51 protein-coding genes, 2 tRNA genes and 1 other RNA gene (2 of these 54 cut by a window edge) are annotated in these 57536 nt (G+C 58.0%); 31 read left to right on the forward strand and 23 right to left on the reverse strand.

Annotation, left to right across the window (positions count from 1 at the left end):
- From DD236_RS01600 to ispF, 4 genes are all read left to right on the forward strand, one after another.
- A protein-coding gene (locus tag DD236_RS01600; RefSeq protein ID WP_109092626.1) for a response regulator transcription factor crosses the window boundary here: on the forward strand, window positions 1-193 show its 3' portion. The gene continues 503 nt to the left of window position 1, outside the view; the window shows 193 of its 696 coding nt (coding positions 504-696); the start codon falls outside the window, past its left edge; its stop codon occupies window positions 191-193.
- 128 nt (window positions 194-321) lie between these two features.
- Window positions 322-837, forward strand: coding sequence for a CarD family transcriptional regulator (locus DD236_RS01605; RefSeq protein WP_109092627.1), 516 nt, complete (start codon window positions 322-324; stop codon window positions 835-837).
- Window positions 838-846: 9 nt separating this feature from the next.
- Complete coding sequence (gene ispD / locus DD236_RS01610) at window positions 847-1554, forward strand: 2-C-methyl-D-erythritol 4-phosphate cytidylyltransferase (protein ID WP_109092628.1); 708 nt, start codon at window positions 847-849, stop codon at window positions 1552-1554.
- 2 nt (window positions 1555-1556) lie between these two features.
- Window positions 1557-2033 carry a 2-C-methyl-D-erythritol 2,4-cyclodiphosphate synthase gene (gene ispF, locus DD236_RS01615; protein ID WP_109092629.1) on the forward strand — a complete coding sequence of 159 codons (477 nt, stop codon included), beginning with the start codon at window positions 1557-1559 and terminating at the stop codon, window positions 2031-2033.
- 111 nt (window positions 2034-2144) lie between these two features.
- On the opposite strand, the gene DD236_RS01620 is transcribed toward ispF, so the two are convergent.
- Window positions 2145-3503: an MFS transporter gene (locus DD236_RS01620; protein WP_109092630.1), complete on the reverse strand. Its 1359-nt coding sequence runs from the start codon at window positions 3501-3503 to the stop codon at window positions 2145-2147.
- Window positions 3504-3555: 52 nt separating this feature from the next.
- Here DD236_RS01620 and cysS point away from each other — a divergent pair, with 52 nt between their 5' ends.
- From cysS to DD236_RS01640, 4 genes are all read left to right on the forward strand, one after another.
- Complete coding sequence (cysS, locus tag DD236_RS01625) at window positions 3556-4989, forward strand: cysteine--tRNA ligase (RefSeq protein WP_109092631.1); 1434 nt, start codon at window positions 3556-3558, stop codon at window positions 4987-4989.
- On the forward strand, window positions 4989-5960 hold the full coding sequence (gene rlmB, locus DD236_RS01630; RefSeq protein WP_109092632.1) for a 23S rRNA (guanosine(2251)-2'-O)-methyltransferase RlmB: 972 nt from the start codon (window positions 4989-4991) through the stop codon (window positions 5958-5960). Before cysS ends, rlmB begins: the two co-directional genes overlap by 1 nt.
- 8 nt (window positions 5961-5968) lie before the next feature.
- Entirely contained in the window at window positions 5969-7282 is a 1314-nt protein-coding gene (locus DD236_RS01635) for a hypothetical protein (RefSeq protein WP_109092633.1), read from the forward strand.
- A 258-nt stretch (window positions 7283-7540) separates the two neighbouring features.
- Complete coding sequence (locus DD236_RS01640) at window positions 7541-8986, forward strand: uracil-xanthine permease family protein (protein ID WP_109092634.1); 1446 nt, start codon at window positions 7541-7543, stop codon at window positions 8984-8986.
- Window positions 8987-9121: 135 nt separating this feature from the next.
- Here DD236_RS01640 and DD236_RS01645 read toward each other — a convergent pair whose 3' ends face one another.
- Window positions 9122-9724 (reverse strand): LytR C-terminal domain-containing protein, encoded by a 603-nt coding sequence (locus tag DD236_RS01645; protein WP_165819793.1) that lies wholly within the window; start codon window positions 9722-9724, stop codon window positions 9122-9124.
- 59 nt (window positions 9725-9783) lie between these two features.
- Window positions 9784-9880: signal recognition particle sRNA small type (gene ffs / locus DD236_RS01650), an RNA gene on the reverse strand.
- 115 nt (window positions 9881-9995) lie between these two features.
- Between ffs and DD236_RS01655 the strand changes: the two genes are divergently transcribed.
- The 6 genes from DD236_RS01655 (at window position 9996) to DD236_RS01680 (ending at window position 16003) form a co-directional block, all read left to right on the forward strand.
- The gene (locus tag DD236_RS01655; RefSeq protein ID WP_109092636.1) at window positions 9996-10556 is read left to right on the forward strand and encodes a YbaK/EbsC family protein; all 561 of its coding nucleotides are present in this window, start codon (window positions 9996-9998) and stop codon (window positions 10554-10556) included.
- Window positions 10557-10632: 76 nt separating this feature from the next.
- A tRNA-Ser gene (locus tag DD236_RS01660) sits at window positions 10633-10720 on the forward strand.
- 130 nt (window positions 10721-10850) lie between these two features.
- Window positions 10851-12167: an ISL3 family transposase gene (locus tag DD236_RS01665; RefSeq protein ID WP_165819794.1), complete on the forward strand. Its 1317-nt coding sequence runs from the start codon at window positions 10851-10853 to the stop codon at window positions 12165-12167.
- A gap of 337 nt (window positions 12168-12504) precedes the next feature.
- Window positions 12505-13248 (forward strand): hypothetical protein, encoded by a 744-nt coding sequence (locus DD236_RS01670; protein WP_109092638.1) that lies wholly within the window; start codon window positions 12505-12507, stop codon window positions 13246-13248.
- 371 nt (window positions 13249-13619) lie between these two features.
- The gene (locus tag DD236_RS01675; RefSeq protein ID WP_109092639.1) at window positions 13620-14771 is read left to right on the forward strand and encodes a DUF819 family protein; all 1152 of its coding nucleotides are present in this window, start codon (window positions 13620-13622) and stop codon (window positions 14769-14771) included.
- Window positions 14772-14857: 86 nt separating this feature from the next.
- A complete protein-coding gene (locus tag DD236_RS01680) occupies window positions 14858-16003 on the forward strand; it encodes a dipeptide epimerase (protein WP_109092640.1) in 1146 nt (381 codons plus the stop codon).
- Window positions 16004-16013: 10 nt separating this feature from the next.
- Here DD236_RS01680 and DD236_RS01685 read toward each other — a convergent pair whose 3' ends face one another.
- Together DD236_RS01685 and DD236_RS01690 are read right to left on the reverse strand one after the other, a co-directional pair.
- Window positions 16014-16553, reverse strand: a complete 540-nt coding sequence (locus tag DD236_RS01685) for an ASCH domain-containing protein (protein WP_207785651.1) — start codon at window positions 16551-16553, stop codon at window positions 16014-16016.
- 14 nt (window positions 16554-16567) lie between these two features.
- On the reverse strand, window positions 16568-17884 hold the full coding sequence (locus tag DD236_RS01690; RefSeq protein ID WP_109092641.1) for a ClC family H(+)/Cl(-) exchange transporter: 1317 nt from the start codon (window positions 17882-17884) through the stop codon (window positions 16568-16570).
- Window positions 17885-17980: 96 nt separating this feature from the next.
- Between DD236_RS01690 and DD236_RS01695 the strand changes: the two genes are divergently transcribed.
- Window positions 17981-18667 carry an SDR family NAD(P)-dependent oxidoreductase gene (locus DD236_RS01695; RefSeq protein WP_165819795.1) on the forward strand — a complete coding sequence of 229 codons (687 nt, stop codon included), beginning with the start codon at window positions 17981-17983 and terminating at the stop codon, window positions 18665-18667.
- 371 nt (window positions 18668-19038) lie between these two features.
- Complete coding sequence (locus DD236_RS01700; protein ID WP_165819826.1) at window positions 19039-20100, forward strand: IS110 family RNA-guided transposase; 1062 nt, start codon at window positions 19039-19041, stop codon at window positions 20098-20100.
- A gap of 47 nt (window positions 20101-20147) precedes the next feature.
- On the opposite strand, the gene DD236_RS01705 is transcribed toward DD236_RS01700, so the two are convergent.
- From DD236_RS01705 to DD236_RS01735, 7 genes are all read right to left on the reverse strand, one after another.
- Window positions 20148-21119 (reverse strand): ABC transporter substrate-binding protein, encoded by a 972-nt coding sequence (locus DD236_RS01705; protein ID WP_109092644.1) that lies wholly within the window; start codon window positions 21117-21119, stop codon window positions 20148-20150.
- Window positions 21120-21129: 10 nt separating this feature from the next.
- The gene (locus DD236_RS01710; protein WP_109092645.1) at window positions 21130-21945 is read right to left on the reverse strand and encodes an ABC transporter ATP-binding protein; all 816 of its coding nucleotides are present in this window, start codon (window positions 21943-21945) and stop codon (window positions 21130-21132) included.
- Window positions 21942-22709, reverse strand: a complete 768-nt coding sequence (locus DD236_RS01715; RefSeq protein WP_207785652.1) for an ABC transporter permease — start codon at window positions 22707-22709, stop codon at window positions 21942-21944. Before DD236_RS01715 ends, DD236_RS01710 begins: the two co-directional genes overlap by 4 nt.
- Window positions 22706-23494, reverse strand: a complete 789-nt coding sequence (locus DD236_RS01720) for an ABC transporter permease (protein ID WP_109092646.1) — start codon at window positions 23492-23494, stop codon at window positions 22706-22708. Before DD236_RS01720 ends, DD236_RS01715 begins: the two co-directional genes overlap by 4 nt.
- Window positions 23491-25437: an AMP-binding protein gene (locus DD236_RS01725; RefSeq protein ID WP_109092647.1), complete on the reverse strand. Its 1947-nt coding sequence runs from the start codon at window positions 25435-25437 to the stop codon at window positions 23491-23493. The genes DD236_RS01720 and DD236_RS01725 overlap by 4 nt, the downstream gene beginning before the upstream one ends.
- Complete coding sequence (locus DD236_RS01730) at window positions 25437-26456, reverse strand: zinc-binding dehydrogenase (RefSeq protein WP_109093252.1); 1020 nt, start codon at window positions 26454-26456, stop codon at window positions 25437-25439. The genes DD236_RS01725 and DD236_RS01730 overlap by 1 nt, the downstream gene beginning before the upstream one ends.
- Window positions 26457-26588: 132 nt before the next feature.
- Window positions 26589-27284, reverse strand: coding sequence for a VOC family protein (locus DD236_RS01735; protein WP_165819796.1), 696 nt, complete (start codon window positions 27282-27284; stop codon window positions 26589-26591).
- Window positions 27285-27543: 259 nt separating this feature from the next.
- Between DD236_RS01735 and DD236_RS01740 the strand changes: the two genes are divergently transcribed.
- The 6 genes from DD236_RS01740 (at window position 27544) to DD236_RS01765 (ending at window position 35171) form a co-directional block, all read left to right on the forward strand.
- Window positions 27544-29259 (forward strand): sodium-dependent transporter, encoded by a 1716-nt coding sequence (locus DD236_RS01740; protein ID WP_109092649.1) that lies wholly within the window; start codon window positions 27544-27546, stop codon window positions 29257-29259.
- Window positions 29256-29429, forward strand: a complete 174-nt coding sequence (locus tag DD236_RS01745; RefSeq protein WP_109092650.1) for a methionine/alanine import family NSS transporter small subunit — start codon at window positions 29256-29258, stop codon at window positions 29427-29429. Before DD236_RS01740 ends, DD236_RS01745 begins: the two co-directional genes overlap by 4 nt.
- Before the next feature lie 204 nt (window positions 29430-29633).
- On the forward strand, window positions 29634-32144 hold the full coding sequence (locus DD236_RS01750) for a DNA polymerase III subunit gamma and tau (RefSeq protein ID WP_243409937.1): 2511 nt from the start codon (window positions 29634-29636) through the stop codon (window positions 32142-32144).
- Between the two features lie 3 nt (window positions 32145-32147).
- On the forward strand, window positions 32148-32771 hold the full coding sequence (recR, locus tag DD236_RS01755) for a recombination mediator RecR (RefSeq protein WP_109092651.1): 624 nt from the start codon (window positions 32148-32150) through the stop codon (window positions 32769-32771).
- Window positions 32772-32862: 91 nt separating this feature from the next.
- On the forward strand, window positions 32863-34131 hold the full coding sequence (locus tag DD236_RS01760; RefSeq protein WP_109092652.1) for an aspartate kinase: 1269 nt from the start codon (window positions 32863-32865) through the stop codon (window positions 34129-34131).
- Window positions 34128-35171: an aspartate-semialdehyde dehydrogenase gene (locus DD236_RS01765; protein WP_109092653.1), complete on the forward strand. Its 1044-nt coding sequence runs from the start codon at window positions 34128-34130 to the stop codon at window positions 35169-35171. The genes DD236_RS01760 and DD236_RS01765 overlap by 4 nt, the downstream gene beginning before the upstream one ends.
- A 71-nt stretch (window positions 35172-35242) precedes the next feature.
- Here DD236_RS01765 and DD236_RS01770 read toward each other — a convergent pair whose 3' ends face one another.
- Both DD236_RS01770 and DD236_RS01775 read right to left on the reverse strand, forming a co-directional pair.
- Window positions 35243-36520: a DUF4032 domain-containing protein gene (locus DD236_RS01770; RefSeq protein WP_109092654.1), complete on the reverse strand. Its 1278-nt coding sequence runs from the start codon at window positions 36518-36520 to the stop codon at window positions 35243-35245.
- A 226-nt stretch (window positions 36521-36746) separates the two neighbouring features.
- Entirely contained in the window at window positions 36747-37874 is a 1128-nt protein-coding gene (locus tag DD236_RS01775) for an ABC transporter ATP-binding protein (protein ID WP_109092655.1), read from the reverse strand.
- A 313-nt stretch (window positions 37875-38187) separates the two neighbouring features.
- On the opposite strand from DD236_RS01775, the gene DD236_RS01780 reads away from it, so the two are divergent.
- From DD236_RS01780 to DD236_RS01790, 3 genes are all read left to right on the forward strand, one after another.
- Window positions 38188-39924 (forward strand): serine/threonine protein kinase, encoded by a 1737-nt coding sequence (locus tag DD236_RS01780; protein WP_109092656.1) that lies wholly within the window; start codon window positions 38188-38190, stop codon window positions 39922-39924.
- Between the two features lie 93 nt (window positions 39925-40017).
- The gene (locus tag DD236_RS01785) at window positions 40018-40902 is read left to right on the forward strand and encodes a DsbA family protein (protein ID WP_109092657.1); all 885 of its coding nucleotides are present in this window, start codon (window positions 40018-40020) and stop codon (window positions 40900-40902) included.
- Window positions 40903-40982: 80 nt separating this feature from the next.
- Window positions 40983-41058: transfer RNA gene (locus tag DD236_RS01790), tRNA-Thr, on the forward strand.
- A gap of 1 nt (window position 41059) precedes the next feature.
- On the opposite strand, the gene DD236_RS01795 is transcribed toward DD236_RS01790, so the two are convergent.
- Together DD236_RS01795 and DD236_RS01800 are read right to left on the reverse strand one after the other, a co-directional pair.
- Window positions 41060-41938, reverse strand: coding sequence for an arginase family protein (locus DD236_RS01795; protein ID WP_109092658.1), 879 nt, complete (start codon window positions 41936-41938; stop codon window positions 41060-41062).
- Between the two features lie 39 nt (window positions 41939-41977).
- Entirely contained in the window at window positions 41978-42580 is a 603-nt protein-coding gene (locus DD236_RS01800) for a CueP family metal-binding protein (protein ID WP_109092659.1), read from the reverse strand.
- 128 nt (window positions 42581-42708) lie between these two features.
- Here DD236_RS01800 and DD236_RS01805 point away from each other — a divergent pair, with 128 nt between their 5' ends.
- The 3 genes from DD236_RS01805 to DD236_RS12415 all read left to right on the forward strand — a co-directional run bounded on the left by DD236_RS01805 (window position 42709) and on the right by DD236_RS12415 (window position 44747).
- Window positions 42709-43725: an SAM-dependent methyltransferase gene (locus DD236_RS01805; RefSeq protein WP_109092660.1), complete on the forward strand. Its 1017-nt coding sequence runs from the start codon at window positions 42709-42711 to the stop codon at window positions 43723-43725.
- Between the two features lie 64 nt (window positions 43726-43789).
- Window positions 43790-44170 (forward strand): helix-turn-helix domain-containing protein, encoded by a 381-nt coding sequence (locus DD236_RS01810; RefSeq protein WP_109092661.1) that lies wholly within the window; start codon window positions 43790-43792, stop codon window positions 44168-44170.
- Complete coding sequence (locus DD236_RS12415) at window positions 44142-44747, forward strand: PIN domain-containing protein (RefSeq protein ID WP_109092662.1); 606 nt, start codon at window positions 44142-44144, stop codon at window positions 44745-44747. Before DD236_RS01810 ends, DD236_RS12415 begins: the two co-directional genes overlap by 29 nt.
- Before the next feature lie 29 nt (window positions 44748-44776).
- Here DD236_RS12415 and DD236_RS01820 read toward each other — a convergent pair whose 3' ends face one another.
- Entirely contained in the window at window positions 44777-44980 is a 204-nt protein-coding gene (locus DD236_RS01820; protein WP_109092663.1) for a helix-turn-helix transcriptional regulator, read from the reverse strand.
- Window positions 44977-45456 (reverse strand): hypothetical protein, encoded by a 480-nt coding sequence (locus DD236_RS01825; protein WP_109092664.1) that lies wholly within the window; start codon window positions 45454-45456, stop codon window positions 44977-44979. Before DD236_RS01825 ends, DD236_RS01820 begins: the two co-directional genes overlap by 4 nt.
- 263 nt (window positions 45457-45719) lie before the next feature.
- Here DD236_RS01825 and DD236_RS01830 point away from each other — a divergent pair, with 263 nt between their 5' ends.
- Window positions 45720-45965: a hypothetical protein gene (locus DD236_RS01830; RefSeq protein WP_133246035.1), complete on the forward strand. Its 246-nt coding sequence runs from the start codon at window positions 45720-45722 to the stop codon at window positions 45963-45965.
- A 250-nt stretch (window positions 45966-46215) separates the two neighbouring features.
- On the opposite strand, the gene DD236_RS01835 is transcribed toward DD236_RS01830, so the two are convergent.
- The 3 genes from DD236_RS01835 to DD236_RS01845 are packed head-to-tail and all read right to left on the reverse strand — an operon-like array spanning window position 46216 to window position 53511.
- A complete protein-coding gene (locus tag DD236_RS01835) occupies window positions 46216-48819 on the reverse strand; it encodes a DEAD/DEAH box helicase (protein ID WP_109092666.1) in 2604 nt (867 codons plus the stop codon).
- Window positions 48816-50666 (reverse strand): site-specific DNA-methyltransferase, encoded by a 1851-nt coding sequence (locus DD236_RS01840; RefSeq protein ID WP_243409871.1) that lies wholly within the window; start codon window positions 50664-50666, stop codon window positions 48816-48818. Before DD236_RS01840 ends, DD236_RS01835 begins: the two co-directional genes overlap by 4 nt.
- Window positions 50620-53511, reverse strand: a complete 2892-nt coding sequence (locus DD236_RS01845; RefSeq protein ID WP_109092668.1) for an ATP-dependent helicase — start codon at window positions 53509-53511, stop codon at window positions 50620-50622. The genes DD236_RS01840 and DD236_RS01845 overlap by 47 nt, the downstream gene beginning before the upstream one ends.
- Window positions 53512-53798: 287 nt before the next feature.
- Between DD236_RS01845 and DD236_RS01850 the strand changes: the two genes are divergently transcribed.
- Window positions 53799-54146 carry a hypothetical protein gene (locus tag DD236_RS01850; protein WP_109092669.1) on the forward strand — a complete coding sequence of 116 codons (348 nt, stop codon included), beginning with the start codon at window positions 53799-53801 and terminating at the stop codon, window positions 54144-54146.
- A 138-nt stretch (window positions 54147-54284) separates the two neighbouring features.
- On the opposite strand, the gene DD236_RS01855 is transcribed toward DD236_RS01850, so the two are convergent.
- On the reverse strand, window positions 54285-55169 hold the full coding sequence (locus tag DD236_RS01855) for an NAD(P)-dependent oxidoreductase (RefSeq protein ID WP_109092670.1): 885 nt from the start codon (window positions 55167-55169) through the stop codon (window positions 54285-54287).
- A gap of 131 nt (window positions 55170-55300) precedes the next feature.
- Entirely contained in the window at window positions 55301-56749 is a 1449-nt protein-coding gene (locus DD236_RS01860; protein WP_109092671.1) for a four-carbon acid sugar kinase family protein, read from the reverse strand.
- Between the two features lie 103 nt (window positions 56750-56852).
- Here DD236_RS01860 and DD236_RS01865 point away from each other — a divergent pair, with 103 nt between their 5' ends.
- Window positions 56853-57536, forward strand: the 5' portion of a protein-coding gene (locus DD236_RS01865; protein ID WP_109092672.1) for a FadR/GntR family transcriptional regulator. 33 nt of this gene lie beyond the right edge of the window; only the first 684 of its 717 coding nucleotides appear in the window; the start codon lies at window positions 56853-56855; its stop codon lies off the right edge, out of view.

The following is a 57536-nucleotide window of genomic DNA, read 5'->3' on the forward strand; positions in this document are numbered from 1 at the left end:
TAACCCTGATCGTGTGCTCACTCGTACTCAAATTCTTGATCGCATATGGGGACTGAATTACATCGGGGATACAAAAACGCTTGACGTCCATGTCAAGAGGATCCGCGCAAAGATTGAGTCAGATCCGAGCAATCCGTCTACTCTCGTGACTGTGCGAGGGCTTGGCTACAAGCTCGTTTCCTCGGACGAATAGCGGCGGTTCAGGGTGCGGGCCCCGGGGCCGAACGCCATCTCCGTTGCAGCGGGAAAGTTCTGAGCCTATACCTGCCGTGGTAGAATGTCTATCTGAACACTCATTCGCAACGAAGGAGCCTCAACCGAATGGCTTTCAAAATCGGCGAGACAGTCGTCTACCCGCATCACGGAGCTGCCTACATCGAGGATATTTCAACGAAGAAGATTCGTGGTGAAGAAAAGCTCTATCTCACCCTCCGGGTTATGCAAGGCGACCTCGTGATTCAGGTTCCGGCCGATAAGGTGGAGGACGTAGGCGTTCGGGACGTCTCCAATGATCAGCAGCTTGAGAATGTCTTTGAGGTGCTGCGCGCTGATCACATTGAGGAACCCTCGAATTGGTCACGGCGCTTTAAGGCTAATAGCGAAAAGCTCACCTCCGGCGATGTTATCAAGGTTGCCGAGGTAGTCCGTGATCTCACGCGGCGCGATACCGGCCGTCACCTCTCCGCTGGAGAAAAGCGGATGTTATCGCAGGCCCGTCAGATTCTTGGGTCCGAAGTTGCTCTGGCACGCGACGTTGATGAGGAAAGGGCGCTAGAGTTCCTCGATGAGATCCTCCAAGAGTCCGCTCCTGAAGTGGAAACAACCGAAACTGAGTAAGCTAACGCCATGAGCGTTGCAGCAGTGATAGCGGGTGCCGGAAACGGCACCCGCCTTGGTTTAGATGGGCCGAAGGCCCTCATCAAACTTGCCGGCGAGCCACTTATTGTCCACGCCGTGCGATCCATGGCCGAATCGGGCGTTGTGGACCGTTGCGTCGTGACTGCCCCCACTGAAAGCGTCCAGCTTTTCGAAGAGACTCTCGAGCGGGCTGGTTTTGAAGCGACAGTGGTTGCTGGGGGAACAACGCGTCAGGCATCTGTGGCTGCGGGGCTGGATGCTGCCGGTACGGCCAATTTTGTCCTGATCCATGACGCGGCCCGCGCGCTCACTCCGCCCGGTCTCATTCGCAGGGTGGTGGAAGCCTTAGAGGCCGGCCATGCGGCCGTTGTGCCCGCGCTACCTGTGGTGGATACGATCAAGCTGGTGGGCGAGCGTGCTACGGACGGGACGGAACCCGTCCTTGAAACTTTAGACCGAACCAGCTTGCGGGGTATGCAGACCCCGCAAGGCTTTGATATGGCGGCCGTGCGGGAAGCTCATGTACGGTTCGCGGCGGACGCGGCCGAGGAAGCTAGTTCGGCCCCCGATGATGCCTTCCTTGTTGAGGCGGTGGGCTATCCCGTTGCCCTCGTTGAAGGAAGCGAATTGGCTCTGAAGATCACTCGTCCCCTTGACCTGCGGATCGCTGAGCTTCTAGCGGCAAACGAAGGGTAACCATGGACATTCGAGTGGGCACGGGCGTTGACGTGCATGGCTACAGTGATGATCCTGATCGGACGCTCGCACTCGCGTGCCTGCAGTGGCCCGGGGAGCGGGGTCTTGACGGGCATTCAGACGCCGATGTGGCTACCCATGCGGCCTGTGACGCCGTGCTGATCGCCAGCGGTGTGGGTGATCTGGGTACGGTGTTCGGCACGGATCGGCCAGAGTGGGCCGGAGCGTCTGGGGAGCAGCTGCTTGGTGAGGCCGCGAGGCTGACACGCGAGGCCGGCTGGAGCATCTCGAATATCTCCATCCAGATTATTGGCCAGCGCCCCCGGTTCCTTCCCCGTAAGGCAGAAGCCGAGGCAGCCATGTCCGCCGTGGTTGGCGCGCCAGTGGGCGTGAGTGCTACAACCACCGATCACCTCGGTTTCACGGGTCGAGGTGAGGGCTTGGCGGCGATCGCGACGGCGCTCGTCACCCGCGGTTAACAACCCCTCCCAGAGACAAACCCTCCCCGGGAATTGATGCACTCCCGGTTTTATTTCCCGAGATTTGACGCAGACCCGGTGTGTTTTTTGGAGGGTTGACGCAATCTCGGGTTAAGGGGCGCGCTGGGGCTTCACCGGGATGAACGCCAACAGGCCAACCAACAGAACCAGCACGATGCCGAGGATGCCGAAGTATGCGGCGTCTGCCCGCGAGGTCCCCATGACGTTCGCTGCAATGGTGATGCAGGTGGAGTACATGAATGGTGCAAGGAAGGACACTGCACGGCCAGTGGTGGCGTAGAGCCCGAAGAGTTCGCCCTCCTCGCCGTGGGGCGCGATTCGCGCTAGATAGGTTCGCGAGGCGGATTGGGTTGGCCCCACAAAGACACACAGAATCAGACCAAAGATCCAGAACATAGCTGTTGGCGTGAGCTGAATTGGCCCGAGATCGATCCCCGCATGCGCGAAGAAGATGATGAAGGCAACAACCACCATGGTGGTCAGGGACAAAAGGATGACGGCCCGCGAACCGCTCCGATCATCTAGCCGCCCGAACACGATCGTGGCAATGCCTGCTACTACGTTGGCGGCGATGCCGAAGATGAGCACTTCGTCCGCCTCAAAGCCGAAGGCCGCGGCCGCCAGCACGCCACCAAAGGAGAAGACTCCGGCTAGCCCATCACGGTAGATAGCGGACGAAATGAGGAACCAGACAACGGATCGGTCCGTCCGCCAGAACTGGGCGATGGATCGGAATACCTGACGGTAGGCCTCGATAATCCCGTGCGTTTGGCTTCCAGAGGGTTCGCGATCTTTGCCCTTGATCATGAGGGGGAGGGCAGAGAGGAGGAACCACGCCGCGGAGATCACCATGGAAACTCGGATGTTCGTTCCATCTTCGCTGGTAACACCAAACCAGCCAACGTCTGGCGCAATGAATCCAACGTAGAGGATTGCCAGCAGCACAATGCCGCCAACGTATCCCATACCCCATCCAAAGCCGGAGACACGGCCAACGGTCTCCTTCGTTGAGATGTCTGAGACGGTGGAGTTGTAAACCACCGATCCGGTTTCAAAGATGATGTTGCCGAGCGCAACCAAGATGAGGCCAAGCCACATGTAAGTTCCGCCCCCGTCCGGCTTAACGAAGAACAGGAAGGCCATGATCACAACTACGCCCAGCGTTGCCCATGTCAGAGTGCTGTTTCGCCTACCTGTCCGGTCGGTCCACTGACCCAAGGCAGGAGCAATGATGGCAACAACGATACCCGCGGCCGCAAGTACCCACCCGAGGTAGGAGTTCGCGTCCGGCCCAAAGAGATCCTTGTTCGTCAAATAGGCGGCAAAGACGAAGGTGGTGACTACCGAGTTAAACGCAGCAGATCCCCAGTCCCACATGGCCCATCGCCACACGGCAGGAGAGAGAAAGCCCTGCTTTTTGGGCTGATCGGTGGATGTGTCTGCACTCATGACCCACAGCTTAGCGGGTAATAATGCTGCGCCGGTCCTCAGGCGATAGGCTATGACCGTGAGCCTCACGATTTATGATTCTGCCACTCGGACTCAACGAGAATTCGTTCCCTTAACACCGGGGAAGGTTGGCGTGTACCTGTGTGGCGCCACGGTGCAAGGCGCACCACACATCGGGCATATCCGATCGGCGGTTGCATTCGATGTCCTCGTACGGTGGCTGCGCCGCTCGGGCTATGAGGTCACGATGGTCCGCAACGTGACGGATATTGACGATAAGATCCTTGATAAGTCCGCCGATGCCGGCCAGCCGTGGTGGGCATGGGCCTACACGTATGAGCAGGAGTTCGCCAAGGCGTACCGTACGCTCGGCCTGATTCCGCCCACGTACGAACCTCGCGCCACGGGCCACATTCCGCAGATGATCGAACTGATCCAAGAGATCATCGATGCTGGCCACGCCTATGTGGGCAACCCTGGCAACGTGTACTTTGACGTGACCTCGCTGGACGATTACGGCTCGCTCACCCACCAGAAGGTATCCAACATGGTGGTGGATGAGACGGATATGGAGGCGGATAAGCGTAGCCCCCACGATTTTGCTTTGTGGAAGGCTCCCAAGCCGGGCGAACCGGAGACGGCCGGATGGGATTCCCCATGGGGCAAGGGCCGCCCGGGCTGGCACATTGAGTGCTCCGCAATGTCCGGCCGATACCTCGGCGAAACCTTCGATATTCACGGCGGTGGCATCGATCTCCGCTTCCCGCATCATGAGAATGAGCAGGCACAATCCCATGCCGCCGGCCGCGGCTTCGCCCGCTACTGGATGCACAACGCATGGGTCACGATCGAGGGCGAGAAGATGAGTAAATCGCTCGGAAACTCCCTCACAGTAGAGAACATCGTGAAGAACGTGGATCCCGTAGTTCTCCGCCTAGCGCTCGGAACGGTGCAGTACCGCTCCACGGTGGCCTATTCGCCCGAAACCCTAACTGAGGCCACGGCTGTATGGGAGCGCCTCTCAGGATTCGTGGATCGCGCAGTCGCCGCCACAGGGGAGGTGCCTGCGGAAGAAATAGCTGCCCTCACTTCGGCCGATCTGCCGGAGGCCTTCGTGGCGGCCATGGATGACGATCTCAACGTTTCCGCCGCGCTCGCGGTAATCCATGAGACCGTGACGGAGGGAAATAATGCCCTCGCCGCCCATGACGATATCGCCGCCGCAGATGCCCAGCGCAATGTCCGGGCGATGCTCGATGTTCTGGGCCTCGATCCACTGGCGGCTCCATGGCGCGGCACCGGCGGGTCAGACAAGACCCATGAGGCGCTCGACGCACTGGTCACCCACGTGTTGAATGACCGCGCCGCTGCAAGAGCAGACAAGGACTGGGCCCGTGCTGATGCGCTGCGCGATTCCCTCCAAGCGGCAGGAATTGCCGTGGAAGACTCCGCAGAAGGCGCACATTGGCATTTGGAGGCACGCTGATGGCTGACAATCACACGAGCCGCCCCAAGGGGAAAAAGGGGCCGTCAAAGGGTTCGGGCGGCAAGAATAGGCGCCGCCTCGAGGGTAAGGGCCCTACACCTAAGGCCGAGGACCGTACATACCACCCCGCTTACAAGAAGAAGCAGGAAGCGGATGCGGCAAGGCGCAAGGCAGAAGCCCGCGCCACCAGCCGCGCGCTTCGTCCGGGCCTCCAACTCCCCGAAGGCCACGAACTCATCGCTGGCCGAAACCCAGTAATTGAGGCAGTCCGCTCGGGAATCCCGCTGACCCGAGTGTTCATGATCGGGTCGGCAGTATCCGATGAACGCGTAGGCGAGGTAGTCCGCACGGCAACCGCGCTGGGCGCCCCACTCCTTGAGGTCTCTCGCTCGGAGCTAGACCGGATGACGGATGACGCCGTCCATCAAGGCGTCGCCATCGAAGTGCCGCCTCATGAGTACGCCACGATCGACGATCTCATCGTCCGAGGCAATCAGAAGGAAGCCCCTGGCCTGATCGTCGCGCTCGATTCGGTGACGGACCCTCATAATCTTGGCGCCGTCATGCGTTCGGCCAGCGCCTTTTCCGCGGACGGCATCCTCATCCCCGAACGCCGCTCGGCCGGTGTGAATGTGACGGCGTGGAAGGTGTCCGCTGGCGCGGCGGCCCGCGTCCCGGTTGCACGCGAGACAAATCTTGTCCGCTCCCTCCAGCATCTGAAGAAGGCCGGCTATTTCGTGGTGGGCCTAGATGGCGGAGGCGACACGGAAATCGGTAACCTAACTGTCGCGGATATGCCGCTGGTGCTGGTCACCGGATCGGAAGGTAAGGGCCTGGCCCGCCTCACACGCGAAACCTGTGACGTAGTTGCCTCCATACCCATCGCCCGTGATCTCGAATCGCTGAATGCGGCGGTTGCCACGGGGATCGCGCTCTACCAGATCGATATGCTGCGTAAGGCAGCGGAATAGGAAACATCATGGCTTCATGGCGTCCAGTCCGCGGCGAGATCATTCGCTTCGATCACACGCTTGCCAGCGTGGAGAGCATCGAGAAGTTCTTCGCCGATAACCGGATCATCGCCCGTGGCATTGACGCGGGGGATACCTATGAAGTCGAGTTGGCCGTGACGGGCCGGCGCCGTCGTGTGGCCACGCTGGACGAAGCTGGCGAGGTGGTGGTTCCCGGCCCATCGGTTCCCGATCTCGTGGAGTTGATGGATAAGACCCTGCGCAAGGTACAGATAGATATCGCCGGGGAAGTGGCCTGGGGCAACATTGATCTGGGTGAAGTGGACGTGTCTTGGGACCTCTCAACTCCCAGCCCCGAGCCCGAATCAGCGGATACTCCACCCACTGCTCTCCCTGCCGAAACCGAGCTGGCTCCTGGCGCGGACGAAGAAGGGGTTGAAGGTGCCTTCCCCGATCTGCCCGAGGGCCCGATGCTCCTTCTCTCGGACCTTTCCTTCGCCGAACTCCCCAGATACGCCGCAGCAGTGGGCACTCCAATCGCGGCGTTCGAATCTGGAGAGACCAAGGCGGTGCTTGCCGATTCGCGCATCCCGGGCCGCGGAGCGCTGGATTCGCCCAAGTTCGTCATCTTGCTGTCCACCGATCCCAGTGGCTTAGAATCCCCGGTGCTGGTAATTCGTCAGGACAATCAGAGGTTCGTCTGGGAGTGGGACTATTCCTTCACCGATATGCCGTGGGTTGGTGGCAATGAGATCGCAACGAATTTCGCCCACCAGCAACTGGGCGCGGGCGCGTTCGTTCTCCGCTTCGCGCAGGATCTCCACGATGTGGATGAAGCGGCCGTGCGCGCCGCGCTCACCGGTAACGCCGAGGAAGCGCCGCGTGCTCTGATCCGCGCAATCTCCCTGCCCGAAGAGGTGGCCGATTGCTTGGAGGGCCTGCTAGATGCCCGCCTTGTCCCCGGTTCCGTTGTATTCGAGCCGAAGCCGTTTTCCGAGCGCTTCCAGACCTCGGTTGCCTACGAAGTGTCCGGCAAGGGCCGCGCCACCCCAGAGTTCTGGAGTGTGTTCCGCAAGCTCTACCTGGATCATCCCCACATCATGGAGATCGTCGCTTCCGTCCAGGCTGGCGCCGGATCGGTGGCCGTTGCCGCAGCCGTGAAGAATTGGTCTAAGCCGCGCGGGAAGATCCTCGCTGGAATTGGCGGGGCCCTCATTCTGGACGCTGGTACGCGTATCTTCACTACCCTGTGGGTCCAAGCCGCCCTAGAGTACGAAGGCTTGCGGCCCCGAAACCCGCTTTCTGCCGATACGGCCGAGTAGTTTTTAACGACGACGGATTCGTCACTCTCCCCACACTCAGCCTTGATAGAGAGCTAGCCGCTGATCGGCAATAACTGGCTGCGGCAAGGGAAAAGTGGTTGCGGCGGTAGTTCGTCGTCGTCGGAAAATAACCGAATGCTGGACCAGTAGCGTCCACGTAGTGAACCTAGAGCGTAAACAATGTCGCCCAATTCCTAGGATAGGCCGGGCGCTCGGCGGACCGGGTGACCAAGGCATACACCGGGAGGCACTTCGGTCATGGCATGGAAACTACACGGAGACGGAAAGCATATCGCACCGGGGGAGGTTGTCCAACCGGACGAACGCCTCGCGTGGCCCGCAACAATTGGCATCGGAGCGCAGCATGTGGTTGCAATGTTTGGCGCCACGTTCCTGGTGCCGCTGCTGACGGGATTCAATCCCTCCACCACACTGTTTTTTACGGGTATCGGAACGCTGCTATTTATTGGGATCACCTCCGGCCGGCTACCCAGCTACCTCGGATCGTCCTTCGCACTGATCGCACCAATCGGTGCCGTGACCGGATACACGATGGATTCCGGTGTGCCGATCGATTCGCACAAGATGTCCTTGGCTCAGGGCGGCATCGTTTCCGCCGGACTTGCGCTGGCGATCGTGGGCGTGATCGTTCATTTCGCCGGATCGAAGTGGATCGATAAACTCATGCCACCGGTGGTGACTGGAACGATCGTGGCGCTCATCGGCTTCAACCTAGCGCCGGCCGCGTGGAATAACGTCAAGGCGGCACCGGTCACGGCCATTGCTACCATCGCGGGAGTACTGCTGGTGACCGTCCTATTCAAGGGAATTATCGGGCGGCTTTCCATTCTGTTCGGTGTGCTCTTTGGTTACGGCGTGGCAGTTGTGCGCGGCGAAGTTGATTTTAGTGCGATCTCGAACGCTGGCTGGGTTGGCGTTCCTGAATTCCACGGCCTCGCCTTCGATCCCACGCTGCTGGGCCTGTTCATCCCCGTGGTGCTGGTTCTGATTGCGGAGAACGTGGGGCACGTGAAGTCTGTTTCAGCCATGACGGGGCGTGAACTCGATGATCTCACCGGGCGGGCACTCTTCGCCGATGGCCTCTCCACGATGTTCGCTGGAAGCGGCGGCGGTTCGGGTACCACCACCTACGCTGAGAACATCGGCGTGATGGCGGCAACCAAGGTGTACTCCACCGCGGCCTATATCGTTGCGGCCATCTGTGCGCTCGGCCTATCCATGTTCCCGAAGTTCGGCCAGATCATCGCCACCATTCCCCCGGGAGTTTTGGGCGGTGCGGCAACTATCCTGTACGGCATGATCGGCATGCTAGGGGTGCGCATCTGGGTACAGAACCGCGTGGACTTCTCCGATCCGGTTAACCTCAACACGGCAGCCATTGCCATGGTAATCGCTATTGCGAACTACACCTGGCACTGGGGCGACATGGTGTTCGAGGGCATCGCGCTCGGCTCTTTTGGCGCCATCATCCTGTACCACTTCATGCGCACAGTATCGCGGTGGCGTGGTACCTCGCTCGAATCGGCATCGCCGGCCTCTGCGCCCGCGGGTACCGAAATCGAAGAGCATTCCCTTTCCCGTGAGCACACCTACGGCTGGTGGAAGCGCGTTGGGCGCAAACTCAACGGAACTGATAGCGAGCCGACGGCGGAAGCGCCTGCAGAAGGCACGCCAACCAAGTAGGGCTCAATCTTCGAAATCTTCATATAGACCAGCTGCCCCCTTGCCTGACGGTGAGGGGGCAGCACTGTGTGGATGTGGTTTGACCGACACATTCCATGAACAATGAAAGAAGCGTGGCCCTAGAGGAGGCAGCCGTTAATTATCCGCGGCCTCTTCAAGCGGCGTGCACTCAGGAACGTTCTCGAGCTTGCCCTCAGGGTATTCCTTCGCGACCTGCTTTGTGGTCAGGCGCCCGTCCCAGTCTGCTCCGATCACAACGTCGAGTGTTTCGGTTGTCTGATCCGGACTGAACTGGATCACGGCATCAGGAATGAACTGAGCGAGTGTGTAGGCCGCCTCAACGCCAGCGGAACCTGTACGGATTCGGGCAGGTTCTTGTAGAGACTCCCCGCCCCAGTTATCGGTGTTACTCACAACGATGTCGAGCTTCTCGAGGGAGCCAGCCACCTCGCCAGCGAGGCCTGTACGAGTAGTTGAGTTATAGATGTTCACGTTGATCTTGGCAAGGTCAACTGGGTCCGTGGCGCCTTCCGGGAGGCACGGAGTGATGATTTCGTTGGGATCCGGGGCTTCGGAAAAGTCGCGCTTGAATGGGAAGGGAATGACTCCGGACCAAACAAGCATCGCGAGCAGCAACAACACCGCCATTATCGCCGAAACGGTCCCAAACACAACCGTTTGCCGTTGCTGAATACGCCGGCGATATTCCTCGCGTGCTGTTACGTTGCCATTACTCACAGGATAAACCGTAGCCGAGAGCGAGCAATTCTGCATGGCCCGTGCCAAAATCGCTGCCAATAAGGGACTCCCCACGCACCCGCCAGAGCTCTCATACCCTTGCTGCCTTCCGGCCCTGGGGGAGTTTTGAAAGATGGCGCCACGTGGGGAGCCGAGTGCTAGTCTACGGCACGCTGGGACAGATTCGCCAACTCGTGGATTTCTGTGCCGGGTACTGTCCGCTATTCGCGCATCGTGTGGCAATGCGAGAGACGATCATTAGGGTGGATGTATGGCAGTACAAGGAATGGGAACGGCCCAGTGGGTCAAAGCACTAGATAATTTGGACTTGCTGGCTGAGCCAGTGGCGGCGGCACTCTCCACAATGAGTGAGGTGGCGCCAGAGCTGGCTAATCAGGCAGTTGTTGCCGCAATCGATCCGGAATTCGCGGATACACAGGCCATGACCAATCACTACCAGATGGATCTCTCGCTCTCCTGTAACTGCGTGCTGGTAGCTGGCAAGCGGGCAGGCGAGGAACGAATTGCGGCGGCGGTTGTTCGTGCCACCACGCATGCCGATGTCAACCACGCCATCAAGAAGCTGCTCGATGTTCGGAAAGCCTCGTTCTGGCCACAGGATCGGGCAGTGGAGGCCTCCGGTATGGAATACGGTGGCATTACCCCGGTTGGCGTGCCTGATGATTGGCACCTGTACCTTGATAGCCGTGTGTCCGAAGGCTTCTGTGTGATCGGTTCGGGGCTTCGCAGCTCGAAGCTTGCAGTGCCCGGCGCGCTCCTCGCGGCGCTCCCAGGCGCTGAGGTTGTGGAGGGCTTGGCTACCGAAATCTAACGTGCTGGGCGTCTCACCCGGAGAATTCGCGAACCCATTAGGGCATCGGTTAAGCTAGGTGGGCGCGTTAGCGCAAGGAGGATTCGCCTAGTGGCCTATGGCGCACGCTTGGAAAGCGTGTTGGGTGCAAGCCCTCGGGGGTTCGAATCCCCCATCCTCCGCCATCTCCCCGTAACCCTTGTGGTTGCGGGGTTTTTCATTTTCGCCGCGCTTCAAGCGTTTTCCGCCCGCGACGGAGTGTTAAGGGCTCATGGGATCTTGGTGGGGTGGTGAAGGTGTCTCATACTTTTAGGTGTGATCCAAGAAAAGAATAGAAACACCTTCACCGTTACTGATCCTACTTTGATTCTTCAGGCTCTGGTGAGCTTGAAAGATGTTCGTGTGCTTGATTATTACAGGGACCGCCAGAATGTGTGGCTCCGAGTTGAACAGGTCCTGAAAGGCCCGTCCTGTCCCACATGCAGGACCCGGGCATGGGTCAAAGACCGCCCAGAAGTCTCGTATATCGATTTACCGGTTTACGGTAAATCAATGCGCCTGATCTGGCGTAAGCACCGGTTGACATGCCCCAACCCGGCCTGTGCGGCCACCACGTGGATGAACACGGATCCCAGAATCGCGCCAGTGAAGGGATATCTGACAACCAGAGCCGCGAAATGGGCAACAAAACAAGTCGGGACCGGTCGCACTGTCAAGGAAGTAGCCCACGAGCTGGGCTGTGACTGGCACACCATCAACGATACCGTCACCAGATACGGGGCCGCTTTATTGAAAGCGGATCGTCAACGTGTCAATCGCACATGTGCGATCGGACTGGATGAGACCAGCTTCGTCAGATTGAAACGTCATCACACCAGCTTCGTCACCACCGTGTGTGATGTCGAGAATCATCAGATCATCGATATTGTGCCAAGCCGTAACTATATCGATGTCGCACACTTCCTGACCGATCAACCCAAGCAATGGAAAGAGCGTATCGAGTTTGGGACCCTAGACATGTCGCCTACCTACCGGGCAGTGTTCAACGTGATCCTGCCCAAGGTCACCCAAGTCGTTGATCATTTCCACGTCATCAAACTCGCCAACAACACGTTGGATCAGGTCAGGCGCAGAGTCCAACAAGACCAACTCCACCACCGAGGACGCAAAAACGATCCGTTGTTCAAGATCCGCCGGACCCTACTGGTCGGTCAAGACAAACTATCGGAGAAAACCAGTGAGCGACTCACCTGCCTGCTCACGCTAGGAGATCCCAACGGGGAAGTAGCAATCACCTACCGCATCAAAGAACGCCTACGCGAGTTCTACGATCAAACCAACATGGAAAGCGCGAGAGAACTCTTAGACGAACTCATCACCACCTGCCGGAAAGCCTCCATGCCTGCCGAAGTGCAAAAACTCGGGGCAACACTGAAAACCTGGCACCCCCAGATCCTGGCCTACCACCACGCTCATCACTCCAACGGAATCACCGAAGCAATGAACAACCTCATCAAACGAGTCAAACGCGTCGGCTACGGGTTCCGCAACTTCAACAACTACAGAACCCGAGTCCTGCTCTACGCCGGCAAACCACACTGGCGCACCCTCGACTCCATCACCATCCCATAACCCCACCAAGATCCCATGAGCCGTGTTAAGCCCGTACCCACCACCGCAAGTTGGTGCGGAGGGGGACTCGTCGTCGTCCCCAAAGATCGCATCGAATACCGGGAAAATGCTTGTTTTATTCAGGAAACCAATACAGAGATTTCGTTGCTATAACGCAAGAAAGCGCGGATGAGGGTGTTGGTAGAACCATAGTGTTTTGGCTGTATATTCTGAGGTTAAGTACCTCGGCCGGCCGTATAACAATCCAGTATCGATTGCTTATATAGCCAACAAATCGGTGGCGGATCTCGCTAGGGTCATGCAATGACCCTAGCGAGGTCATGGAAGAGGTAATGCCATGAAGAAGATAGTCAGTTTGGCGGGTGCGGCAGCACTCATTTTCGGTCTCAGCGGCTGTACAGATAGTCAGGCGGATTCATCGGAATCTGACAGTCAGCAAGCTGCGGAGACTACGGACTCATCAACAACCGGCGATACTACCTCGACTGAGCAAGTCGATATTGATACAGCCGAGAAAGCCTGGTTCGAGACAGAAGATGGGGCAGTGGGCGTCATCGAATTTGATGCCGAACCAGAGGGCGAAGCCGCAGAAGTGATCAAGAACGTGCAGGAAGTGCAAGAGCTATCCGGGTACACGGAGCAGCTTGATCCTTCTGCTCCGGTGATGCGGATCACCGTTGATAACCGCGACGGCGATGAGGATTTCGTTACCGAGGGCGTCACGGCATACGACAATGACGAGGAGGCATTCTACGATCTGTTATTGCATAGTGCCGGTTACTACTCGGAAGGGGCACGCGAGCATCTGGACCTCGATAACCCCGAACATGCGGATGCCGACGAGGCTTTGACGGAATCCCTAGAGCAACTGCCTGAGCCGAATACAGCCCAAGGGACAGTCCCTGCCGGAGAGCAGGGCACATACTGGCTCATTGCGGATCAGCCAGACTTATCTGAGGCTTACACCGGTGTTGAGGTACTTTCTGCAGTCTGGGACTCCGACGGAACTGGACAGATGGGAACAGTTCAGGCTCAGCCCATGACCAAGGCCCCCGATGAAGTACTCGACTTAGTCGAGTAACCCGGTCTCCCGAGGAAGCCCCGTAACTGCCATGGTTGCGGGGTTTTTCCTTCCCCAATTTTGTTCCAAGGGTGGTGGCTAGTTTTCCGACGACGACGTCTGCTTACCTACGTGCTTACCACCGCAAGCTGGTGCGCAGGTGAGGATTCGCCGCCATTCCCTAAAAATATGGAGAGATTTTACCGATCGAATTCTGAACCTGTACCATCAGACCCCGAGGCGCCACGCTTGTGACCGCCAAACAACAAACTCAAATATCCACCGGCTGCTTCATTGATGAGATTGCCCTTTTTTGAATGCTTTGCCGCCCAACTGAATCTCGTTCACTGTGGCCTCGTTGCCCCGAGTGACCTAGCCCTTGAGGAGAACTTGTGATAACTGACGGCTTGATGTTGCTTGGCGTGCTAATGGCGTTGGCTTGCCTGCTCATAGTCCTTGAAAAGAACAGCGGCTGGAAAGTCTTCAAGTATGTGCCCGGCATGGTCTTTATGTACCTCGGTTGCGCGCTGCTGAATACAATCGGGGTATTTGGAAACGATGAGGCGGTTCGCGCGCCGGCCTCGGACCTGTCCAAAGTTTTGTTGCCAGCTATGATCTTCCTTTTCCTTTTCGAATGCGATCTTCGCAAGATTTGGCGGCTTGGTCCCAAATTGTTGATGACATTCGCTGTGACCGTGGTTTCGATATTCACCGGCATGGTGCTTGTCTACTTCCTGTTCCAGTCCGTGCTGCAAGATGAGTCGTGGAAGGCCCTGAGCTCGCTACTGGCTTCTTGGACTGGCGGAAGCGCGAACATGGTTGCCGTCCAAGGTATTCTCGAAGCGCCAGATAACATCTTCGGTTATGCCCTTATCACGGATACCACGATGTACTCGCTGTGGCTCATGGTTCTCTTCTCTTCCGTCGGCTTGGCCTCGCGGTTCAATCGCTTCACAAAAGCTGATACCTCGCACCTTGACCTCACCGATGTCATCGAGGAGGATGACGAACGCCCCATCACTGCTAGTTCCCTTGCCGTGACCGTGTTTGGCTCGCTCTTCGTTGCGATTGTGGCCAAGTGGGTAGGCGACCACCTCCCGGAACTCGGCGATGTTGTCAATGCCACCACGTGGACCATCCTCATCGTCTCTGTGCTTGGCCTTGTCGTAGCGGTCACGCCGTTGAGCAGGACCGCGGGTGCCCGGCAAGTCGGATCGCTGATGCTCTACATGGTGATTGGTAACATCGCATCTGGTTCCGATTTCTCGGCCATTACACAAGCCCCGCTCTATCTGTTGGTTGGCGGCCTAGTGTTACTCTTCCACGCGTTGATCATGATTGGCTATGCCAAGCTCACCAAGACGGACCTGTTTACGATCGCGGTGGCGTCCGCATCGAACGTGGGTGGCTTGGCCTCTGCTCCGGCCGTTGCCGGGTCATTTAGCCAGCAGCTCATCCCAGTAGGTGTTCTTTTCGCTCTGCTCGGTTCGTTCCTAGGCACATTCGTTGGGTTGGCCGGTGCACAAGTGATGGGTGCCTTCTAGCCGTACCACCATTTCGTGCGGGATCATCGGCCCCTTGAGGCAGAATCACGTCGGGAGTATTAGAAGGTAGGAGAACGGAGAATACGATGGCGGAGACTCCAACACACACATTAAGAATCAAACAGGTTCGGTGCCACACGCATCAGGCGCCGCTGCTCCGGCCGTTCGTGACGGCAGCCCGCCGCACGGTGGCTGTCGAGTACGTGGTGGCCGAGGTGGAGCTAGCCGACGGCGTGGTGGGCCAAGGATCCGCTGCCGAGACAGTCGCCGTGACGGGTGAATCCGCCGCAACCATCCGTGAATCGATTTCTGGGCCCCTGCGCGAGGTGCTCGAAGGAGCTTCGGGAACGCTGGAGGAGCTTTCGGCAAGGATTTCGGGTGCACTTGAGGGTGCCACCAGCGCCAAGTCTGCGGTTGATGTGGCCCTGTTTGATGCACTGGGACGCAGCACGGGAGAGCCCCTCGTGAGCCTGCTGGGCGGTGGGAGTGGCGCGGCTGGGGAACTCGGCTCGATGGTCAATGACATGACTGTGTCACTAGAATCCCCGAAAACCATGGCGATCCATGCGCGCGAGGCAGCGGAAGCTGGCTATCACATCCTGAAGATCAAGCTGGGCCGGGATATCGATGAGGACCGGCGCAGGCTAGAGGCCGTGCTCGATGCCGTTCCGCATGCTCGCTTGCGCTTGGACGCGAATCAGGGCTGGGACGTGGCCGGAGCCGTTTCGATGATCCAGGGTCTGGAATCGGCTGGCCTCCCCGTGGACCTCGTGGAACAGCCGGTGGCAGCCGCTGATATAGCCGGGCTGGCCGAGGTGCGGCGGAATGTCTCAACGCCGATCATGGCGGACGAATCCATCTGGTCGGCCGCCGATGCGCAGCGGATTATCGACCTTGAAGGAGCAGATCTCCTCAACATCAAGCTCGCGAAGACGGGCGGCCTCCTCGAGGCACTACGCATCGCCAACATTGCTGAAGCAGCGGGTCTTGAATGTATGGTCGGCTCGATGATGGAGCCTCGTATCTCGATCTCCGCGGCGGCTCAACTTGCTATAGCCCATCCCGCGGTCACGATGATTGATCTGGATGCACCGGAGTGGTTCACCTCGGATCTTCCGGCGGGCGGATTTGAGCAGCGCGGCGGTGTCCTTCAGCTACTGGGAGGTCACGGCCTAGGACTCGACATTCTGTCCCCAGATCAAGATTCGAGCGCGGACCCCACCGGCAACTAGCACGAGGCGCCTAGTGTGAATAGAGCACCTCGAAGTACTCGGTGAGCACCTGACCGTCGGGATCAAATGCGATGCCCAGCTCCTCGCATTCCCGGCGGAAGAACGCATCGTGCTCCGCCTTCCACTGCGCGAAGGTGCCTTCGCCCTCCGCCATCGCGATCTCTGGGCCAGCTTCTTGGAAGGCCACCGTAGTGACTTTCCTGGTGCGGGCCAGCACGTGAGGTGTGCCAGAGCCGTCGCAGATGATGGAAAGCTCGCCAACTTCAGGAAGGGGTGCATCCTCTGCTTGGTAGGAAGCAACCCAAGAGGAGGTTGCGCGCTTCGTGCCGTCCATGACCAGTTTGCAGAGGCGATCGGCCTCTTCGGACGAGTCCCCGAGCGAGTAGGCGGAGGGCCGGAGCGCCGAGACGCTATCTAGGCCAACGATCACCTCGAGGGGATTGATTTTGGCTACGTTTTTCGCGCGCGTCCAGAAGGCCTCCAGTAGGGCGTCTTCAGGTTCGATTAATTGCGACGACGAATTCTTTTCCGGCATCCCGTTCTCAGACATAAATGCAACCCTACCTAGCGTTGGCGCCTGCGCTCCAACAAGGCGTCGTAAATAGGCGGAACGCGTAAAGCGTCCGCTACGAAGATGGCGATGATAACCGCGGTGGCAATGGGCAGCAGGTGACTGAGGCTACCGGTCATCTCGGCGGTGAGGAGGATCGAGGTCAGAGGAGTGCGGACGGTTGCTGCGAGTAGTCCAGCCATCCCGCACACGGCCAAAGCTGCTTGGTAGCCTTCGGGCAGGCCCAGATTTTGTAGGGCCAGAGCGTAGGCGGAGCCCGTGAGTGTGCCAATGGCTAGGATTGGCATGAAGATTCCACCAGGAACGCCCGATCCGAAGCTGACGGCCGTGAAGACTACTTTCACGAGCAGGATTATGAGGACGGCCCCAATGCTCGTAGCGCCGAATTCTGCCCAGTCGATTGCCTTTTCGCCGCCACCAAGCGCCAAAGGAAAGAACAGGCCGCACGGCAGCGCAAGCGCCAGAGCAACGAACAGGGGAGCGGGTCCCGGCAGATGCTGGAGCATCTGAGATCCGAGAAGGATCTGATTAAAGAGGGCACCCACCAGACCGGCAATGATGCCGAGCGGGACCACCGCCCACAACAAACTGATCGGGATCGTCTCAACGGTACCGAACTGGAGGACCGGCTCCGAGCCGAAGGCCAGTCCTGCGATCACGTCAGCGGCAAGTGCTCCGGTGGCGGCAGAGGCGATGACGAGCGGCGAGAAGCTTCGGTGAAGCCCCTCAATCCCGAACATCAATCCAGACACAGGTGCGTTGAACGCTGCGGAGAGCCCCGCGGCCGCACCGCTTGTCATCAGGTGGCGTTCCTCCTCCGACGTGGCGCGCAGTGGGCGCTTGAGAAGCTCGGCGGAAGCCGCTCCAATGTGAATGGAAGGGCCTTCCCTTCCGAGCGAGAGTCCAAAGAGCGCGGCGGCCCCAGCCCCGGTGAATCGTGCTGCTAGAACCCGTAGCGGGCGCATCGGGGGATCGCCCTGTAGTAGCCCCTTGACCTGAGGGATTCCCGAGCCCGAGGCATCGGGGGAGAAGCGGATTGCGGCCCAGATGAGGGCGGACGCCGCGAGCGCAGCCACGAAGAACAGTGCAATGGCAATCGCGTGATCGCCGATGAACGCGTATGCCCAGCGTGCGAACTCGGTAGCCTTTCCGATCATGAACCGGTAGCCGCATGTGATGGTGCCAGCGAGAAGTCCCGCAAGAATGCCATTTCGGGCCACGCGCCAGCGCCGCGATCCAAAGAGATGAGAGATGCGAGCCGTCATTGCGTTGAAGGGCTCGGAGTTCTCGGAGGTGTTCTGATCAGACATAGACCGGTTCCGGTGGGTTATTGGTTTTCGATGCTCAGCTTAGTCTTCCCGCTTGGCCTACGTGCGCTGGTCCGGATGAACGGCCATACTCGAGGTATGAAAACTCTCTTTCTGACTGGTGGCAGCCGTGGCGTAGGTGGTGCGCTCGCGGATCGCCTTGCGAACTCATGGAACCTCATCATGTTGGCGCGCAACGAAGAACGCGCTTCTGAGCTTGAAGGCCGCTATCCAGGATGCCGTACGGTGATCACGGATCTCTCTGATCCGAAGGCCGCTGCCGCGTCCGTGGCCCGATCGCTAGAGAATTCGGGCGCCACCATCGATGCATTTGTAAGCTGCGCGGGCGTAGAGGGGGCCACAGCGCTTGAGAGCCTTGAGGCGGGTGCGCTAGAGAGGATTTACGCGATCAACGTGCTCTCTCCGGTGATGCTGACCAACGCGCTGTTGCCATACCTCAGGGAGTCCCGCGGAACAGTTGTTTTCGTGGGCTCGACCGCCGCCCAGCTCACCTTCCCCGGATGGCTGCCCTACTCCACGAGCAAGGCGGCCCTAGAAAAGGCGGCCAGCGTGCTTCGGGCCGAAGAACGAACTTTGCGGGTCAGCACAGTTACTCCCGGGCGAATCGATACGGATATGCAACGCGATATGGCCGCCAAGCAGTCGCGGGAGTTCGATCCGGCCACGGCGATGTCCCCGGCATCTGTTGCATGGGCAATTCAGATGGCGCTTGAGGCGCCATCTGACGTCGTCGTCGAACAAATAACGGTCACTCCAAACCGGTAGGGGCCCACGAGGCGGTGAATCCCGTGGGCCCTTACCCGCATTTCTGACGCACACTGGGGTTTCAAACCCGAGAATTGACGCTGTAAGTATGGGGTTGGCTGGTCTGGGACTGGCTGGCAGGGTTGGTGGTGGCTGTTCTTGGGGCTGGGCGTGACTCTAGTTGACGCTGTACCCACTCTTGGTGGTGTCTGGGGATTGATATGTCCGTCTAGTACTCGGGGGTGGCCGCTACCTGCCCGGTCCACGATGGTGATTTGATTAGAAGCTTGTCCGCCCCGTGGGGTGTGACTTTTTACAGCATTATCCCGCCGTGAAACTTTCCCGGACTGGTAACGGCCTACGGTCATTCTTTATCAGTTGATAGTGAAAGGATCACCGCAATGTCTATCGTTGCAGATCATCACGGGTTTGTCATAGGCGTGGACTGCCACGCCAGAAACCATGTCTATAGTATCGCCGCCGCTAGGGGCGACATTCTAGCCACTCGCCAGTTCCCGACCACAAGGGCGGGGATGGGTCGGGCCATCTCGTGGGTCGGCAAACACACCGGTGGGGACATGTCGGCATTGTTCGCGATTGAGGGAACCCGCACCTATGGGGCCAACCTGTCTCGGCATGTTGGCCGGGCTGGCTACAAGCGAGTCGAGGCCCCGTGGACAGCCACGTCCGCCAAGGGTAAGAGCGATGAGATTGATGCCGGCAAGATCGCACGAGCGACCTTGGCCTGTCAGATCGACCAGTTGAGGGATCCGCGCGCGGACGGGATCCGCGGGGCCCTCGCCATTTTGCTGGCGTCTCGGAACCAGATGCAAAAGGCCAAGACCAGTGCGAAAAACCAGTTGACCGCGCTGATGCGTTTCCACGATTTGGGTATCGATGTACGCAAGGCCGTGAGCATGAAACAGGTCAAGACGATCGCTACCTGGCAGGCTCGCGATACTGGGGATATTGCCGTGTTCTACGCGATAAGGGAGGCGATCGACCTAGCGCAGACGGTTCTTCAGTTGGAGAAAAATGCAGCTACCAACCGGGCGGAGATTCTGGCGTTGGTTCGCCAGTGCGAAGCCGGGGTGTTGCTCAAAGAGAAGGGGTATGGTCCGATCTCGGTGGCCCAGATCTTCGTGTCTTTCTCCCATGTTGGCCGGATCGATTCTGAGGCTAAGTTTGCCGCCTTGGCCGGGGTTAACCCGGTCCCGGCTTCTTCCGGCAACACCGTCCGTCACCGCCTGAACAGGCGCGGAGATAGGCAGCTTAATCGTGCCCTGCACACGATCGCGCTGACGAGAATGAGGCAGGACGAGGAAACCGAAGCCTATGTCGCTCGCCGCCGCCTTGAGGGTAAAACCGACCGTGAAATCCGCCGCTGCCTCAAACGCTACCTCGCCCGCCACGCCTACCGGACACTCAACCAAACCCAACCCGCCCAGACTTGACACACATAGAAGCATCAAACCCGGGCGAGGAAGGCGGCGTGTGAGGTCTACTCCACTGGCTCGATCACCAAAGAATCGTAATCGGGCTCCTCGGAGATGACGCCCTGGTCAAGGGCAGCCTCGCCGTATAGCTTGATGGATTCGGTATCCAGGCCCGTGGGGTACACCCCGAACAAGATGCGATCAGCAACATCCTGATCCAACCCAACTTCGGAGACGGCCAGCTCACGGAGCTTATCCGTGTTCTCAGTGGCGTATTCGTTGGACTTGTCCATGGCCTTTTGGAAGGATTCCACGATCTCCGGGTTGTTTTCAGCGAAATCGCCCGAGGTGATGTAGTAGCCCAGCGTCGCGTCGGGGAAGGCCTCAACGAAGTTGGACAGAACGGGCCGGTAGCCGTTGTCCAGCGCGATGGTGCGGAAGGGCTCAACCATCCAGATGGCGTCAACATCTCCGCGCTCTAGAGCTCCGGACATATCCGAGTAGTTCATGGGAACGTACTCGATGCCTGAGGGATCGATCCCATTGTTTTCGAGCGCCACGGGAATGGTGACGTCGCCTAGATTCTTGGTGGAGTTCACCGCGATTTTCTTGCCCGGGAGGTCCTCCGGGCCCTGAATATCGGAATCCTCTTCCACGAACACCTGCGAGGTGGATTCGTCGGGATCGGAGCCAACGCCGCAGCAGGAGCTCACGAACTTGATGTCGAGTCCCTGATCGATGGCCGCGAGATCCGAAACCACGTTGGCGTATCCGATCGGGCTTTCGCCGTTCACCACAGAGGGAATGATGGCTGAGCCGGATTCGGCGATCTTTACCTCAACGTCCAAGCCCTCTTCCTCGAAGAATCCTTCTTGGATCCCCAGATAGAGCGGCGTGGAATCGGTGGTGGTGATCTGGTAAACCGTGAGTTTAGTGAGGCCGTCTTCGCCTTCTTCAAGGCCATCGTCGGAGCCGCACGCGGCCAGAGCGAGCATCGAGGACGCCGCCAAGGCAGCGAGTTTCATTGATCTCTTCATGGGGTTTCCTTTAGATGGTGTATTCGGGAGGTGTGTTGGTAGGCACCACAAGATTGCGGATAGTGCCAAAGATATGTGCCCGAAGTTCGGAGAATTCGGGAAGGGCGCGGGTCTCGAGTTGGTTGCGATCAGCAGGCAGCCCGATTGGAACGATCTCTTCGATATGGCTGGGGGTCTGGGACAGAATGGCCACGCGATCGGATAGATACACGGACTCATCCACATCGTGCGTCACGAACACGAAGGTTGCCCCGGTCTCTTGGCGGACCTGCAGCAGCAGATCCTCCAGATCGTTGCGAGTTTGGGCGTCCACGGAAGCGAAAGGCTCATCCAACACCATCACCTCGGGTTGGTAGGCGATGGCCCGAGCGATGGCCACGCGCTGTTGCATTCCGCCGGAGAGCTGCCACGGGTAGCGCCCCGCAGCCCCCTCCAACCCAACGCTGGCCAAACAGCTCTCCACGCGCTTGGCGATTTCGCCCTTATCGAGCCCCTGAGCGCGCAGCGGCAGAGCGATGTTCTTCCCCACGTTCATCCACGGGTAGAGGGAACGCGAGTAATCCTGAAATACGAGCGCGATCTCGCGGGGAGGCGCCGTGATCTCCTGATTATCCAGCAGCACCCGCCCGGAGGTGGGGGCGAGCAGCCCGGAGATGCAGCGGAGCAGAGTGGTCTTGCCAGCGCCGGAGGGGCCAACGATGGAGAGAAATTCGCCGTCGTGGACCTCTAGGTTGACGCCGCGGAGTACCTCGGTGCCCGGATCCTTGCGCCCGCGGGGCGGATAGGTTTTATGTAGGTCCTCGATCGTCAGACGAATATCCGTCATAGTTGATCCCTTCCGTTCAGGCCCCGATCCCACGCCAACAGGCGCCGCTCGATGAGGCCAAAGATGCTTGTGAGGACCGTCCCGAGCAAGCCCAAGATGATGATGACGCCCCACACGGCCGTCTGATTAAAAGAGTTCTGCGCGGTGACGAGAAAGTAGCCGATGCCTTCCGAAGAACCCGTCATCTCGCTGGTAACCACCAGAACTAGAGAGAGCGGGATGGCCACGGTAATCCCGGCCACGGCCCGCGGCGTGACCGCGGGCAGCACCACGTTGAGTTGTTTCGTCAGCCCCGTGATCCCGAAACTTCGCGCTGTATCGTGGGATTCGCGCGGAATTGAGCGCGCCCCGTCGATCACGTTGAGCAGCACCGGGAAGAACGTCCCCAGCGCAATGATGAAGATCTTCATCGAGTCGCCCAGCCCGAAAATCACCATCGCGAACGGGATAAGTGCGGTTGCTGGGATGGCCCGAATGAATTCGAAGGGCGGGGTAAGGCCGGTACGTACGAGCCGGATTTGTCCGATGATAAGGCCGACGACGATGCCAGCTACAATCCCGCATCCCAGCCCAATGGCTAAGTTGGTCAAGCTGGATGTGAGGTTCGATCGGCCTTCACCGGCCAGCCAGTACTCCCAGACGGATGTTGAGACGTCGGGTAGCGGCGGAAAGTAGATCTGGTTGGAGCTCGACGAGGCAAACCACCAGATGGCGATGGCACTGAGGGCGCCGAGCATGCCCAGCAAGGAGGTTAGGCGTTTCATTGGGCCTCATTCCTATAGGACTCGTGCCATCCCAAGAGGCGCTTCTGGAGCGAGAGAAGTAGGGTGTTGAGGCCGAAACCCACGATTCCAATCACGAAAATGTAGGCGTACATGACGGGCAGGTTGCCCACTGATCGAGCTTGGCCGAGCTGGTTTCCCAGCCCGCTCATACCAACCAACAGCTCGGAGGTGATGCACAAGACGAGGGCGGTGTTGGAGGCGATGCGAATGCCCGTGAGTAACTGCGGAAGCATGGACGGGACGATGAGGAATCGCACCCGTGCCCATAACGGCATCGAGTAGGCCGCTGCGGTCTCGCGCGCCACTGGATCCACGTCGCGTACCGCCGAGATTGCGGACATGAGCATCTGGAAGACGGCAGCATAGGTAGCGAGGAAGATCTCGGACGATTTGCCCGAACCCATCGTCAGGATCACGAGGGGAATCATCGCGATCGAGGGGATCGGCTTGAGGAACTCGATCACCGGCCGGAAGAACGCTGAAAGGTAGCGAGAGGACCCAAGGATGAGGCCAACCGTGGTACCAATCACTACCGCTATCGCGAGGGCCTGAATCCACGCGGAGAGCGTGGCACCAATCGCGGTCCAGAGCCCGGATCCGCCGAGCAGGCTTCCCAGTTCACCCAGAATCTGGGTGGGAGCCGGGGCAAATCGGCTGGGGAGCAGATCAACGATCGAGGCCAGTTGCCAGACGGCAAAGATCAGGAGGACTGTGATCGTGGGGATGAGCAGGCGGACGGTGCGGCTATGGTAATTCAGTCTCATCGCACCTTCGCTTCGGCGCGTTGGGAGAGCAGCTTCTTATCCACCTTGTTGGTTCCGGACAGTGGGAAGCTCTCCTCGAAGAAGATGCGACGTGGATGAGCGTACGGCTCCAGATGCTCCAGAGTCCACGTGCGCAGCTCCTGCTCGCTTGGATTGGAGCCGGGAACGGGCACAACGAAAGCCACAGGCTTGGCGCCTTTGAGGGGATCAGGAATAGGAACTACTGCCGCTTCCTGAACGTCCGGGTGGTTTTCCAGCACTTTCTCTACAGCGGCCGGATACACGTTCTCCCCACCGGACGTGAACATGTCATCTACTCTCCCGCGGAAGAAGTAAAAGCCCCGCTGATTGCGCTCGAACAGATCGCCAGTGAGGTAGAAGCCGCGATCATCGACCGGGCTGGGCACATCTGGGCGGTCCTTGTAGCCGAGCATTGTTGCAGGGGATTCGACGCAGAGTTCACCGCTGACCGAGCCGGTGTCCGATGCCAGTACCTTGCCGTCCGGGTCGCGAAGCTCCACGGCTACTTCGGGATGAGCGATACCTACCGAACCGCGCGGGGTTGGCAGGATCGGATGAGGAGCAAAGGCCACGGGCCCCGATTCGGTGGTGCCGAACCCCAAGGAGAAGGCAGCGCCGGGAAAAACCCGGCTACTCTCCTCGATCAGCTCATCGGACATGGGCGCCGAACCTAGCCAGAGCTCATTCACGCTGGACAGATCGATCTGGGGGTCGCGATCGCGCAGGGCCAGAGACATCATCGGGGGAACCCCGGTGATACGTGTGGCGCTGTGATCGGCAATCGCCTGCAGAAAGCCCTTCGGCTCGAACACCGGCTGAAGCACCACGTGATCGCCGTGCAGCAGAGCCCCCTGGCTAGTTGCCAAGGCATTCATGTGATAAAGCGGGGCGGACACCAGGAACACACGATCCCTGCCATCCGAATACTTCTCACCCGTTTCCATGATCCATTCATGAGAGGAGTGAGAGCGAACAACACCCTTGGGTTTGCCCGTGGAACCCGAGGTGTAGAGGATCATCGAAGGATCCTCTCCCGAGACCTCCACCGGCTCCGCGCCCTGGTCCGATGCAGCGGAAATGGAGGAGAGGAGATAAACGGGGAAGGGAACGTCGTCGCCCTCAAAAAGTGGACGATCGGCCAAGACGAAGGATGAACCGGAGTTGGCCACCGCGTATTCCAGTACGGCGGCAGGAAACTTGTAGCTGAGGGGAACGGCAACGCCGCCGGCGCGCATGATGGCGAAGAATGCCACGAGGTACTCGATCGAGTTGATCCCCACGATCGCAACCGCGGTGCCTCGGCCTACCCCGTGGGCGGCGAGCCACTCTTGGGCCGCCCGGACTCTGGCGAGGAATTCACCATACGTGACGGTCTCGGGGTTGTCACCGGTCAGGGTAATCGCCGGGCGATCGGGATGGGCGGCGTTGATGGCCGCCCCGATGTTGCCGATGGCGAGCGCTTCCCTCACACCGGGGGAAAACGTCTCCTCGATGGGCGCGGATGCTGACGCGGCGAATGTACCCTGCGCCGTGGCAGCCACCTTCTGCCCCTCGGTGTGAACCTCGGCCTGAGCGAAAGCGACGCCACGGCCAGGCTTGACTAGGCGGCCGGTGACGATGAGCCTGCCGGGGCGTGCCGGGCGGAGAAACTGAGTCTGGAGGTCGATAGTAGGGGCCGGGCCGCCGATCGTGCCGGTAAGCGCGAAGCAGGCTGCGGTGTCCAGAAGGGCGGAGAGGATGCCGCCGTGGATAACGCTCCCGTCTTGGGCGTTCGTCCATTCGGGGCGCGAGGCGGCTTCTAGAGTGATGGAGTCAGCCGTGATGGCAGTGACTTTCAGTCCGAGCCAGTTGTTGAAGGTGCCGCCCTCAAGGGTGCGCTGAACTGCGGCAAGTGAGGGAAGCGTCCGGGTAGCCGATGGCATTATGCCTCCTGACCCCACGGGGCGATGATTACCTTGCCAGTCACGCCGCGCTCTTCAAGGCGCTGGATCGCGGCCGGAGCCTCGTCAAGTGAGAGCACTGAGTCAATGACCGGGCGGAAATCACGGGTGTCTACCAGCTCCACGAGCGCCTCGATATCCTCACGTCCGAAACCGTTGGACCCCTGAATCTTTAGCTCGAAGCTCCAGATATAGCGGAGATCCTCGGCCGGATCGAAGCCCGCCGTAGCTCCGGCAACGAGGATTGTGCCGCCGAGTTTTGTGGACTTGAGCGTGGGGTGCCACGTGTCCCCGCCCGTATTGTTGATCACCACGTCAAACCCGGTCTCGGTGGAGTTGCGCGAAGGCTTACCAAGGTTCTCGCGGGTCCATTGATCGATCCGGACCTCGCGATAGTTGAAGTAATCGTCCGCACCGATGGCCAGCAGGCGTTCCCCCTTTTCCTTTGAGCCAACCGCGGCTACAACGTAGGCGCCCAGCTGCTTGGCCAAGAGAACCGCAGCGGTACCCACGCCGCCAGAAGCCCCGAGAACCAGCACCTTATCTCCGGCCTTGACCGCGCCCTTACCAACTACCATGCGGTGCGCCGTCCCATAGGCCACAGGCATGGCCGCTGCCTCTACGAAGCTGACGGAATCCGGAAGGGGAATTATCTGCGAGGCTTCCGCCACCGCATACTCTGCGAGCCCGCCGTCCTGTACCTCTCCCATAAGGTTGAAGTTGGAATCAAGCGGATTGACTAGAACGCGATCGCCAGCCTTGACGCCAGACGTATCCGGGCCAACCTCCACGATTTCTCCGGCAAGGTCTAGGCCCGGCACTACCGGCATTGGGATCTTGATGCCCGGCATGCCGCGTACGGTGAAGATATCGTGATAGTTCAATGATGACGCCCGAACCTTCAGCACCACTTTGCCGGAGGTGGCCTCGGGGCGTGGGTAGTCAGTTTCGATCGTCAAGTTTTCAACTGATCCATGGTTTCGCAGGACCACGGCCTTCATCGTCTGCACGGATGACTCCTGTTTCTTAAGGTTGCGATTTATGCGGCGCGAGTTCGGGTTTGCACGGGCTCACGCTCCATCGTGTTCAGGCTCGCTCGGGCCTAAGCACGCGGATGTGAACGTTGGGGCGCTTTACACTGTCCAGATGCCGGCCGGTCCCGAAACTTCGAGACAGAGGCGGGGCTGATCCGAGGTGCAGGCGCAGGTTTCAGTTTCGATAGCGGTTCCAAGAGCCGCCAGCTGCATTCGGAGCTCTGATGCGGAGGCCTCGGCGTTTTCGGACCTGCCTTCGGACTGCGGTACACAAAGGGTAAAACGGCGCAGTTCTGCCCGGGCCTGCGTAGAGGCGGCGGGCGAAACCGAATCCTGCCAGTCAATGATGAATGGTAGTGGCCCCGCCGTGGGCTGGGTGAGGCGCCAAGAGAGCAGCGCGCCATCAGGAGTGCGGCGGGACAGTGCTTCGAGCGGGGAAATGGGGATCCCGGCGGTGTTGGCGCGGGTCACCGTTGCGTCGGCATCGTCGGGATGAATAGCCCAAGTAGCTACCGTGGCGGTGGTGATGGTGTCCAAATCGAATGGATATGGGCCATCGGGGTGTGGGAGTGATTCATCAGCGCCCACGATCTCTAGATAGTGGCCGCCGCCGAAAGTGACTAGATAGTTTCGAGTCCCTAGGCTCTCGTGTGATCCGCCCTTATCGGGGCTGACGCCAGTGGCTCGCTCGAATTCGGCCACAGTGTCCTCGAGCGTTGGCGTGGCAACAACAATGTGGTCAAGAAGCGGTGGAACTGAAGTCCTGTCCTCTGTCATGGCTTCCCTCTCAGTCATTGAAGCGAGTATCTGTAATCCGAGATAAATCATCTCAGGATCCGGGGCGTGTGTAAACCTACTAAGTGGGTAGGTTATCGGAGTTTATATGTTTAGGATACTCGCTCGCGGGTAAAGTGGAGCCGCGACTGTGATGAAGCTAATGGTAGCGCGCTGCTGATCCGTGCGAGTGGCGGATCCAGAACCGTCTACATGGCGAGACTTCTTGCGTTTATCGGTGAATGGCCCAAAAATGGGTTGATTACTGGAAAGGGAGTCTATGAGCACAGTATCGCCAAAAGGCGCAGAGGGATCACGAAAAGCGAACCGAGGTGCGTTCTCCGGCCGCAACGCCTTCATCTTCGCGGCGATTGGTTCCGCCGTTGGATTAGGGAACATTTGGCGTTTCCCCTATGTGGCCTACTCGAACGGTGGCGGTTCGTTCATCCTGCCGTACATCATTGCGCTTGTCACAGCTGGTATACCACTGCTCTTCTTGGACTACGCGATTGGGCATCGCTATCGCGGTTCGGCTCCGCTGTCCTTCCGGCGTCTACATCGCATGACCGAGCCCCTCGGTTGGTGGCAAGTGATGATCTGCTTCATTATTGGTATCTACTACGCGCTCATTCTGGCGTGGGCCATCCGCTACTTCCTGTTCTCCTTTACCAAGGAGTGGGGTGATGATCCGGCCACATTCTTCACGGAGACGTTTACTCATTCGGTGCCGGCCGAAGAAGCTACTTTCGGTCTAGATTTCGTGCCGGGTGTGGCTATCCCATTGATACTCGTCTGGGTAGGCGTGATTGGCGTACTTATTATGGGCGTTCAGAAAGGGATCGCGAGATTCTCGGGTATCTTCATGCCCATCCTTGTGGTCATGTTCGTGATCCTCGTTATCGTGGCACTGACCTTGCCTGGTTCGGGCGCAGGTCTAGATGCACTCTTCACACCAGACTGGGGAGCGCTTACCGATTCGAGTGTGTGGGTGGCGGCCTATGGGCAGATCTTCTTCTCACTGTCCGTGGCGTTCGGCATCATGCTGACGTATTCCTCTTACCTCAAGAAGGATGAGGATCTTACCGGCTCGGGCCTCCTCGTTGGCTTCTCCAACTCCAGCTTCGAGATCCTTGCTGGAATCGGCGTATTCGCGGCGCTCGGATTCATGGCACAGTCCACCGGCCAGCCAATCGATGAAGTGGCCGGCGGTGGCATCGGACTAGCTTTCATCGCCTTCCCCACGATCATCAATCAGGCGCCTGTGGGAGCCCTGATCGGTGTGCTCTTCTTCGGTTCGCTTGTGTTTGCTGGGTTTACTTCGATGATTTCGATCATCGAAGTAATCATCGCCGCGATCCAAGACAAGTTGGGCCTTAATCGTGTCCCCGCGACCCTCGTAGTGGGTGTCCCGATGGCAGTGGTTTCCCTGTTGCTTTTCCCCACCACAACGGGCATGAATCTCCTTGACATAACCGATGCCTTCGTTAACAACTTTGGGATCGTCGCGGTTGCGCTGGTTGCGACCGTGACGCTCTCGGCCGGCTTTGGCGCCTTGCCCACCTTGCGGAACCACCTGAACCGCTCCAGCTCCTTCAAGGTAGGGCGCATCTGGCAGATGTTCGTGGGTGGAGTGGCCCCGATCGTTCTGGGCTACATCCTCATCAACGAGATCCAGCGAACTGTCGCCGAAGGATACGGCGGCATGCCCGGCTGGTTCGTGAACGTATTCGGATGGGGCATGGTGATCGCCCTGGTGGTCATGGCCTTCTTGCTGACATCGATTCCGTGGGGTGAGCGTTCAAATGTTCATGTCCTCGATTCGGATGGGGACCTCATACCGCCGCCTATCTTGGATCGCCTCGTGGATCAAGGACGTTTCGGGCAGGTCAAGGCAGATCCAACTATTGCCGGCTACATACTTCCCGATCTGGATGAGCGGGCGGTAGCCGCATCCTCGTCCACACCAGCCTCAACCGATAAGGAGGAACTGCGATGAGCGGAGCCGCCATTGCCATGATGTTGGTTGCCATGGTTGTTATTTGGGGTGGCATGATCGCCTCCGGCCTCTACCTGCGTGCCCACCCCGAGGGTTCGGTCCAGCTACTCGACGAATTTGGGCGGCCTGTTGATCATCCCATGCTGGACGTTGATCACCCGGAGTCTTAACACGATTTCTTGGGACGACGACGGATTTCTCCCGTCCGCACCCGCTTGCCGAGGTGGGGTTTACGTTAGGAGACGTCGTTCCACCGAAAGACCTAAGATCCGCAGTTTTGACGCAATCTCTGGGAAAGCGTGGACAAGAGGGTAAGGGGCTGTGCACAGCCGAACGCACTCGGTGGACTTGGCACGTAGACTGTGCCTGTGAGTATGGCACTGTATCGGCGTTACCGGCCCCAGAAGTTTCAAGATGTGATTGGCCAAGAGCAAGTCACTAAGCCCCTGATGGCTGCCCTGCGGGCTGGAAAAACTGCTCACGCCTATCTCTTTTCAGGTCCGCGTGGGTGTGGAAAGACAACATCTGCTCGCATTCTTGCGCGCTGTCTGAACTGTGTGGAGGCTCCTACGGATACCCCATGTGGGGTATGTGAATCGTGCCGCGAGCTTGCGGCTGAGGGCTCGGGTTCACTCGATGTGGTGGAGATGGACGCCGCCAGCCATGGTGGAGTGGATGATGCTCGCGATCTCATTGAGCGGGCATCGTTCGCGCCTGCGCGTGACCGCTACAAGATCTTCATCATTGACGAGGCCCACATGGTCTCGAATCAGGGTTTTAATGCGCTCCTCAAATTGGTGGAGGAACCTCCGGACCATATTAAGTTCATCTTTGCCACCACGGAGCCCGAAAAGGTTATCGGCACCATTCGGTCCCGTACCCATCACTACCCGTTCCGGCTCGTTCCTCCGGACGAACTGGAAGGTTACCTCGGGCAAATCTGTGCCGAGGAAGGCGTAGATGCGGGCGCTGGCGTTCTGCCGCTCGTGGTCCGCGCCGGTGGTGGGTCCGTACGTGACTCGCTCTCCGTGCTGGATCAGCTCATTGGCGGTTCGGAAGCCAATAGCCTCACGTACGAATCTGCGATTGCACTGCTTGGATTCACTGATGGCTCCTTGCTTGATGACTCAATCGGTGCCCTCGCCGCGCGCGATGGTGCCACGCTCTTCGCGGTGGTGGACCGCGTGATTCAGTCCGGTCACGATCCACGCCGGTTCGTGGAGGATCTCCTCCAGAGATTGCGGGACATCGTTGTGATTTCTCTTGCTGGGGAATCCGCGCATGATGTGCTGGTTTCCGTACCCGACGATCAGTACGAGCGGATGGTTCAGCAAGCCAACAATCTGGGAGCGGCCCGAGCTTCTCACAGCGCCGATCTGGTGAACGACGCGCTCACTCAGATGGCCGGGGCTACCTCCCCGAGGCTCCAGTTGGAACTCCTCTGTGCGCGCCTGCTTCTGCCGCCCACCGCGCAGGCCGATTCTAGTCAGCCCCGTACAGCCACTGCGGCAGGTGGGGCAAGTGGAGACGGGCCCCAGAGGCCCAAACCCTCTAGGGCTACAGAACGCCCGGCTAGGCCGTCCTCTGCCACGCGCCCGGACGCACCGGCACCCAAGCAGCCAAACAACCCGAGTGTGCCCGGCCGTCAGATCAACGCGCAGTGGGCCGCCCCTGTTTCGCCCGCTTCCGGTGGAGAGAAGACGCCCGACAGAGATTTGACGCAAACCCGGGGTGAGGCCGCGGCTGAAGCTGAGAAGCCGGCGACACCTAAGGTGCCCACGCCCACCGCGTCAGAGCCACCAGCTGCACCCGAGCCAAGCTCCGGGGACGTCAGCATGATCAGGCAGCGCTGGAAGGAAATAGTTGCTGACGTACAGGCAACGTCGAAGTCCACCGCCGCCCTCATCCAGACGAATGCACAGGTGGGAGGCCTTGAGAACGGCGTGCTCACCCTGCTCTTCCAGACCCAGGGTCTTGCAACAACCTTTAACAACCGCGGGCATGGGCCGCGGGTTCAGGCCGCCCTTCATGAGGTCTTGGGCGTGGACGCCACGGTGGAAGCCTCGGTAGGGGGCGATGGGAAAGGCCCAAAAGCGCAGGCCGTTCCGGCGGCCAGCCCCAGCAATCAGGCACCGGACCCAGTACCGTCGCACAAGCCGGTACCAACGCCTGATACATACGACGAGCCCGGAACATCCCGAGATTCCGGACCCTCACCTGATTCGGCGCCCGATCCTGTCCAAGCGCAGGAACCGGCGCTCCCGCGAAGGCTTTCATCCGTGCCGGATCCCGCTCCGGAACCAGAACAAGCCCCTGCAGCGGACTTGGATCCGGCAGGTGTACTTGCACCGCTGCTCGATGGGCCAGTCCTTCAAGCAGTTTCCCCGAATGTGCCATCGGGCGATGAGCCTCCGTTCCCGCAGGATGAGCCTCCGCTGGACGAACCGTATCTGGACGAACCGCCTCTGGATGAACCGCCAGTGGCTGAGCCGGCTCTGGACGGACCAGCATCCGTTACCTCGGCCGAATCTGACGAGGTACCGTTCTATGCTCAACAGATGCCTACGCCGCGAAGGCCCGAGGATATTGGCCCGGAGACGCCGGCAACTCCCAGCTTCTCGATTCCTCAGCGATCTCGGCCTCAGCCCAGCGCTGAGGAGAAGGCAACGCCTTCGATCGGTGATCGGATTAGAAGGATGCACGGCGGCAGCGCACAGAGCCCCGCTGAACCGCCCCCGCCTCCAGAATATGATGAAGATCCGTACGATGAGGGAGTCTCCCCGGACGATCCAACGATCGCACAATCCAACGTGGTGGGAATTGAGGTTGTTCTGAGCACGTTCAAGGGAACAGTGATCGATGAACAGACCAGAAATGGAGAGTAGTTAATGGCGGGCGTTTACGATGGAGCCGTTCAAGAACTCATTGACGAACTGGGTAGGCTCCCCGGCATCGGCCCCAAGGGCGCCCAGCGAATTGCCTTCCATCTGCTCGAGCAAGATTCGTCAGAGGTTGATGCCCTCGTGGGTGCGATCCAACATGTGAAGCAACGGGTTCACTTCTGTGAGATCTGCGGAAACGTGACGGAATCCAACGTGTGCTCGATCTGTAGCGATGCCCGCCGCCTCGATTCTGTGATCTGCGTGGTGGAGGAGGCTAAAGATATCGTGGCGATCGAGCGTACCCGCGAATACCGCGGCCGCTACCACGTATTGGGCGGTTCAATTAACCCGATTCAGGGAGTTGGCCCGGACGATCTGCGTATCCGCGAGCTCCTGACCCGTTTGCAGGATGGCAAGGTCACCGAAGTTATTCTGGCAACCGATCCGAACATTGAGGGGGAGGCAACTGCCGCCTATCTTATCCGTCTCCTCATTCCGATCGGTGTCTCTGTCTCCCGATTGGCTTCCGGCCTGCCCGTGGGTGGCGACCTGGAGTATGCGGACGAAATCACACTCTCGAGGGCGTTCGAGGGACGGCAACGCGTTCATACTGCGACAGCCGCAAATTAGGCCTGCTGTCTCATGTCCACGCTGCGATACGTCCCAAAGCGTGAGCAATTGCGGCGGTTACGATAGGCGAGTCGATTAAAAGGAGCAACCTATGGCACTCGTCGTCCAGAAATTTGGTGGATCATCTGTAGCAGACGCCGCGAGCATCAAGCGCGTGGCTAAGCGGATCGCCGAGACGAAGCGAATGGGTAACGACGTCGTCGTCGTCGTTTCAGCTATGGGTGACACTACGGATGAACTGATTGACCTTGCCGAAGAGGTAACAACGAAGCCGCCTTCGCGCGAGATGGACATCCTGCTCACCGCGGGTGAGCGCATCTCCATGGCTCTGCTCGCGATGGCGGTGACGGAAGAGGGAATCGAAGCCCACGCCTACACGGGCCAGCAGGCCGGTCTGCTCACGGACGATAAGTATGGGCAGGCATCCATCCTCGGAATTATCCCTGAGCGTATTCTTCGGACAATCAAGGACGGAGCGGTGGCCATCGTGGCCGGGTTCCAGGGAGTGAACTCGCAAAACGACGTGACAACGCTCGGGCGCGGCGGATCCGACACAACGGCCGTTGCATTCGCGGCGGCTCTCCACGCGGATTCCTGCGAAATCTATACCGACGTGGACGGCGTATTCTCGGCTGATCCGCGAGTAGTCCCGGCAGCGGGCCACGTGGCCCTCATGACGTATGAAGAGACTCTTGAACTTGCGGCACACGGCGCTAAAGTATTGCATCTACGGGCAGTTGAGTTTGCTCGAAAGTTCAATGTCCCACTTCATGTGCGCTCTTCATTCTCAAACAAGGAAGGTACTTGGATCGTGAGCGAAAATCTCAGCCAGCAAAAAGCCATGGAAGCCCCGGTTATCACGGGTGTTGCTCACGACCGGTCGCAGAGCAAGATTTCGATTGTTGGGGTGCCGGACGTACCGGGAGCGGCCTCAAAAATCTTCGCAGCTGTAGGCCGCGCTGATGGAAACATCGACATGATTGTCCAGAACACCGCGCTATCAACGCCAGGCCAGTCAAATATCTCCTTCACTGTTCCGCGGGTCCAGCTTGATACCGTTGTGGAGAAGCTGCGGGCAGACCGTTCGGATCTGGGTATCAAAGAAATTCAGGTGACTGAGGAGATTGGTATCCTTTCGATCGTGGGTGCGGGTATGCGTTCGCATTCGGGCGTTTCCGCCAAACTCTTCACGGCGTTGGCTGAACTAGGGGCCAACATTGACATGATTTCCACATCGGAGATTCGAATCTCCGTTGTTGTTGCGCCGGACGTGCTGGAATCCGCCGCCCGCGCAGTCCATACCGCTTTCGGACTCGATCAGGAATCCGATGCAATCGTCTACGGAGGTACAGGACGATGAGTATTACCCTCGCAGTTGTAGGCGCTACCGGTCAGGTTGGCCGCGTTATGCGCACCCTTTTGGAAGAGCGAGACGTCCCTGCAGATAGGGTGCGCTTCTTTTCCTCAGCCCGCTCGGCGGGCACGGTACTCCCGTTCCGCGGGCAGGACATCACGGTGGAAGACGTTGCTACGGCAGACTTCTCCGGTGTTGATGTTGCCGTCTTCTCTGCTGGTGCAACGGCCTCGCGCGAGTATGCACCGAAGTTCGCAGCCGCCGGCGCTGTGGTAGTAGATAACTCTTCGGCGTGGCGCAAGGACCCCGACGTTCCCCTCGTGGTTTCTGAGGTTAATCCGGGCGATATCCCGAACCGCCCGAAGGGTATTATTGCCAACCCGAATTGCACCACGATGGCCGCGATGCCGGTGCTGGGCCCGCTCCACAAGAAGTACGGCCTGACTCGCCTCATTGTTTCCTCGTACCAAGCCGTGTCCGGCTCAGGACTGGCTGGTGTCAAAGAGCTGGACGGCCAGATTCGAGCCGGAGTCACTCAAGACCTCACGGCGCTCGCTACGGATGGAGAGGCCGTTGAGCTTCCCGATCCAAGCGTGTACGTGGCCCCAATTGCCTTCGATGTTGTGGCCCTAGCCGGCAAGATTGTGGACGATGGCTCGGACGAAACCGATGAGGAGCAGAAGCTCCGCAACGAATCCCGCCGTATCCTGAACGTCCCCGATCTCAAAGTGTCTGGGACCTGCGTGCGCGTTCCCGTCTTCACGGCACACGGCTTAGCGGTTAACGCTGAGTTTTCCACCCCGGTCACTCCCGAGGAAGCCACAGCTCTCCTTGGGTCGGCCCCTGGCGTTGAAGTGACGGATGTCCCCACTCCGCTGGCAGCAGCCGGCAAGGACCCCTCTTTCGTGGGCCGCATCCGCCAAGACCAGTCCGTTGACGATGGTCGCGGCCTCGCCATGTTTGTGGTGGGCGATAACCTCCGCAAGGGCGCCGCTCTGAACGCCATTCAGCTGGCCGAACTTGTGATTGAGGAAATTACTGCCTGATCTATTGCTAGATGAGTAAGGGCCCCAGTTCATTCTGAATGAACTGGGGCCCTTCGTCGTCGTCCTAAAAACTATACAAAGTAGCCCGCCATTCCGGACATATCGGAAGTGTCTGGGCCCAGAACTTCCTCCGCGGCTTTTCCGATGAAAGACTGCTCATCGGGCTTATTGCGCAGGACGTTTTCGATGAAGGACGCAATCACCTGATCACTCGGAATGTCGTAGCCCGCGTTTTCGGCCATGTACCAGCGGTGCTCCAGAAGCTGATGGAAGATCTCAGCTGGCTCTAGCTTCCCTCGAAGCTCGCGGGGAATCGCGTTGATCGCGGGCTGGTACACGTGGGTCATCCACTCGTGCGCGGCGATGGACTGAGGCGTGCTGGATTTGAAGTGCGTGGCGCGATACTGTTCGATATCGTTCATCATGCGCCGCGCCTGATTCTCCTCAACGTCCATGCCTGTAAGCCGCATGATCTTGCGGGAGAAGTGGCCCGCATCCACCACCTTGGGCTGGATCGAAACCTGAGTGCCGCCCTTATCCCGAGACATCGAGAGTTCACCTACCTCAAAGCCTAGATCGTTGAGGCGGCGTATGCGCTCGGCGATCTTCCACGTCTCGTTGGCAGAATATGTGGTGGTTTGCGTCAGGTCTGCCCAGAGTTCGTTGTACCGCTGAACGAAGGTATCGCCAACTTCAATGGCATCCACATCCATCTGGAGAATTTCCCCGGCCTGAAGGTCCATGAGCTCGCCAATGATGTTCGTGCGCGCCACATCGATATCGTATTCTCGCTTGCCAGTTGTCAGGCTCGGATAGAGTTCGCCGGTCTCCGCGTCCACAAGATAGGCCGCGAATTCGCCGGCATCCCGGCGGAAAAGAGTGTTGGATAGCGAAACATCGCCCCAGTAGAAGCCGAGCAGGTGTAGGCGCACCATCAGCACCGAGAGTGCATCGATGAGCCGCCGCACGGAGTCCTGACGCTGATGCTGGCCGAAGATCGCGCGGTAGGGGAGTGAGAAGACCAGATGTTCGGTCACCAACGCATCACTCAGCGGTTCGCCATCCGCCGTGCTGCGTCCCGTCACTACCGCAACTGGCTCAACGGCCGGGGCGTCGTGACGCCCGAGGTCGCGCAGCATCTCGTATTCCCTGTACGCCACACGCTCGCCGATTTCCTTAACCGCGATGATGCGTTCACCCAGATACACGAAACGCACCGTATGGCGGGATATGCCGCGGGGAAGCGCGGCAATGATGTCCTCTGGCCACTCCGCAATCGGCGTATCCCACGGCAGATCGAATAGGCCAGGATCCACCTGTGCTGCCATGATTTGGAGAGACGGATTCATGTGGCGCCTTTCTTTTCAGTACGCGGACTTCTTTAGGGCCAGCTTAGGGAGTGAGCACGGTTTGGGATTGAGGGGCCACGGCGAATGGCTCCAACGCACCCTTCCAACCATCCCTTGGGCGCACGCCCTGTGGCCTCGTACATTCTAGCGGTGTCTATGAGGGCCGTGGAAACACGAAAAAGGTGGCGAGAGGATTCCTCCTCCCGCCACCCATCGTTAGGTCTGACTAGCTGTTCAGGCGCTCGCCGGTGGCGGCGGAGAAGTAGTGAACAGTTCCGTTGTCAGGGGTCAGGTTGATGACATCGCCCGGCTGCGGCACAACGTGGGGCTCGATGCGGACGGTGCAATCGGATGCGCCATCGCCGGAACCGAAGGTCTCGGTTTCCTCATCGGAGCCGTCAACGCGGCCGTACACGTAGGCGTCAGATCCGAGGTGCTCCACGAAGTCCACCTTGAGTGGAATGTTGGAGGCGCCTGCGGCCGATGCCCACTCGAGGGCCTCGGGGCGGAAGCCCACCATGATCTGGCCGTTGTCCTCAGCAGTGATCTGCTTGGCAACGTCATCGGGGAGAACCAGCTTTGCTTCACCGAAGGTAGCGGTGTTGCCCGATACCTTCCACTTGCCGAGGTTCATGGCCGGGGAGCCGATGAAGCCGGCAACGAAGGAGTTGGCCGGGGACTTGTACATTTCGTCAGGGGTGCCAACCTGCTGCAGGAGGCCGTCCTTGAGAACTGCGATGCGATCGCCCATGGTCAGAGCCTCGGTCTGATCGTGCGTCACGTACACGGTGGTGATGCCGAGGCGGCGCTGCAGAGAGGCGATCTGGGTGCGGGTCTGAACACGGAGCTTGGCATCGAGGTTGGAGAGCGGCTCGTCCATAAGGAACACCTGCGGCTCACGAACAATAGCGCGGCCCATGGCAACGCGCTGACGCTGACCACCGGAGAGAGCCTTGGGCTTGCGGTCTAGGTAGGGCTCCAGATCTAGGATCTTGGCGGCCTCTTCAACGCGGCGGCGGATCTCATCCTTGGGTTCGCCAGCGATCTTGAGGGCGAAGCCCATGTTGTCCGCCACGGTCATGTGGGGGTACAGAGCGTAGTTCTGGAACACCATCGCGATGTCGCGATCCTTCGGCGAAACGTCGGTGACATCCCGATCGCCGATGAAGATGCGTCCGGAATTCACTTCCTCAAGACCGGCGAGCATACGCAGCGATGTGGACTTTCCGCAGCCGGACGGGCCAACGAGTACGAGGAATTCACCATCTTTGATTTCCAATGAGAAATCATCAACAGCTGGGGTATCTGAACCCGGGTAAACACGGGTTGCTTGTTCAAACGTTACGGTAGCCATGATTCATGGTCCCTTCACCGGCAGGTACGTGCCGGACGATCCGAGTGAAAGGTGCCGAGTACGGTGTGTCCGCTCTGACACGGTCCATCATTTTTAATGAACCGAGATTATTTTGTCACGTCCTGAAGTAAAGTGCCAACTTAGTGTCGGATATCACGCTGCCTGAGCCCGGGATTGTGTCAACTCTCTGGCCGTTCCCGTCATCCCAATACCAGTTATCCCGCCAGCTTTGGCTGTGCGCACCTTGGGCTCTAATGCGATATTCGCGCCACACCCACGAGCCAAGGTGGGAGGCTCACGGTACGGTTGAAGGGTGAGTGAGCGACGCGCAGAGATTGGCGGCTATGAAATTGTCCGCAGGATCGGGTACGGCGGCATGTCTACGGTATACGAGGCAAGCGACGCCGAGGGGCATCGTGTTGCCCTCAAACTCCTCCATCCGCACGTTGCCGATTCAAACAATGGGCGCGAGCGCATGCGCCGCGAGTTCCGCATGCTCCGCAAGGTTAAGGGCCCGTACGTGGCCGAGGTGCTGGATATTGAGACGGACGATGAGGATGCCTTCATCGTTACCCAACTCATCGATGGCCCTACCCTCGAGGACGATGTTGCTACCGGCGGCATCTACACCGAAGGCGATCTGACTACCCTGGCTCAGAACCTCCGCAACGCTGTGACGTCGATTCACGGCGCCGGCGTTTTGCACCGGGATATCAAGCCGTCCAACGTGATGATGAAGCGCGGCAAGCCGGTTCTGATCGATTTCGGGATCGCCCAGCTTGGCGATGATCCGCGGATCACCCAACAGGGTTCGATCGCGCAGTCCCCGGGCTACACCGATCCTCAGGTTTTGCGAGGGGCCGAACCGTCCGAGAGTGCAGATTGGTGGTCGCTCGCCGCTGTTCTGGCATACGCCGCCACCGGTTACCCGCCATTTGGCTCCGACGGCACCATCGCCATCACGAACCGCGTACTGAAGGGGGAGATGAACCTGCCGGGGCTCTCTCCCGGGTTACGCCGCACGTTCGAGAGAGCCCTTTCGCCCGATCTCGCTTCCCGTATTACGTTTGATCAGCTAGTTGAGGGTACTGAGATTGCCGAGGGCGACGTTTCCGACGACGAGTCCTCTCCCGCAGTCGTTCCTGGCGCAGTGATGCCCGGCCAACCGGCAGGCGCCACAGAGGTGATTGATGGGCAGCAGACCGCCGCGGAACAGACCGGTGCTAGCCAACCTGCTGGGGCTACAGAGGTTGTGGCCGGTGGCGCTGACGCTCGGCCTGCGGGCGCCACTGAGGTGCTGTCCGATCGGGCGATTCCCGAGGCCAGCGATGGCGCCCGAACTCAGGTCTTCCAGCAACCTGTATCGCAGCCGTATCAAGAGCCTTACCAGCAAGTACAACCTCAGCCGTATCAGCAGCAACCGCAGCCCTATTATGGACAGCCCGGGTCTCAGCAATATCCTCCCGAGGTCCCGGCTTGGATGCGGCCACCCGAGCGCGCGCGGCTCATTGTTTGCCTTATCGGCGTTGCACTCACGCTGTTTTCTACCGCGTTGCCCGTGGTGTTTCTCCTCATTTTCTGTGGGCTTAGCATCGTGGCGGCCGTGGTAGGCGTGAGTTTCGAGAGCTTGAATCGCCGGCGCTTAGAGAAGGGTGGGCGGTTCTCTGGCGAGGGCGGCTGGGTGGCTCTCCGCATGCCGTGGTTCTGTTTTAAGGCACTGTTCTCGCAGCTCTTCGGCTTCTTCCTAGGAGCTTTGTTCGGCATACTCGCGATCTGGCTGTTATCGATGGTGGATATACTCGATCCCCGGCTCAACGTTGGTATCGGTGCTGCGATCGCTATCTGCACCTCGTGGTTTATGGCAACCAATCGTCTTGGCCGGGAAGGTGCTCGAAGGATTGTGAAGGCCGTTGCGCCGTCTGGCGGTTATCGGGCGCTCTGGGTGGTCGTGTGGCTTGCCCTGGTGTTCATAGCAGTTGTTGTGGCGAACGGGAGTGGTGCGCCCGATTGGTACCCGATGTCCAGCCCATTCTTCTATGACGTGGCGTAGTCCATCGTCAGTGCAGCGTCTTACACGGTAAGGTGATTGAGCCGAAGTTTTCGGTCTTCAGTACTTCTCAAGGAACTAGTTTAGAATTCAGCTATGGCATCTCGAAACACTCCCGGCACGTCTGGGCAGAACCTCACCAAGCAAGAGCGCCGCGAGCAGGCGCGCGAGGCAGCGCGGAAGCTGCAGGAACAAGAAGAAAAGCGCGCGAAGCGGAACAAGATTCTTGCGATCGTTGGCGCCATAGCTCTTGTGGCCGTGATTGCGCTGGCAGTTGTGCTCATCGTGCGTTCGGGTTCCTCGGATAACTCGACCGGTGAAGGCACGGAATCTTCAGAAGACTGGGCTGATTTCACGCGTGCGGATTCAGTTTTCACGGCGGAGAGCACACCGGAGAACGTGACTGATCAGGGTGGTATCACCGTGGGTTCCAGCCTTGAGGCTGGAACTGTTAACGAGGGTGCTCCGGAGGTAGACATTTACTTCGATTTCTTGTGCTCATGGTGTAACCGCCTCGAGAATGAGTACTCGGAGGATCTCGCCCAGATGGCCAAAGATGGGGAGATCACCTTGGTGTACATGCCCGTTGCCATCATGGGAGAGGACTTCTCCACACAGGGAGCAGCGGCCGATTTCTTCATGGCTGAGAATGCCCCAGAGTACTTCCTAGATTTCCACAACACTTTGTTCGAGGAGAAGACTAATCCTCTCTTCTTGGATGAGAATTCTGACCAGACCCTCCCGACCATCGATGACATCCTTGAGGTGGCAGAGGAAGTGGGCGTGCCGGATGCAACCGTGGCTGATCTTGAAACCGCTATCAACGATGGTACTTACGACGCCACGATCGAAAGCGCCTACGAGCAGTGGACCGCCAACGGCCAAACCGGCACCCCTGGCGTGATCATCAATGATCGCCAGTTGGCTGATTGGACCGAAGGCAAGCTGACCAAGTACGCGGCGGAGGCGGCTGCCGAGTAAGCTTTCTCGCAACTTGCCAAGTTGGCCCTACAGGGGCGATTCTGGCAAGATATAGGGCGCTGCGAGTTCGCAGTGTCTGCGCCACCTTAGCTCAGTTGGTAGAGCAGCTGTCTTGTAAACAGCAGGTCATCGGTTCGAGTCCGATAGGTGGCTCCACTTAGTTCGTCAGAGGGGCGCTGCCCAGCAGGTTCTGAAGGAACATGACATTGCGGGGGATGAATTCGGCAACTGTCAGCCCAACCACATCGTAAGCCGCAGCAATATCGTCAATCACCCGGCGGGCCTGCTCCGCCAAGAGCCCTCCCTCATCAAAACCAAGCCCGAGTTGGACCTGATTGGCATCCACCGTGTCCACGTCAAAGTGAATGGCTACCTTCGATGCGCCGGTGCCGGCCAACCAATTCAACAGAATATCGGAGGTATCGCGAAGGTCCTCTGGAGAGAAAGAGGAAAGTCCCCATGAGGCGATGTTCGGGAAGTCGTCTGCGGTCCAAGAATGAAGGCCCGCAAGCGCAATCTTGCTTGGGTCCAGCAGCGCCGGTAGTGCGTCTGTGAAGGCGGCATCTACCTTGCCCAAGAGAGCCGAAACTGCCATTGCGTGGTAGCCAGGGTAATCACTTTCAGGCGTTCCCACGTCCGGGTGTGAATCGATCCAGACCATCGCGAGATCGCTGCCGTACCGGCCTGCCAACCACGAGAAGGGCGCGACGCTGACGGAGCAATCTCCGCCCACGGTAAAGATCCGCTCGGGGTCGTGGCGCTTGAGCAGCGCGTTGGCGGCTTGAAGCTGCTCAAGCAAGATCTCGCGATTCTCGATTCCGCCGGACCCTTCATCGTCCGGAATGTTCATCGGCACTGGAACCGTTTCGGTTGGCCCGGAGTGAGGTGGGAGCGTCGCCTCAATGACTTTAGTTCCAACGGCGTAGCCGAGCCGTGCCTGATCAGAGGGCAGCTCGTTGAAGGGTAAGGGATAGTTCTCGGAGCCAGCGCCCTGCCATTGTGGCCAGATGAGCCGGAGCGTCTGCGCTGAAGTCATGCTCCTAGCCTAATCGCGTAGCCGCTTCGGAGCTGGGAACTATGAGAGCTGGAGGGTTGTGAGGCAGGTGGCGTCGTCGTCCTCAATCGTCGAAATATCCACGGAACCGGACTTGCCCTCGTGCTCAACGTTCAACTCAGCTTCGATTCCCTTCGGGAGCCAAACGCCAACAAAGCCGTTATCGAAGCTGGAAAGGGTCTCGTCCACGATCGTCTCGCCGGTGTCCGCATCCACGATCTGAACGTCAAACTCCTCGTTGCTCAGCTCGCCCATGCAGGTGGTGAGGCTGTGGAAGTAACAATCGTGGGTCTGATCAACATAGGGGGCGAAGGAGAGGTAGAACTGATCCTCTGGCAGCGCCATCGGGGTCTCTTCGCCCGACGCGGTGGTGAACACGACTTCGCTCGGGCGTACCGAGGCAAGGAGATCCTCCGGCCGCTCAGCCACCGGGGCCTGATCCAACGCGTCCACGATTTCCGCAGCGTCCAGATCCTCTAGGCCGTGGGAGGCAAGTACTTCGGTGAGTTCGTTCGTGGTGGGTGCCGGTGTGGACGTTTCTTCTTCCGACGACGAACAGCCCGCCAACCCCAACGCTGCGACGAGGAGCGCGGTGCCAAGGGACGTTGCTTTGCGGATCTTCATGGGGTTGCCTCCGGTTGGGGTTGGGTCAAACAATTGATTAGTCAAGTCCACCGCAAGTATAAGAAAGTTACATACGGGGTAAATGGGAATTTGGACCTAGTTTCGGTGGGTCGGGCTATAGTTGGGCCATGGCGTCAATCCTGAAAACAGTTCTCCGTCGCGGATGGGTGAAGCCGCTGGGCATTATGGCTAGGTGGTTGCCGGGATATCTTCGAGTTGACTTCATCAGTGCAGGGCTGCAGTCCGGGATCCTTCAATATCTCAATCAGGGTTCGGCCACGTCGAAGCAAGTGGCACAACACTTCGGGTATGACATGCCGATGATCGAGGGACTCGAATCCTGGCTTGGGGTTGGTGTCCAGATCGGCGAGCTTCGCCTAGCGCGTGGCCGGTACTCGCTTCGGGGGCGCCGAGTAAAGACGCTGCTCAAGCCTGAGAACGATCCGATCGCGGCGTTCTTCGAGGAATTCACCAACTTGAACCATCGGCTGGTTATGGAGACTCCCGAGCGGCTGAAGCGTGGGGAATGGTTCACGCTGGCCGATGCGGACCCGGATACCGTGGCGCGGACCTCGCGGGCTGGTGAGCCGTGGCTGGCCAGCGCCATCGGGGAGGTGGTGCCGGCAGAGGGTGCTTTCCGGTTGGTGGAAGTGGGCTGCGGATCCGGCGCCCATATCAAGACAGCCGCGGAGATAAACCCGCGCTTAACGGCTCAGGGGATCGAGCTACAGGAGTCGGCCGCCGCGCAGGCACGCACGAATATGGCCGAATGGGGGCTTAGTGATCGGGTGGAGATCGAGGTGCGTGACGTCCTAGACCGCGAGGGCGATGGCACGGCCGATCTTGTGACGTTGCATCAAAACATCTACTACTTCCCAGTCGAGGAACAGTCCGCGGTTCTGCGTCATCTGGGAACGTATCTTGCCCCGGGCGGCAAGCTGCTTGTTACCACCGTGGTGCGAGACAGCGGCTCGGGATCGGTGGCACTGGACCTGTGGGGTGCCATGACTGAGGGTGCCTCGCGGCTGCCCACTCCGAAGGAACTGGAAGATCGCTTGGCTGCTGCTGGTTACGCGGACGTCGGCACGCAGAAGCTAGGGCCGGACGGCATGTATTACGCGGCTACGGGTACCTGGCGCGGGTAGGATCCTACGGTTCGGTGTTACTTACCTCTAGTTGTCGTTATTGCAGATAAGTTAGAGTTGATGCATGACAACACAGTTGCATGCATCAACTATCGACCCTCGTGATCCCGATGTTCGTTCCGATGCTGAGCGCCTCGCTAGCAGGCTGGATGGAGGTTCGCCGGTTGAGGCTGCTCTGCGGTCGATGCTGAATGACGTGGCCGGCGGCTCGCGGGTGGTTATACTGCGCGTCGAAGATGAAGTGACACCTTCTCAGGCAGCCGAGTTACTTGGCGTCACGCGCCAATATGTAGATCGTCTTTGTGAGGATGAGGTCCTCCCGTTTCGGAGGCTACCTGAAAGCCGACACCGGCGTATCCGGGTTCAAGACGTAGTAGACGTGGCCACCGAGCGAGAGCGGCGCCGAACCGGTGGCGATGCCATCCGGGCGGCGCTTGGCGCTTGATGCTGTGGCTCGGTTACAACGGATTTTCATTGACACCAGTGAGCTTTTCCCATTCACGATTATGGATGCGTTACTCACTCTGTCGGAAGACTTCATCTTCAGTTGGGTCTGGACCGACGAGGTGCTTGAAGAGTGGGAGAAGGTAATCGTTCGAGAGGGTCTCAGGTCTGTCGAATCAGCCCGCTCCGTATCCGACGCTGTTCGTGCGCATTTCAATGAGTATCGAATCGATCCGATACTCTATCGCGGTCGAGCGACCCCAAATCTCTCACCGGACCCGGATGATCGCCTTCATGCAGCTGCGTGCGTCTATGGAGATGTAGATGTACTCCTAACTCGGAATCATAGAGATTTTGCGGCACCGGCCATTGGAGAGGCTGGAGTGCAAGTGATGTCTTCGGATGAGTTTCTTCGCGGTCGACTTAGTCATAGGCGTCGGTCTGTCATAGAGTCGATTACGCGCACTGCAAATCGTAAGTTGAGTCCGCCGATGTCGCCCATTGAGCTGGCCAATGCAATGGCGAACGCAGGTACACCCAAGTTTGCGGCTCGGCTCAAAGCGCTTCTTCCTGAATGAAAGAGAGGTCGCAAGGGGGAGGGCGCGGCCTATTCCGTGCCTAGCTCGGGGAGGAACACATCTTCGATCGCGCAACTGAACGTTGCGGCGATTCGGAAGGCAAGTGGGAGTGAGGGATCGAATCGGCCCTTTTCGATCGATATGACCGTCTGGCGGCTGACTCCGAGCTCATCGGCGAGCCTCTGCTGGGACCAGCCGTTGACCGCACGCAGCTCCGATAGCCGGTTCCTCATGAGCGCCGCTTCTCCCACAGGTAGGCCGCCACGAACGTGAGCACCATCAGCCCACACACCGCGATAAGGGTGAGAGAGACTTCGGGGACGTTAGAGGTGAGCGCGGCTCCGATCCCTACGGCAGGGAAAGTGATCAGGCAAGTTGTCTGGGAGGCCTTGTCCAGCCACGTGGTTTCAACGCTGTATTCCGGCGTTCGGATCGCGCCCGGGATACTATTTCTATCGACGACGACGATCCACACCAGCGCCACACATCCCGGTGCAAGGCAGACGGTGTAGATCGCGAACACCCAGACGGAAGCCATCTCGAAGCTGCCGGTAAGGGCCACGAGTACGCCGGCGAGCACCGCGACGGCAATGCCTGGTAGCGCGGCGAACGTGAGTGCGGAATGCCTCTTGCTCCCAAAGCGGGCGTGCCCGAATCGGTAGGGCTGAGCCGGTTGATCACCGTGGTTTGTGCTAGTTTCCGGGTTCATGCGTCGGTCCTACTACATCTGTTCATGTCGGGCGTGTCAAGCTCACTTTACAAGTCAAGTAAGCTTGACACAAGGCTCGATTTGAACGTGGTATCAGATCGCGTGGGCGGTCCTCTCGCCTTGGGCGTGCCCCTCCTACCGTGAGCGTGACTCTTCTATGGAGTTCCCCAAGGGTGAAATGGGACCCTCCTCGTGCCAACCTCGGCTCAAGCTAATGTTGCTGTAATCTATTGGAAGCACCGATGCTGCCCCAGAGTAGTGACATGGCGGACTCGGGACTTTTGAATGCGGCGCAACACCTAGGTGACGCTGAGAAGATGGAGATGATCTCCGTGCTATGGGACTCCATAGATCATTCAAAGCGCGAACCCCCAGAAGACGTGCTTTCCACGGTGCGAGAGCGAGCAAAGGATGCTGATATTCACCCGCAAGATCAGATGACTTCTGAAGAGTTCTGGGCACGTATCGAGCGGCGCGATTCGATCGCCTATTTGCGGCGGGTCGAGTAAGGCTAACGTAGATCTAGGATGAAGGACTGATGGGGCGGATTATTCACACTTTTCGCACACGTACTCTCAGTGCGGTGCAGTGAGTTGCACTGACACTGAGAGATGTACTGAATTGCACTGAGCCTCGTCGCTGTTCAGTAACAGTAAGCTACTAGCTTCAATACGACAGCGAACTTCGAACCCTGATCTTGACTCAGCTGACCGGATCACCTCTGCAGGTTTCCGGGGCGAGACATCTAGCAGATCATTGTCAGGTGTCGAGTTGCATCTGGGAACTATGAGTTTCGTGCAGCACGTTTGACTTCATGATTTCTGAGGATGGGTACATGATGTATTCGACACCGCTGGCGCTCGCGAGTTCCTCAGCCGCGGCGGCTTTTGCTTTCACCAGAGCATCGTCAATCTTGTTGTCTCCCTTCACCTCAATGAGGCGCAAAACTCCGTCGCTCATGCGGGCTACGAAGTCAGGGTAATAATGACGTATTCGCTGTGAATCTGCGTCATAGTACTGGATTGAAAGGTCGCCTTGATTCGAAGTGAACATGCCCGTGAAGTAAATCTCTTGGACTTTGCTATCCTCGATGTACTGCCAGAAAAGTTCACGTTCAGGCTTCGAGTCGAAACAGTAGGTATCGGCGTGGAAGCTCTTCGCAACTTGATCGGGCTTGAGACCCTTATCTTTGTTGTCAAGAATTAGATCTGGTTTTGTATGGAAGATGTAATACCCACGATCCTTCGGTTCCCGCAGGAGAGTCATTGAGGTGTCCTCCGTGCGGAGCTCAGACCTCACTTCGTAGAGCTCATGAAAGATACGGGGAATGATTACATCGTCAAGAATTTCATTGTACCGATTGATGTACTCCATTACGGCCACAGGCCCGTCCACGGACTCGCGGACGATTCGATCAACAAGTACCGGCGAGATGTTCAGATAGCGTGCAACTTCGCCGCATAGCGAGAACAAGCTGTAGGTAACTTGTTCCCGGTATTCGTCAGCGTTTCTTGTCTTGACTGCAGTATTGCTCGTCAGCCTGCTCTTTTCGTAAAGAACAGCGGCGTACTTGTCCATATCGAGATCCCCAAGCCCGAAGTTGATCGGAGCTTGGTAACCGTTCTCGATTAGCTCGTAAGAGCGCGAGATCTTTTTGAGCTTGATCGTTCGGGGAGGTGGAACCACGCGAACTTCGCGCGAAACGGTCTGGGACTTTTTGTCGTTTGTCAGCCCATCCACATCCATGTTGAAGTTCTTCTCTAACTCATCATCGAGAATGTCAAAGTTCGGCTTGGATAGATACACGCTAGCTGTTTGCTGTTCTTCGGTGATCTGGCGCAGGCACCGCATCGTGGCTTGAAGGATGAATATCTTGGACTTTGGACTGCGATACATGGCCACGCCGAAGAGGGAACGGCAGTTCCACCCTTCTCGCCCCTTGCCCACAAGGATAAGGAATTGCTTTTCGTTACCTACACTCCCCGCAACGTCGAGATTGTTGAAGTTGCGGATGTCTTCATCCTTTGTCAGCTTTTGATCGCCAACGTTTACTAGCACCTTTGACGCATCAACATCCAAATCGGCAAGGATTCGTTCCACTGCAGGACGAACTTCGTCCTGTGCTTCTGCAATTGTCGAAGCGAAGATCGCGAGTTTCGGGGTGAGTCCCTCGTAGGTCTCTCCGCCATATTTGCCCCAGAAGTCCTGGACAATCGCTCTCAGAAACTCTTCGCTCTTTACATTTTCAAATGCTTGGAGGAAAGCCTCTTTCAGATAGCCCTTCTGTATGGACTCGCTCAGTCCATAGGCGTAAACCACCTCCGGGAGTGGCTGCTTGTTCACGTACGGAGTGCCGGTGTAGTTATAACAGGCGACGATGGAGGTATTCTCGGCCAGAAGGTTGATAGTGTCCCTGAGGCTGGTTCTTGCCGCACTCTTAGACCTCAGCTGTTTTTCGAGGTTAGCCCCGAAGAGATGGTGGGCTTCATCAACATAAACTCCGAGTTGCGAGAGCCGACCCAGCTTCTGGAAGCGCTGGTTCTCTATGAGCGCGGCTTCATCGGCAACGTCGTCACTCATATCGCCATAGATATCCGCAAGAATAGAGCTTCCGCTAAAGAGCTTCTCCCCGGGAGTGTCTTCTTTGCGCTTCTTCTTGACGACGATCTTCTGAGTGTTTGAAATGACGATGTTGAAGTCTGAATCGTCGAGCACGTGCAGAGTTGTCCCGGAATCATCGAGGAAGTGTATCTTGATGTTTTGATCCAGCACCGCGGCGTACTCAGGCGGGACCACCTTAGTCTTATCGAAGGTGACGATCTCGCGTAGCGATTCCAGCACCGTCTTATCAGGGGCGAACACCAACGCATTGTGGCAGAACCGCTTGTCTTTCGGGTACTTTCTTGCAAGGAGGAACTCATAGAAGATGCACGTGGCCATGAGGATGGTTTTTCCCAAGCCCATGGTGAGTGCGTAGATATAGTTCGGATAAGACTCCCGGTACCTCTCCATTTGCTTGAACAGTTTGTCCGTTCGGAACTCGGTCGGGTCATCAAACAATGTGGCCTGATCATTGACTGCGTAGTAGGAGGCCTCCGAGAATTCGTCCTCACGATTACGCCAAGAATCAAACATATCCGCAACCTGAGCGTTGTTCATGAATTCCTTGATGAACACGTAGATCTCGAGTGCTTCGAACTGAGGACCACGAAGAAACGCGTCAGGATTTTCTGAGGCGTCGTTATATGCGAGGAAGTTCCGGGTCAGATCGTTGTAGTGTGAGCGGATCTTGCGTTGGTTGCGGGCGTAGAAGTGCTTTAACTGCTCGTAGAATGCGAAGTCCTCGTTGAGATTGACCCTCATGCCTGAACCTCGACCTCCAGCGATTCCGAGAGCAGATCAGTGATCTTCACTTTGATGGTTCCTGCAGTATCGGGTACCTCGTAGTAGCCCTTCACGAAGGTCTTCTTGTCCGGTATATCGGTAACAGAAGGTTCCATCACAACGCCGTCATAGTTCCAATCGATCACTATTGACTCAACCAACTGACGCCAGTCCTCAATGTATTCGCGCTGTAGGGAGAGCTTCTGCATGAGATTGAGTGGGTAGAACGAACGGATGACGAGCCGATTACCTTCGAGGACTACTTCCGCCTCGGCTTCTCGTTTGAACTCCAGTTCCTTTTTGTCTTTAAGGATATCGACGACGGCGACGTCAACCTTGTACTCCGACAACTCAGATTCAAGGGATGCCTTAAGATCGGGTTCGTGTCCCATGCACACGAGGGTTACCTGTTCTACTGGCTGAGAGGGATTATCGGCCTTGCGCTTCTCATAGGTCTTATACGGTAGATTATCTGTGATTACTTTCAGGTCGGCCTTGGTGGCTATTCGATTGACGGGCATGATCTTGACCATGCGGCCATCAAGGGTGCCGTCCCACAAATTGCTCTGTTCATAGGGCTGAATCTCCAACGCTTCCATGAGGAGGTCCCGCGCTTGGACGGGATTGCGGAACAGGTCATAGTTGTTGACGTTGTAAACCTCAAAGCCGGTGTAGAAGGTATCGGGATCTGAACCATCGACATCCAGAGATTCCTGTTGTTCTCCGAGGCTGGTCGCGACTGAGAGGAGCCTTTTCGTGGTGGTTTGGATTGCTCCCAAATTGATGTCTGCACCGATGAACCGACGCCCGAGTTTCATCGCGACAGCCTGCGTTGTCCCGGAACCCATGAAGCAGTCGAAGACGATGCCCTCAGGTGAACAGGATGACGAAACTATCCGCTCCAGTAGACGCTCGGGTTTCTGGGTGGGATATGCCAAGCCTTCTTTATCTGAATTGTTAAGCTTGTCAATCGTCCAAACGTCGTCAATATGCCTCCCGTCAGCTATGGCTTCGTCGAGGTAGCGTTTCACCCTCTTGCCAGCTCCGCCGTCAGAGAGTACGTACTTGCGACCTGATTCTTCCTCAATCAGAACTTTTTGCTTTCGGGCTTTTGCATATTCCTCGGGTGACGACCATGCGAGTTTAAATGGTTCAAAATATGGAGAATTTGTCTTCGTGTAGAAGAGAATGGTGTCGTGACGGCGATTGAAATAGCTTGAGTTTTTGCGATTCCACCCAGAGTACTGCCATACTATTTCGTTTTGAAATAGTTTTGGTCCGAAAACTTCATCCATGAGCATCCGCAGATGGTGACTCTTGTGCCAGTCACAGTGGAGATAGATGCTGCCCGTGTCTGAGAGTAGCTCCCGGCAGAGGGTTAGCCGCTCGTACATGAACTGCAAATACTGATCATTCGTCCAAATGTCGCCGTACTGCTTATCTTCGAAGGATGAAGAATCGTTGGCAACAGTGGAGTCCTTCAGCTTGATCTTCTTCTTATAGTCCGCTTTGGAATCGAAAGGTGGATCGATATAAATGAGGTCAACTTGGCCGCGGTATTCGTGCAGAAGGTGGCTCATCACCTGCAGGTTGTCGCCCCAGAAGAGCTTGTTGATCCAGCCGTCAGTCTCAGTGCCGTAGCGCTCACGAAGCTGAGCGGGGTAATAGACCGTTCCACGATAGGGGCGTTTTCCGGTCCATTGCAGCTGCGGGTAGCCTTTAATAGGTGGGCGGACATCGAATTCGAATGACTGTTGTTCCTGCATAATTCTTTCCGGGTTAGTTACGGGCCATACCGCAGTAGAAATGGAAATCGCACTCGTCACATGTCTTCTGCTTCTTTGCGCGAGTGTTGTATTGCTTGTGGAGGATTCGGTGGACGACGTCGTCGAAAACGTCAATGGTCGCGTCTACGGAAGTCTTGGTATAAGGGAACGTGATGGTCGGGACGCCATCCTCTTCGCCCGTGTAGTAGAGGTGCATCTTCGAGACCTTCTCGCCAGTGCGTTGTTCTACGAGGTGCGCGTACACGTGGAGTTGCCTGCGATATCGCTCAAGGAGTTCGCTCTCGCTGTGAATATCGGGCTTCTTGGAGGTCTTGAAATCGACGATCTCAACTGTGTTATCACTGCCACGGATGAGATCGATGGTGCCGTCGATGATGTAGTCACGTTTTACTAGGCTGACGTTGACCTCGGCCTCCTTGATGGCGTCCCAATTGCTGCGCTGGTTTGAGACGTACCGATTCACTTGAGCGAGTGCAGTGTTGCGTTGCGCTTCAGCCAGATAGGTGTGCTCAGCTCTAGAGAGATATACATAGTTCATCTCGAACCACTGAGCGATGTTGCTGGGAGTGATGAGTTGTTGTTCGCCGCGAAGTGCGGCTCGGTGGATGTCCTCAATAGTTTGGTGGACTAATCGGCCGAAGAGCATGGCGTTGACTCGTATCGGCATGAATGCTAAGTCTCGATAGAACTTGTATTGGAGCGAGCACGTCTCATACACCGTGATATGGGAGGTGAAGGAGAACGCCTCCTTGATATTGACGTCCTTGACGCTTTCTAGGGTTAGCTTGGCTGGGTCGAATTCACCGCCATGGATATCGGGCAGGGTTCGATATACCTCTTTGAAGTACTTGCTGGGGGTACGGGAGTTTTCATCGCAGGTTAGGACCAGAAGGTTCTGTGCCCTTGAGAACGCGGTGTAATACTGACGCCAGAAGTCAAAGAACTTGATCTGGTCTTTCGGCTCAAATGCGGAACGGTGGAAGTATTGTTCGGACACCTTGTCGATCAGTGAGTTGCTCTGCTTTCGGGGCACGCTGTGCAACGAATCAACAATGACAACCGGGAACTCCATTCCCTTGGACTGGTGGATTGTCAGAAACGAGACGCAGCCACTTGGCGCATACTCTGAATCGTCTTCGTATTCGGCTATGCCGCCCTCGTATAACAAACGCAGATATAGGTTGAAGAACTTCTCTGTGGATTGATCTATGCGGCGTTTCCCGTGCACGAGCGTGGGGGAGAGAAGGTTGATCCCATGGAGGTACTCGAATTTTCCTATGATGTGGCTGAGCTGAGCTAGGTTGCGGCTCGGGCGAAGATCCACCACACCTGAGTCCATCGGCCGTTCGAGTATCCCGCTGAACGGCTCGAACTGGAGCATCATATAGAAGAGCCCCGAGTATGCGTAATCGGTTGGCTGTTTCAGCTGGAAGTGCGATGACCCATAATGCTGTACCCATTTAAGAAACTTCAGGTTCTCCGGCCTCTTTAAGTGCTCGGTTGCCTCAGCAAGACATGAGGTCAGATATGCGCGGTAATCATCCTTCAGCCATTCGAACTCGTCCTTCTCAAAGGACTGCACATAGTTGGGGAAGAGTATTAGCAGAATGCCAATCGCGAGCTTGATCTCCGCACGCTCAAAGAAGAGAGCTGAACGTGGAGAGTAGACGTTGATCCCGTTCTGTTCTAGATACTTGGCTAATCCGACGGCGTTTCTGTGTTTAACAGAGTTGAAGAGGAAGGCCAACTGGTTGTAATCGGTGAGTGTGCCTGATTTCTCTAGGGAGCGAATGAACGAGAGTATCTCGCGATACCACTCGTCGGTATTGTCTTGACTGGACACTTTGATGACAGTTGGGGTCTCTGGCTCTACGCCGCCCGCGGCCTTGATAGTTTTGGAATATCGATAACCGTTCCACTCAAACTTGAAGCGAGCTCCAGACGTCGTCTCCATCCAGTTGTTGTAGAAGATAACGATCTCTTGCGTTGACCGGTAGTTGTCCACAAGCGGGATGACTTGGCAGGACCGGCCCTCGAACTTGCTTGGGAACTCGAGAATGTTGCGGATTGTTGCACCACGAAAACGATAGAGACCTTGGTCATCGTCTCCCACCACACAGATATTTTGGTGGTTCTCACCGAGTAAGAAGACGAGCTGTTCCTGGATGTAATTCGTGTCTTGATACTCGTCGATCATGATGTACCGAAGTGCCTCAGCGTATTTGCCCAGCACTGCTGGATTTTCGCTCAACACCCGATATGCCTCGGTTTGGATCGAGGAGAAATCAAGCAAATTTTCTTCGGCAAGTAGATCTTGATAGGTTCCGCAGATCTTGCCGAGAACGCTCATTTCCGCGTCTTGAGACGTCTCTAGACTTGAAACACTCACCATCTCTTCGGCGATCGTGTTAGCCCATGAGCAGATTTGGAGCGACTTCTTCCACATGCCTACATTAGGAAAGACGAGCTCGCTGTTCTCAAGGTTGCTGAACCGGTGGAAGTTCTGGAAGATCAAGTAGCTTTGATCGAAGCTGTCAAGGATACGAAAACCGTTCTTCAGCCTTGTGTATTCGAGGTTTTCCTTGAGTATGCGCAGGCACAGCGAATGGAAAGTCCCCACATACATATCGTTGATATTGGCAGTGATCCCACGTTCATCGAGCTCGTTAGTGATGCGAGTGATGAGTTCCTTCGCCGCCTTCTCGGTGAAGGTAGCGATCATGATTTCTTCGGGTCTTACGTCTTCTTCTTCGATTAGGTAGATGGCGCGCTGAACCAACGTGAAGGTTTTTCCTGTTCCCGGTCCAGCAGTAATAAGCACCGGCCCGTCCACCGCTGCGATGGCACGTTTCTGGGCCTCATTAGCTCTTCCAAAGTCAAACACCTTGCGGCCCCCACTTCACGCGACGGTTGGAAAAAGCAACGAAGGAATCTACTTCACTCGTTGAAGTACTTCCAGACGCTACCGGGTATACCCCGCATAGCTAGCTACAATACCGGGTGTACACGGTAATTTCATAATGACTTGCGGCACCTTGTTGGTGCGTTGCCCAGTCGAGTGCGTGAGCGCACCCTGCCTACCGTGAGGGTGACTCTTCTTTGGGGTGCTGTGAGGGTGTGAGGGGTGCTCTCACCGCGCTGAATGAGTGCTGAGCGGTTAGCCTATGCTTCATGAGTGCTGAGAGGTTCGAGCATCACCGGCGTGAGGACGGGGAACTGCTCGGGTGGATCGAGGAGCGCGGTGATGGCTTCGTGGCCATCGACCGGTTTGGATACGCGCGCTCAGACGTCACCGATTGGTTCGAGGTGGAGAGCGCGCTAGACGAACTCGGCCTCAGCTACCTTGCCGAGCGCTATGAGTTCCTCCGCGAAGACGGAACGCGCCTCAACGTGAGGATTGCGGAGGCGCGGGAGGACTCCGTTGTGGTTAAGGAAGACGGCGGCGGCGCAGTAGGTGCCCCTCAAATCTTCTACACGCTCCCAATCCCGGTGGACCGGGCGCGCTTGTACCTCAGATGAGGTGACCGCCGATTGGTTTCGAGCTTCTTACGGCTCCGATGCGGTCTGCCGGAGCTGTAAACCCGAGGAGACACAACAAAGTGAAGTGCTCTACCTCCACCGAGGAGATGAGTATGCCGTCAGCTTCTGATTCTTCTCCTAATCCTGGGCATGAGGCTGGAAGACCGTGACAATTTGGGAATCGTCAGAGGTATTCAGCTCGTGGTTGGCGCCCAGAAGGTACGCCTGCTCGGCCGCAGCCGCCACCGGCGTGGGGATGGAGGCGTGCTTCGCGGCGGACGTCACGATGTTCATGTCCTTCGTGAAGATGTCCAGCCGAGACTTGACCTCAGGCGTGTCCCCCTGCATCGTCTGGATCATGCGCGGGCCGCGATCGCCCAGCATGAAGGAGGCCGCAGCACCGGACATCAGTGCTTCTAGAGCCTGCTCGAGGTTCAGGCCTAGAGAATCGGCGAGGGCTAGGGCTTCACCGGCCGCGGCGATGTGTACGCCGCACAGCAACTGGTTGACCGTCTTCATGGCTTGGCCTTTGCCGGGCTCGTCGCCCACGTTGACCAGGGTGGAGGACATCTTCTCCAGAATCGGAAGTGCCTTGCGGTAGGCATTCGGTTCAGCGCCCACGACAACGAGAAGGTCTCCACTTCCCGCGCGGACTGGGCCACCTGAAACAGGGGCATCGATGAGGCTGATGTCCAGCTCCGCCAGTTCGGCGCCAACGGCCGTGACGGCTTCGATGCCAACCGTGGATGTCAGGATAATGAGGGTTCCTTCGCCCATAGCGCCCGCGATGCCCGACTCGCCGTACAGGAGCGACCGGAGCTGTGCTTCGTTTCGCACGGCGATGAGAACAACGTCTGCCTCTGAAGCACACTCCTGAGCGCTCGCGGCTGTTCTCAGGCCGGCCTCGGCGGCTGCAGCAGTGCGTTCGGCTGAAACATCGAAGGCTTGGACGGAAAAGCTTGTGGCGAGGTTGGTGGCCATGGGCAGTCCCATAGCGCCGAGACCTAATACTGAAATAGTCATTGTGATTCTCCTCGAGATGAATTGTTGGATGAGTGCGAAATGAAGTGCCGTGTTAACAGGCGGTTCGCTTACGTGAAGCGCGGGGTAAACGAAGTGTCGGTCATGAGTAGTGTCCGCTGTACGAAGCGCGATCAGGAATCATGTGCTGCTGCAATGAGTTTCTGCACTACCTGAACCATGGAGTCTTCGTTACCAACATTGCCTGCGAAGACGATGAAGGGAATGCCAGCGGCAGGCCCCTCTTCGGGCCTCCACAGGGAGACGATGCCCGGAAGCATCGGTCCGATAACGGTGGCGCGGGAGATGGCGAGGCCTTTCGTGGCAACGTCCGATGAGGTGATGCCGCCTTTGGCAATGACGAAGATCGGCCGAACGATTGCTGTGACGCGTTGTACTACGTCGGTCACGAACGATGAGACGTCGCGGGCGATTCGCAGTGAATCGGTCTCGTCAATTCCGCGAACGAGGGTCCGCGACGTTGCCAGAATAGTTGTGCCGTTGCGAAGGCCGTTGACCACCGAAGTCACAATAGAATCCAGATACTCATTGCGTAGATCACGGGAGATCGCTTTCTCAACGTCAATCTCTACGGACTGCGCTGAGACATCTTCCTTGAGCTTGGTGACCTGCTTGGTGGTAAGTGAGACGTGGGAGCCCACCACAACGAGGCCACCATGCGCGACTTCCTGACTTGGAGTAGGCGTGGGGATCTCCTGCGGCGTGAGCGGCTCACGGACCTCTTGCCCGATCATTGCCCGAACAAAAGGCGGGCCAACTCGATAGATGAAGCGAGCGCCTTGTTCTTCCGCTTCTATTAAGGCTAGGGCGAGGTGGCGTAGATCGTTTTCGCACGTGCAGTCGCAGACGATGGCGCGGCGATCGCTTGAGGCGAGAAGTTCAGATACGACGCCCGAGCGGTCCGTCCGCAAGGCCTGTAGATCAATGACCAGTACGGATTCTGCGGTCACCTTTCCACCCGTCTTTTCTTCGACCCACGAAGGAAGGAACGAGTTGTGGTAGCCAAAGGTGGCGTCCTGCGAGAACTCCGTCTGGGCAACGGGCACATATCCCTCTTCATCTGACCCGGCGTAGTGGACCCCATTGACGGTGATTCGCCCGGCCTGACTGAACGCGGGCACCAACACCACGCCGTTGACCTGGACATCCAGCTGCGATAGCTCCTCGACAATCGTGTCAGTTTCCAACGGGAAATGGCCGCGCAGTGTGGAATCTGAACGTGAGACGAAGCGCGGCTTCACCCCCGCCGTCTCGCTGGCGCTGTTGGCGGCGGCAATGACTTCGCGATTGATCTTGGCGGCGTTATCTGGGGCCAGTGATCGAGAGTTGGTTAGAACGTAGATGGCCGCAGGGTTGTCTTGGAGAGCCCAGAGAAAGTCATCCACTTCCCAGGAGGTGAGAATTGGCAGATCGGCAACGGACTGAGTGCCCGTCGGATCATCATCCAACACCACCAGTATGTCCTGCTGGGAGCGGCGAGCCTGAGCGGCCCGCACATCTTCCGCGCTGATTGGAGCGCCCGCGGCAATTCCTTGTTCAATTTCTACTAATGTTTGACTCATAACTATCATTCCTTGTGTAGGCCTCCCGTCACGCTCGTAAAACCCGTCCGGAGGTTAATCGATCCGGTTTTTGCTGATGCGGGTCAAATTGATAGGGGAGCAGATGACCGATACGCGAGTATCACAGGCAATCGATCAGATTCTCGATGCTATTGCCTCAGGAGCTTTCGCACCGGATTCGCCACTTCCGCCCGAGATTGAATTAATGCAGTTCCTCGATGTTTCCCGTTCTACTATGCGTGAAGCCGTTCGAGACCTCTCGGCACGCGGCGTCCTAAACGTTGTCCATGGCCGTGGGACGTTCATCAACCCAATCTCCCAGTGGTCAGATTTGGCCATGGTCGCTCGGTTTTTGACCGCCACGGCGTCTCCGCATCGCGTCGGCATGCTGCTGATCGAAGTCCGCAGGATGATCGAAGTGGGGAGTTGCGGCTTAGCAGCTGAGAACCGAACCGAGGATGACCTAGCCGCTATGGTGCGAGCACTCGAGGCGTTCGATGCGGCGGCGGGAAACAAGGACATTGAGAAGGTTGCCAACGCCGATGTGGCATTCCACAATGCAATTCTTCGTGCTTCAGGCAATCCCTTCCTGCCTCCCATCATGCAGCCTCTTCAGGAGGCGCTTGAATCTTCCCGTCGCCACACCAGTGCAAATCCATCGATTCGAAACCGTGCCCGCTCCCACCACTGGGCTATTTTTGAAGCCATTAAAGTGGGGGACCAGAACGGTGCCAAGGATGCGATGCGTGACCACATGACGCAAACTCGCAGTGATATTGACGCATTC

Source organism: Ancrocorticia populi (assembly GCF_003123745.1).
GTDB classification, from domain to species: domain Bacteria; phylum Actinomycetota; class Actinomycetes; order Actinomycetales; family Actinomycetaceae; genus Ancrocorticia; species Ancrocorticia populi.

Excerpts from the sequence above, each read along its gene's own strand:
- DD236_RS01640 (WP_109092634.1), top strand. The coding sequence starts at position 7,541 with ATGGCATGGAAACTACACGGAGACGGAAAGCATATCGCACCGGGGGAG.
- DD236_RS01825 (WP_109092664.1), bottom strand. The coding sequence starts at position 45,456 with ATGAACCCGGAAACTAGCACAAACCACGGTGATCAACCGGCTCAGCCC.
- DD236_RS01680 (WP_109092640.1), top strand. The coding sequence starts at position 14,858 with ATGGCGGAGACTCCAACACACACATTAAGAATCAAACAGGTTCGGTGC.
- DD236_RS01860 (WP_109092671.1), bottom strand. The coding sequence starts at position 56,749 with ATGAGTCAAACATTAGTAGAAATTGAACAAGGAATTGCCGCGGGCGCT.
- DD236_RS01800 (WP_109092659.1), bottom strand. The coding sequence starts at position 42,580 with ATGAAGATCCGCAAAGCAACGTCCCTTGGCACCGCGCTCCTCGTCGCA.
- DD236_RS01810 (WP_109092661.1), top strand. The coding sequence starts at position 43,790 with ATGACAACACAGTTGCATGCATCAACTATCGACCCTCGTGATCCCGAT.
- DD236_RS01710 (WP_109092645.1), bottom strand. The coding sequence starts at position 21,945 with ATGACGGATATTCGTCTGACGATCGAGGACCTACATAAAACCTATCCG.
- DD236_RS01685 (WP_207785651.1), bottom strand. The coding sequence starts at position 16,553 with ATGTCTGAGAACGGGATGCCGGAAAAGAATTCGTCGTCGCAATTAATC.
- DD236_RS01855 (WP_109092670.1), bottom strand. The coding sequence starts at position 55,169 with ATGACTATTTCAGTATTAGGTCTCGGCGCTATGGGACTGCCCATGGCC.
- ispF (WP_109092629.1), top strand. The coding sequence starts at position 1,557 with ATGGACATTCGAGTGGGCACGGGCGTTGACGTGCATGGCTACAGTGAT.
- DD236_RS01850 (WP_109092669.1), top strand. The coding sequence starts at position 53,799 with ATGAGTGCTGAGAGGTTCGAGCATCACCGGCGTGAGGACGGGGAACTG.
- DD236_RS01635 (WP_109092633.1), top strand. The coding sequence starts at position 5,969 with ATGGCTTCATGGCGTCCAGTCCGCGGCGAGATCATTCGCTTCGATCAC.
- DD236_RS01720 (WP_109092646.1), bottom strand. The coding sequence starts at position 23,494 with ATGAGACTGAATTACCATAGCCGCACCGTCCGCCTGCTCATCCCCACG.
- DD236_RS01760 (WP_109092652.1), top strand. The coding sequence starts at position 32,863 with ATGGCACTCGTCGTCCAGAAATTTGGTGGATCATCTGTAGCAGACGCC.
- DD236_RS01605 (WP_109092627.1), top strand. The coding sequence starts at position 322 with ATGGCTTTCAAAATCGGCGAGACAGTCGTCTACCCGCATCACGGAGCT.
- DD236_RS01715 (WP_207785652.1), bottom strand. The coding sequence starts at position 22,709 with ATGAAACGCCTAACCTCCTTGCTGGGCATGCTCGGCGCCCTCAGTGCC.
- ispD (WP_109092628.1), top strand. The coding sequence starts at position 847 with ATGAGCGTTGCAGCAGTGATAGCGGGTGCCGGAAACGGCACCCGCCTT.
- DD236_RS01620 (WP_109092630.1), bottom strand. The coding sequence starts at position 3,503 with ATGAGTGCAGACACATCCACCGATCAGCCCAAAAAGCAGGGCTTTCTC.
- DD236_RS01820 (WP_109092663.1), bottom strand. The coding sequence starts at position 44,980 with ATGAGGAACCGGCTATCGGAGCTGCGTGCGGTCAACGGCTGGTCCCAG.
- DD236_RS01785 (WP_109092657.1), top strand. The coding sequence starts at position 40,018 with ATGGCATCTCGAAACACTCCCGGCACGTCTGGGCAGAACCTCACCAAG.
- DD236_RS01765 (WP_109092653.1), top strand. The coding sequence starts at position 34,128 with ATGAGTATTACCCTCGCAGTTGTAGGCGCTACCGGTCAGGTTGGCCGC.
- DD236_RS01770 (WP_109092654.1), bottom strand. The coding sequence starts at position 36,520 with ATGAATCCGTCTCTCCAAATCATGGCAGCACAGGTGGATCCTGGCCTA.
- cysS (WP_109092631.1), top strand. The coding sequence starts at position 3,556 with ATGACCGTGAGCCTCACGATTTATGATTCTGCCACTCGGACTCAACGA.
- DD236_RS01695 (WP_165819795.1), top strand. The coding sequence starts at position 17,981 with ATGAAAACTCTCTTTCTGACTGGTGGCAGCCGTGGCGTAGGTGGTGCG.
- DD236_RS01655 (WP_109092636.1), top strand. The coding sequence starts at position 9,996 with ATGGCAGTACAAGGAATGGGAACGGCCCAGTGGGTCAAAGCACTAGAT.
- DD236_RS01775 (WP_109092655.1), bottom strand. The coding sequence starts at position 37,874 with ATGGCTACCGTAACGTTTGAACAAGCAACCCGTGTTTACCCGGGTTCA.
- DD236_RS01705 (WP_109092644.1), bottom strand. The coding sequence starts at position 21,119 with ATGAAGAGATCAATGAAACTCGCTGCCTTGGCGGCGTCCTCGATGCTC.
- DD236_RS01690 (WP_109092641.1), bottom strand. The coding sequence starts at position 17,884 with ATGTCTGATCAGAACACCTCCGAGAACTCCGAGCCCTTCAACGCAATG.
- DD236_RS01795 (WP_109092658.1), bottom strand. The coding sequence starts at position 41,938 with ATGACTTCAGCGCAGACGCTCCGGCTCATCTGGCCACAATGGCAGGGC.
- recR (WP_109092651.1), top strand. The coding sequence starts at position 32,148 with ATGGCGGGCGTTTACGATGGAGCCGTTCAAGAACTCATTGACGAACTG.
- DD236_RS01670 (WP_109092638.1), top strand. The coding sequence starts at position 12,505 with ATGAAGAAGATAGTCAGTTTGGCGGGTGCGGCAGCACTCATTTTCGGT.
- DD236_RS01740 (WP_109092649.1), top strand. The coding sequence starts at position 27,544 with ATGAGCACAGTATCGCCAAAAGGCGCAGAGGGATCACGAAAAGCGAAC.
- DD236_RS01735 (WP_165819796.1), bottom strand. The coding sequence starts at position 27,284 with ATGACTGAGAGGGAAGCCATGACAGAGGACAGGACTTCAGTTCCACCG.
- DD236_RS01725 (WP_109092647.1), bottom strand. The coding sequence starts at position 25,437 with ATGCCATCGGCTACCCGGACGCTTCCCTCACTTGCCGCAGTTCAGCGC.
- DD236_RS01805 (WP_109092660.1), top strand. The coding sequence starts at position 42,709 with ATGGCGTCAATCCTGAAAACAGTTCTCCGTCGCGGATGGGTGAAGCCG.
- DD236_RS01750 (WP_243409937.1), top strand. The coding sequence starts at position 29,634 with ATGGCACTGTATCGGCGTTACCGGCCCCAGAAGTTTCAAGATGTGATT.
- rlmB (WP_109092632.1), top strand. The coding sequence starts at position 4,989 with ATGGCTGACAATCACACGAGCCGCCCCAAGGGGAAAAAGGGGCCGTCA.
- DD236_RS01830 (WP_133246035.1), top strand. The coding sequence starts at position 45,720 with ATGGCGGACTCGGGACTTTTGAATGCGGCGCAACACCTAGGTGACGCT.
- DD236_RS01730 (WP_109093252.1), bottom strand. The coding sequence starts at position 26,456 with ATGAAGGCCGTGGTCCTGCGAAACCATGGATCAGTTGAAAACTTGACG.
- DD236_RS12415 (WP_109092662.1), top strand. The coding sequence starts at position 44,142 with ATGCCATCCGGGCGGCGCTTGGCGCTTGATGCTGTGGCTCGGTTACAA.
- DD236_RS01745 (WP_109092650.1), top strand. The coding sequence starts at position 29,256 with ATGAGCGGAGCCGCCATTGCCATGATGTTGGTTGCCATGGTTGTTATT.
- DD236_RS01835 (WP_109092666.1), bottom strand. The coding sequence starts at position 48,819 with ATGAGGGTCAATCTCAACGAGGACTTCGCATTCTACGAGCAGTTAAAG.